The following is a 56,037-nucleotide window of genomic DNA, read 5'->3' as shown; positions in this document are numbered from 1 at the left end:
TTTTGGAGCGGGTGAGCTTGATGAACATGCCGCAAGTATAGCGCAACACCCCAATTGCGCCACTACAAAGCATTCATGCAGTTGCCACCACAAAACTTCCGCAAAAATGTGCATAAGTCGTTGATTCACATGGAAATGGCTTCACCAAAAATGCGAAATCGGCATTTTGGTGTCGAACTCGGGTGGGCTGGTGTGGCCAGCGCTGGGAGGGCGACCGCCTCGTGGGCCCCGCTTCGGCCTGCGCGGCCCCGGCCGCCCCCACCGCCGCGCGCCCGGCTGACGCCCCCGCCGAGGCCACCCGTGCCCCCGCACACCCCACCCAGCGCTGAGCCCCCCGCCGCCGCCCTGCCCCGTCAGGCCTCGGTGCCCGAGGGCCGGCTCTCGCGCAGCCTGCACCTGGGGCGGCTGGCCGGTGAGCTGCTGGCGGGTGCGGTCGCCACCGGCGCGGGCCAACTCGTGCGGGGCGAGCGACCTTCGTGGGCCGGCAGCTTTTTGACGCCGGGCAACGCCCACCGGCTGACCGAGCGCCTGGCGCAGATGCGCGGCGCGGTCATGAAGGTGGGCCAGATGCTGTCGATGGACGGCCAGGGCGTGCTGCCCGCCCCCTTTGCCGACCTGCTGGCCCGCCTGCGCGACCAAGCTTACGCCATGCCCGCCACCCAGCTGGCCGAGGTGCTCGAGCGCGAGTACGGCAACGGCTGGCACCGGCGCTTCAAGCAGTTCAGCTTCGCGCCGATCGCGGCCGCGTCCATCGGCCAGGTGCACCGCGCCGAAACCCACGAGGGCGAGGTGCTGGCCCTGAAGGTGCAGTACCCCGGCGTGCGCGCCAGCATCGACAGCGACGTGGCGAACCTGGCCCTGCTGCTGCGCGTGCCCGGCCTGACCCCGCCCGGCGTCGAGATGGACGGCCTGCTGGCGCAACTGCGCGCGCAACTGCATGCCGAGACCGACTACACCGCCGAGGCCCGCGCCGCCACCGCTTACCGCGAGTTGCTGGGCCAAGTGCATGACCTGCCCGACCTCTTCGTGCCCCGCGTGCACACCGAGCACAGCACCGCCCACATCCTGGCGATGGCGTTTGCGCCGGGCCAGCCCGTGGGCTCGCTGCTGCAGCCCGGCGTGCCGCAAGCCCAGCGCGACCGCGTGGCCGCCTCGCTGTGCCGGCTGGCCGTCAAAGAGTTCTTCGGCATGCGCCTGGTGCAGACCGACCCGAACTTCGGCAACTACCTGTTCGACCCGGCCACCGGCCGCATCGGCCTGCTCGACTTCGGCGCCGCGCAGGCGGTGAGCGCCGAGCGCGTCGAGCAGGTGCGCGAGCTGGGCCGCGCCTTGCGGCAAGCCCACCGGCAGCGCACGCTCAATGCCGCGCTGGCCCTGGGCCTGGTGCACGCCAGCGACACCTCGGCGCAGCAAGCCGGCGTGGTGCAGCTGCTGCTGGCCGTGGGCGAGCCGCTGCGAGCCACGGGCCTGTACGACTTCGGCACCTCGCGCCTGGTCAAAGAGGTGTTCGAGCAGGGGCAGGCGCAGTTTCTGGAAACCGGCTACGGCCAGCCACCACCGGCCGACGTGTTGCTGCTGCAGCGCAAGTTCGTGGGCACGTTTTTGCTGTGCGCCAAGCTGGCGGCGCGGGTGGATTTGGGCGAGGTGTTTGGGGCGGAGCTGGACGAATCAGCGGCTCACACCCTGAGCTGAGCAACGCCACACGCTCCACAGCATCGCGCTGGAAATGCGACAACCGCGAGCGTTTGGCTGCGGGGATCGGTTCAGATCACTTCGTCGGCGCGTCGTCGGCCTCTGCCTGCTGGCGAAGCTCATCTGCCGAGATGCGTTTGAGCTGTCCGTCTTTGACGATCACGAGATTCGTGTCGGTCTGAATGGCCGTCTTGCGTGCCTGTTTTGCGGCCCGCCGCAAGGCATCCAAGGATGCACGCAGGTCAGGGTCTTTGGCATTGGAAAGGTCGTTGGCGTTCATCGGTTTTCTCCCCATTGCAGGAGGGTCGGCTCCTCTCCAACGTTGTCATATTCTGCCCAAGTGTCCACCGCCTGCTTGTAGGCTTGCTCAAGATTGCGCCTTCCGGCCGAAAATCGGCGGCGAATCACCGAATCGTCAATGTGATGCCCTCCTTGGCGCACCCGCTCTGCCACGCGGGCAATGGCTGTCTCTGCATCGGGCAAATGCAAGAAGAAGAGGCTGACGTGGTAGCCGGCCTGTCGCCATGCACGAACACGCCCCACGTAGGCCAACCCGGCCAGTGTTGTCTCGAAAGCAAAGCTCTCGCCCTTGCGAACGCAGTCGTCGATCTCGGCAAGCATCAGCCGGCCAGCTTTGAGTGCGGCAGCTTCCGGCGCAAAAGGCGAAAGACCTGCTGCGATCAAGTCTGCATTGATGAAGCGCGGGCATTGCGCCTCTTGCGGCAGGAATGAGCGGGCAAAGGTCGTTTTACCCGCCCCATTTGGCCCGGCAATGATGATGATTTTTTTCGTCATGTTTGCGGGCTTCGCTGGCCTTTTGATCGCTTGGTTGAAACATTGGCACAAATCGTCCATCGTTGGCTGCTGCGTCGATCATAGTGGCCAGCAGCCTGCTGCTGAGCGCAACGCAGGTACAGCCACAACAAGACCCAATACCCCCACCCCGTGCAATCCACCACAAGACCGCCCCCGCGTTCAAGTGACACCACGCCCTCCAGCCCCCGAGTCAAGTGGACCAGCGCGCCCCTGAGACAGCGCCCCTTCCCTAACATGCGAAGCCTCACTTAAGCAGTACGAAGGAATTCAGCATGCGGCGCAGACTCGATGGCAAGAAGGCCCTGATCACAGGCGGCAACAGCGGCATCGGGCTGGCCACGGCGAAGCTCTTTGCGGCGCAAGGCGCGCAGGTGGCCATCACCGGCCGCAACACCGAGGCGCTCAAGCAGGCGCAAACCGACCTGGGCGGCCAGGTGCTCACCTTCAAGTGCGACGCCGGCAAGGTCGGCGAGATCCAGGACTGCATGGCCACGCTGCAAGCCCAATGGGGCGGCATCGATGTGCTGCTGGTCAATGCCGCCATCGCAGGCCCGGCGCCCTTCGAGCACGTGTCCGAAGCGCAGTTCGACGAGCTGGCATCGGTCAACTTCAAGGGCGTGTTCTTCACGATTCAAAAGGCCTTGCCTTTGCTGTCAGCCGGCGCCAGCGTGATCGTGATGACCTCGATCTCCAACCAGATGGGCTCGCCCAACTTCAGCGTCTACGCCGCGTGCAAGGCCGCCCTGCGCTCCATGGTGCAGACCCTGGGCCTGGAGCTGATCCCGCGCGGCATCCGCGTCAACGCCATCAGCCCGGGCCCCATCGCCACGCCCATGTGGAACAAGTTCGGCATGCCCGACGAGGTGGCGCAGGCCGTGCAGGCCGACGTGCAGCAGAAATCGCCCATCAAGCGCTTCGGGCAGACCGATGAGGTGGCGCGCACCGCCTTGTTCCTGGCCAGTGACGATGCGTCTTACATCGTCGGCCAGGAGATCGTGGTGGACGGGGGCATGAGCCTGCTGTGAGCGATGTGAGGGTAGAGGGCCCTGGGCCCTCCCCGCTTCACATGCTGTAGGTGGCCTGCAGGAAGAACGAGCGCCTGGGCAGGGGCAGGTCGCCAGGGATGTTGTCGCCCGCGCTGGTGGGCTCGCGCGCGTCCGCATAGAAGAGGTTGCGGATGGACGCCGCGAACTCCCAGCCTTTGCTGATCGAGGCGTTGCGCAGGGTCAGGTCCACGGTGGTGTAGTCGGCCACGTCGGGGCGGCTGTCGCCGAGCGCGCGCTTGCGGCCGGCCACCCGGTTGACCTGCCCACCCACTTGCCAGCCATTGGCCACGCTCCAGTCCATGCGCCCGAAGAGGTGGTGGCGCGGCGCAAAGCCGGCGTCATGGCCGGTGGCTTCGTCCACCGAGCGCTGCCAGGCGTAGTGCCCTTGCAAACGCAGGGTGCTGGTCGCCCGCCACACGGCCTCCAGCTCCATGCCCTTGCCATGCTGGGTGCCCGCGTTGTTCCACACGCTCACGCCCGTGCCTTGGTCCGTGGTGCGGATGATGCCCTTCATGCGGTAGTGAAACAGGCTCAGGTTCACGTCGGTGTCGGGGCGGGCCTGCCAGGCGAAGGCCGCTTCCCAGGTGCCGATGGTTTCCGGCTTCAGGTCGGGGTTGCCTTGGGCCACCGGGTTGTTGATGCTGTACTGCTCGGTCAGGGCCGGCGCGCGAAAGGCTTTGCCGTACAGCAGCTTGGCGGTCAGGTCCACCGATGCGTCCCAGACCATGGCCAGCCGGGGGTTGGTGGTGTCGCCGTTGTCTGAGTAACGGTCGTGGCGAACGCCGCCTGTCAGCGCCCAGTCCTGGGCAAAGCGCCACTCGTCCTGCACGTAGGCGTAGTCGACCTTGCGGCGTTGAGGGGTGAGGAAGGATTCACCAACGGGCACCTGCACCACCGAGCCGTCGCCCCGAATGACGGGAAGGGGCATCGGCGTGCCTGAGATCGACGTCACGACGATGTTGAAGTTCTTGAACTCCCGCGTCTTGTAGAGGTCCAGGTCGTCGTGCCCCACGCCAAACCGCAAGTTATGGCCATCCAGCCCGGTGTAGGTGCTCACGGCCGACAAGCGCAGCTGCCGCTCCCAGGTGTGGGGGCCACCAAACATGCCGTTGGGGAAGGTGCCACCCAAAGCTCCAGGTGGGTAGAGCATCAAAGGCTGGGGGATCTGCTGCGTGTAATGCATGTAGCTGGCGCTCAGCCCCAGGTCCCAATCGCGGGCCAGCTCGATCCCGCTCCAGGACACATCGGAGTGGATGCGCTCGCTCTTGCCTCGGCCCACCGGGTCCAGGGCACGCGCCACGCCTGCGCCCGTCTCGCCTTCGCGCAGCACGTAGCCCAAACGCCAACGCACGTTCTGGTGGCTGAGGTCCAGGCCGGCATCCAGTCCCTTGCTGCCTGTGTTGACCGAGCCGGGGGCCAGGCTGGCCGACGAACCCGTCAAGCTGTCGAAGTAGCTCTGGGTGTCCACTGCGACCTGTTCCTTGAACCCATCCGTGCGCCCCGCCCGGAAATGAGCCGCCACGTCCATCGGGCCCAGCTTGCCGCCATGCAGCACCCAGGCATCCTGGGTGTTGAAGGAGCCACCGCGTGCGCCCACCTCGGTGCCCTGGATGTCGGCGGCCGTCTTGGTGATGATGTTGATGACGCCAGAAAAAGCATCTGCGCCATACAAGGCCGAGCCCGGGCCGCGGATGACCTCGATGCGCTCGACGTTCTCCAGCGGCACGCCGTACCCGAACAGGCCCCGGTTGCCGATGAACATGGTCGTCATCGGCACGCCGTTCTGAAGCACCAGTGTCTGTGGGTTGTAGTCGCTGCTGATGCCCCGGAACTGGAACAGCGGCGTGTAGGCCACCGGGCTGCGGCTGACGTGCACGCCCGGCACGGTCTCCATCACGTCGGTGAGGTCCGTGGCGCCCATGGCCTTGATGTCCTGCGCAGTGATGACCGTGGCCACGGCAGGTGCGCGGCGCAAGGGCTGCTGCGCACCCGTGGCAATGCTGACCGTGGCCTTGTCACCGAAGGACAGGGCCAACTCGTCTTCTTCAACAGAGGGCCTGCTCACCTGCCCTTGAGTCTGGGCTTGGGCTTGCACGGCAAGGGGCGTCGAGAGGGCCTGCCCAAGCAGCATGCAGGCCACGGCCCGCATCAACTGGTTCAGCGACGGGGCACGCGGCGCGGCACCAAGAGGTGCCAAGGTCACGGGAACGATACGAGACATCCACTGTTCCAGTCTTTTTGCGCCGAGCCGATTGTGTGGCCTCTTTGTGCGTTTGCAAAGCGCATGACTCCCTGTCGCAGCGTGCCAGCGACACCTGTGGCCGCTGCCCCGGGCGAACGATAACAACCCGCATCCCATCTCATTGCTCGGGGAAAACCAGTTGGATGCGTTGCTTCGAAGCACCCAGGTCCAGCCCGAGGTGCTCCGCCGTGCGGGTGTTGGCCGCTGTGAGCAGCTGCTTGAGCGCCTGGATGCCGCGAGGGGCCTGCCCTCCCGGCTGCAGCGACGCCAACGCGGCACCGGCCAGGAAGCGCCCGATCTCGATGTTGTCGGGGTACAGCGAAAACAGCACGCCACGGCGCACATGCATCGCGTTGCTGGAGAAGACCACCAGGTTCTGCCGCCAGGACTCGCGCAGCACCAGGGGCAGCACGGTGGAGTCCTCGACCGTGGTGGAGTCCTGAGGCAGCCACAGGGCGTCGCGCTTGGGATGGAGCGTGCCGAGCAGTTCCTGGTAACGCCGCACCGCGCTCTTGAGGTCGTCTGCCTCCAGGGCCAGCAGCTCCAGCGACTGCGCCTTGGCCGCCTCGCGCGCCAGGTGAATCAACCAGTCGTTCTGCCTGGGGTCATGGACCACCACCACGCGCTTGACGAAGGGCGCGAAGGCCTTGAGCTTGGCAAACAGCAAAGCGGGCTCGGGGGCCAGGCTTTGCACCAACATGCCCTGCGCTTCGGATTCGGGCACGGACAGCACGCCACCTGCCACCACGATGAACTGCTTGTCCAGGCTGGCTGCGGCTTTCAGGCCACTGCGACCCAAGGCGATCACCGCCTTCACGTCACGCTTGCGCAGCTCGTCGGACATGGTCGGTGCCGTGCCGCCCATCGGGATGGCGATGCCCGTGACCTTGCCTTGCGTACGGTCCTCGACGCCTTCGATGATGGCGCCGAACACGCTGCGGTAGGGCTCGCCGATGTCAGGGTAGACGACGGCGAGGCTGGCGCTGCCGACCTCTTCTTCGGCAGCCAGAGACGGGCCTGCGAGCACCAGGCTGCAAACCCATGCCAACAACACAGAGCCGAACCACGCTGTGGCTTGCGATGGACGCCTTGCTGAGAACAAGAAACTCCCCAATTGCTTGTTCGGCCACTGACAGCCGGGCACGCGCATTCTCCACCGAGGGCTGTTTTCAAACTGTCGCGTCTGCGCACCTGTGAGCACGCATGGGTGCATCGCGCGAAAGATCACCGCATGCCCACCACCCCTCATTCGCGGTTGAGCCCGTGACAAGGGGGATGACGGGCCCTTGTGCGAGAGGCATCCTCGCGCCTGCTCTAAATGTTTCAATGTGTAATCTCAGGGGGCATGAGATTCAAGGAACCATGTCATGCAGTCCGCAGTAAAAGCCCCACTCGCAGCACCACCTGCGTCCCCATCCCACACCATGGGCGCCGCGTCCCTGATCGTCGCCTACCTTGAAGCGATTGGCGTGGACCACGTTTTCGGCGTGCCAGGCGGCGCGATCGAACCCCTCTACAACGCCATGGCCCAGAGCATGCAACGCGGCGGCCTGCGGCCCGTCGTGGCCCGCCACGAGGCCGGCGCCGCCTTCATGGCCGATGGCTACGCCCGCGAGACCGGCAAGATCGGTGTGTGTGTGGCCACCTCGGGGCCCGGCGCCACCAACCTCATCACCGGTGTCGCCTGCGCCTACGACAACGGCGTGCCCATGCTGGTCATCACCGGCCAGCCCTCCTTGCCCGTGTTCGGCAAGGGCGCGCTGCAGGAGTCGTCCTGCACTGGCATCAACACGGTGGGCATGTTCAGCCACTGCACGCGCTACAACACGCTGGTCTCCCATGTGGACCAGCTGGAGACCAAGCTGGTGCAGGCCTTGATGCGTGCCACGCAAACACCGCGCGGCCCCGTCCACCTGAGCATCCCGCTGGACATCCTGCGTGCGCCGGTGGAACAACGCCTGTCACCCCAGCACCTGCAAAAGCTGATGCGCACCCCCTCCATGCTCGACGAGGAGGCCATGCGCGAACTCTTCCTCATGCTGCCGGGCACCCGCAGGATGGTGCTCATCATCGGGGGCGATTGCGGTGAGGCCATCGACGCCATCATCCACTTCGCCGAGATGACCAACTCGCCCTTCGTGACCACGCCGGATGCCAAGGGCCTCATCAACCCCCACCACGGCCTGTATCGGGGCGTGTTCGGCTTTGCGGGCCACCGCTCGGCGTGGGAGGCCCTCAACGACGACACCGAGCTGGTGTTGGCCATCGGCACCAGCCTGCGCGAATGGACCAGCGCCGCCTGGAGCAACAGCGTGCTCAACCGCAAGCTGGTGCACATCGACGCCACCGACGAGCACTTGCGCCACTCGCCCATGGCCCGCCACCACGTGCGCGGCCGAATCCGCACGGTGTTCGAGCGCCTGCTGGACGTGATGCACATCGAGCAAGAGGCCCTGGGCATGCCATGGCGCGCATCGCACAACCAGACTGGCTCTCGGGCGTTCGTGACCCTGCGCGAGCCCGAGAAGGTGCAAAGCCAGGCCACCCCCATCAAGCCACAGCGCCTGATGGTGGAGCTGTCCAAGCGCTTTCCCCCGACCACGCGCTTCCTGGCCGATGCCGGCAACGCGACGGCCTGGGCCATCCACTACCTCGAGTCACGCAACAACCGCCGACTGGGCCTGGTGCCGACCGCTGGTGCGGGCGCTGGGTCGGATCAGGGCAAGTCGGCGGGCAGCGCCTGGCGCGGCGAGCGCCGCCAGGACCGCGCAGGCTGGCTGCGCGTGTTGATGGACTTCGCGCCGATGGGCTGGGCCATCGGGGCCGCCGTGGGCATCGCACAGGCCAAGCCGAATTGCCCGGTGGTCTGCATCACGGGTGATGGCAGCTACCTGATGAACGGCCAGGAGATCACCGTGGCCGCGCAAGAAGGCCTGACCGTGATCTTCGTGATCCTCAACGACGCCGCCTTGGGCATGGTCAAGCACGGCCAGCGGCTGGCCGGCGCCGAGCGCGTGGCCTTCGAACTGCCCGATGTCGACTACGCCGCGATGGCGCGGTCCATGGGGGTGGCCGGCCACATCATCCGTGGCCCGGAAGACTTCGATGCACTGGACATGAACGCCATACTCAAGCGCCCAGGCCCCACCTTGCTGGACGTCCGCATCGACGGCGAGGAAGTGCCACCCATGGACCTGCGCATGCAGACCCTCGAAGCGGGCGCCACGGCATGAGCGGTGCCACATCGCCCCTGCACACCCGCATCTGGCGGGAAGAAGCACAGGCTGACAACCCGTTCGCGACGCACACGGCCCACTGCCACGGCTACGACGTCTACGGCCAGATGCTGGGCCGCGCCAGCTGGGTGGACATGCTCTACCTCTTGTTCAAGGGTCAGGCGCCCTCGCCCGCGCAGGCCCGCCTGCTCGAAGCCCTGGCGCTGGCGCTGGCCAACCCTGGGCCTCGCGACCCGATGGTGCATGCCGCCATGTGTGGTGGCGTGGGCGGCTCACACGCTGCGGCCAGCCTGATCGCCGCGCTGGCCGTGGGTGCAGGGCAAAGCGGCGGCGCGCGCGATGTGCGCCTGGCCATGGACGCCTGGCTGCAATGGGATGCCACACCCGCTGGCGAAACCGGCGCCCAGGTCAAAGCCCAAATCGCCTGCCTGATCGCCCATGACATGCCCCCGTGGCTGGCCACATCGGACTCAGGCTGGCCACAGCGCGAACACCCTGCCGGTTTCGACCCGCACGGGGTGAGCACGCCGGGCATCGTGCTCCAGGCGCTGCAGACCTTGGCAGGCATGGGCGTCGGCCCTCGTTTGAGCTGGCTGCGTGAGCACCTCGGCGCCCTGGAGGCGGCTGCAGCCATGCCTCTGGCCATGAACGGCCTGGCCGCAGCGGCCTTTGCGGACCTGGGCTTCACGCCCATGGAAGGCGAGATGCTGCACCTGTTGCTTCGGCTGCCCGGCACCGCTGCACACGCGCTGGAGCAGCAAACGACCTACGGCTTCAAGCGCTTTCCTTACCCCCCCGTCGACCTGCAGGACGACCCCTTGGTGAACCCAGCACAGGAGAGCGTCGCATGACACGGGGCCCCCATGTGCTGGACGCCCACGCCGATGTCTTGCAGACCAAGGTGGGCGCGGCCTTTCCTGGCAGCCGCGCGGTGTTCCGAGGCCACGACCTGCACAAGAGCCACATCAAGGACCTCGACTGGTTGTCGCTGTGCGCCTTCGGCATCTTCGGCCGCCACGTGCCGCCCGAGCAGTTGCGCCTGTTCAACTCCGTCTGGGTGTGGACCAGCTACCCGGACTCGCGCCTTTGGAACAACCGCGTCGCGGCCCTGGCCGGCACCACGCGCAGCACGCCAACGCTGTCGCTGTGCGCCGCCCAGGCCTTGTCGGAAGCGGCCATCTACGGGCGGGGCATCGAGTTCCGCGCCGTCGACTTTTACCTCAAGACCCGCGAGATCCTGGAAGGCGGGGTCACCCTGGCCGATCACCTAGAAGCCTTTCTCAAGGGGGGCGGGCGCATGGCCGGCTTTGGTCGGCCCATCTCCACCGCCGACGAACGCGTCGCTTTGAGCCATGCCCTGGCGTGCGAGCTCGGCCTGGCCGATGGCTACCACGTGCGCCTGGCGCTGGAGATCGACGCGTACTTCGCCGCCACGCGACCACACCTGCGCATCAACGTCGCGGGCCTGTACAGCGCCTTCGCCGCAGACTTCGGCTGGACGCCTCGCGAGTTCGGCCTGTTCATGTTCGTGACCTTTCAGGCCGGGATGTACCCGTGTTACCTGGAGGCTGCGGACAAACCGCCCGGGGGGATGTTCCCGGTGCGGTGCGCGGACGTGCGTTACGAGGGCGTGGTGGCGCGGACTTGGTCTGACGGGTAGCGCCAACAAAGCGGGCAAGCAACGCCTCGACGTTGCTTGAACCCTTCAATGCAGGGGCGTGCTCAGCGGCCTGAGCGGGCCCGCTGGACCCCGCTGCACAGCGCCTGGATGGACGCCGTCACGATGTTGGCGTCCACGCCCACCCCGAAGGTCGAGCGGCCCGCCACGCCCACTTCGACGATGGCGCAAGCTTTCGCGCTGCCGTCGTCGTGGGCACCGGCCATCGAGCGCTCTTCATAGCTGTGCACCTCCACCGCGATGCCGGCCGACGCAAAGGCCTGCACCGCCGCGTGGATGGGGCCGTTGCCATGGCCGCGCAGCACGCGCTCCTGGCCGTCGATCTCCACCGTCAGCTCGATGGTTTGGCCGCCGTCCTGCTCGAACACTCGCACGGCGCGGCAGGCTTCGCGCCCACCTTGCTGCACGTAGGTGTCCGAGAAGATCTGCCAGATGTCGGCGGGGCTGAGCTCGCCGCCCTGCGCGTCGGCCACGCCCTGCACCACGCTTGAAAACTCGATCTGCATGCGCCGAGGCATCACCACGCCGAAGTCGGCCTCCAGCAAGTAAGCCACACCACCCTTGCCCGACTGGCTGTTGACCCGGATCACGGAGTCGTAGCTGCGGCCCAGATCGGCTGGGTCGATCGGCAAGTACGGGATGTTCCACAGTTGCTCGCCAGCCTCAGAACCTTTTGAGTTCCTGGCCGCGAAGCCCTTCTTGATGGCGTCCTGGTGGGAGCCGGAGAAGGCGGTGAAGACCAAATCGCCCGCGTAAGGGTGACGTGGGTGAACGGGCAGTTGGGTGCAATGCTCGGCCGTGCGCACCACGGCGTTGATGTCGGAGAAGTCGAGCCCCGGGTGCACGCCCTGGGTGTAGAGGTTCATCGCCAGGGTCACGATGTCGACGTTGCCGGTGCGCTCGCCATTGCCGAACAGGCAGCCTTCGACGCGGTCGGCGCCGGCCATCAGGCCCAGCTCGGCGGCGGCCACGGCGGTGCCGCGGTCGTTGTGCGGGTGCAGGCTGAGGATGACGCTGTCGCGGCGGGCTAGGTGGCGGTGCATCCACTCGATCTGGTCGGCGTACACATTGGGCGTGGTCAGCTCCACCGTGGTCGGCAGGTTCAAGATCACCTTGCGCTCAGGCGTGGCGCCCCAGGCGGCGGTCACGGCATCGCACACCTCCAGGGCGAAATCGAGCTCGGTGCCGGTGAAGGTCTCGGGGCTGTATTCGAGCTGGATGTCGGTTTCGGGCATGGTGGCCGCGATCTCGCGCACCAGCTTCACGCCTGAGACGGCCATGTCACGCACCTCATCTCGGCTCATGTTGAAGACGACCTCTCGGAAGGGCCTGGAGGTGGCGTTGTAGACGTGGACGATGGCCTTCTTGGCGCCGCGCACCGACTCCATCGTGCGGCGGATCAGGTGCTCGCGGGCCTGGGTCAGCACCTCGATGGTCACGTCTTCGGGGATGAGGTTTTCATCGATGAGCTTGCGCACGAAGCCGAAGTCGGTGTCCGAGGCCGAGGGAAACGCCACCTCGATTTCCTTGAAGCCGATGGCGCAGAGCGTCTGGAACATGCGCAGCTTCTTCTCGCCGTTCATGGGCTCGAAGAGCGACTGGTTGCCGTCGCGCAGGTCGGTGCTCATCCACACGGGGGGCTTGCTGATGACCTGGTCGGGCCAGGTGCGGTCTTTCAAGCCGACGGGCGGGAAGGCGGTGTACTTGGTTTGCGGGTTGGCGAGCATGGGGCGTCTCTTGTGGAGGTTGGGTTCTGGGTCTGTGCGGCTTGTGCGTTCGGCGATCTGCCGCGACCGATGAGCGAATCTTATGGCGCCACTTGCCGCAGAGGCTGCCAAATTCATGCACGCATGCCACCATGTTTGGCAGAATATTGCCAACACAACCAAAATCACGCCATGGAACACACCCTGGACAAGCATGACAAGCAGATCCTCGCCGTCTTGCAGGAAGACGGCCGCATCAGCAACCAGGACCTGGCCGACCGCATCGGCCTGTCGCCTTCGCCCTGCCTGCGCCGCGTGCGCATGCTCGAAGAATCAGGCGTGATCGCTGGCTATCGCGCGCTGCTGGACGCGCGCAAGCTCGGCCTGTCGCTGATGGCGCTCATCGGCATCTCGATGGACAAGCACACGCCCGAGCGCTTTCAAGCGCTCGAAGCAGTCATCCGCGACATCCCCGAGGTGCTGGAGTGCCTGCTCATCACCGGCCAGTCGGCCGACTACCAGCTCAAGGTGGTGGTGCGCGACATGGACGCCTACCAGCACCTGCTGCTCAACCGCATCACGCAGATCAAGGGCGTGACGGGCGTGCACACCAGCTTCGTGCTCAGGCGCGTGGTGGACCGCACCGCCTTGCCGCTTTGAGCGGCGGACGTGTGCGGAGGATCAGCGTGGGCTCAGCGCAGCGGCTTGAGGAAGTCGGCCACGGCACGGGCCATGGCCACGCCCTCTTCGCCGTGATAGCCATCGACGTAATCGTTGCTCAAGCGCACGACCACCACGCCCTGCTGGGGCGAGACGTGGATCATCTGCCCCTGGATGCCCAAGGCGATGAAGTCTCCTCGACCGCCTTCCAACGGCCACCAGTGGTAGCCAAAGCCCATCAGCTCCTGCGTCTTGACCTTGCGGGGCACTTGCGTGGAGCGCCATGATTTGCCCTCGCTGGCTCGCGTCGCGTCCTGCACCCACTGGGCGTTGAGCAACTGCTGGCCGCGCCAGGCACCGTCTTGCAGGAACCATTGGCCGAACACCGCGTAGCTGCGCGCCGTGGCGTAAAGGCAGCACAGCGCAAAGTCTCGGCCCTGGGCGTCGGTCAGGATGCGTGCATCGTCGGGCATGCCCAGCGGGGTCCAGATGTCGCGGCTGAGAATTTGGTGCAGCGGCTGGCCCTGCGCCCCCTCCAGTGCCATCGCGATGGCCTGCGACACGATGCTGGCGTACTCGTACTTGCTGCCGGGCTCGAAGGCCCGGGTCAGCGCGGGCTCGGTCACCTTCTGGTCCAGGGTGTGGCCCGCCAGACCGCCCGTGAAGCGGTTGGCGATGACCTGCATGAACATCGCCACGCGGTCGACCTCTTCCACATAGCGCACGCCAGCGCTCATCATCAGCGCCTGCTTGAAGGTCACACCCTTGAAGCCATTGGCGGCCAACGCCGGGGCGTAGCGGTCCATCGGGTCGTCGACCGAGGCGATGCGTCCTTGCTGGATGGCCAGGCCCACCAGGGCCGATAGCACCTGCTTCATCATCGACCAGGACTGGTGCAGCGTGGTCGGGCCGTTGGGCCAGCGGTGGTGCTCGTAGACCACCTTGCCGTCTTGCAGCACCAACAGGGCCTTGACCGAGCCGCGTGCATGAAAGTCTTCCAGCGACCAGCGGCGGCCATCCCACTCGTATCGCACGGCTGAGAGGTCTCGGGGGGCGGCAGGCAAAGCCTCGCGGGCGGGCGCCTGTCCCGACTTGGGGCCGCTCACCGGCGCCGTGGGCAACACCCACTCGGGCTTGAACAGCTGCGGCGGCAGGGCCTGCGCACCCTGGCTGGCCAGGCCCAGCACACCGGCCACGCCCAGCCACAGGCCCAGCCTGGCCCCTTGTTGCCAGGGGCGCTGCCACCAGGCCTTCGTTTCAGCGGTCATCTCGTCTCCTCGTCTGTCGTGTTCGGCACGGCAGCGAGGATAGCGGCGGATCAGGTCACTCAGGGCTGGGGCTGGCCCTGGAGCTTGAACCAGCGACCGATCAGGTCACGTTCCGCGTCAGTGATCTGCGTGGCGTTGTTCATCGGCATGGCCTTGAGCACCACCACCTGTTGGTAGATGGCCTGAGCGTTCTGGGTGATGAGCTCGGGCGTGTGCAGGGCAACGCCCTTGTTGGCCAGGTTGGCGTTGTGGCAGAGCGCGCAGCGCTGGGCGATGATGGACTCGACCTGTGGGCGCAACGAGGCGGCTGTCTCGGCCGCCGGGGTGACGCCGGCGGGGGCCGCGCTCACCGGCACAGGCTTGGGCGCCAGCCAGATGGCCACAGCCAGCAACACGGTCACCCCGGCCACCGCCCAACCCCTGGGGGCCCGGGTGCCGGCCACTTCGGTCTTGTGCCGGGCCACGAAGAACTGCCGCACCAGGGCACCGGCCAGCATGATCAACACCAGCACCAACCAGTTGTGCTCGTGCGAATAGGCCCAGCCATAGTGGTTGCTGAGCATGGCGAACAGCACCGGCAGGGTGAAGTAGGTGTTGTGCACGCTGCGCTGCTTGCCGCGCTGGCCGTGAACCGGGTCCACCGGCTCACCCGCCCGCATGGCGGCCACCACCTTGCGCTGCCCGGGAATGATCCAGAAAAACACGTTGGCGCTCATGGCCGTGGCCATCATGGCCCCCACCAGCAGGAAGGCAGCGCGCCCCGCGAACAGCTGGCAAGCCAGCCACGAGGCGAACACCACGACCACGAACACCGCAGCGCCCACCACCTTGTCGCCATTGGGGCCACGCCCGAGGGTCCGGCAGATCACGTCGTAGATCAGCCAGAAGCCAGCCAGGAAGCCCAGCGCGGCATGCACGGCAGCCACGGGGCTCCAGTGGTGCACGCTCTGGTCGATCAGGAAGGTGCCAGCGTTGAACAGGTACAGCACCGTGAACAACGCAAAGCCGGTCAGCCAGGTGGAGTAGCTCTCCCAGTAGAACCAGTGCAGGTTCTCGGGCAACTTCGGGGGCGCGCCCAGGTACTTCTGCGGGTTGTAGAAGCCGCCGCCGTGCACGGCCCACAGCTCGCCGCCCACGCCCTTGTCGCGCAAGGCCGCGTCTTGCGGCTTGGTGAGGGTGTTGTCCAGCCACACGAAGTAGAAGGACGAGCCCACCCAGGCGATCGCCGTGATGACGTGCGCCCAGCGCAGCAGCAGGTTGGCCCAGTCCAGCGCGTAAGCCAAGATCGGAGAGAAGTCCATGCCCTGCCCTTCAGCTGCCGCGGTAGGTGGAGTAGGACCAGGGGCTCACGAGCAGCGGCACGTGGTAGTGCGCCTGCGCATCAGAGATGCCGAAGTCCAGCGGCACCTCGGTCAAAAAGGGCACCTCGGGCATCGGTGTGCCACGCGAGCGGAAGTAGGCATCGACCTGAAACACCAGCCGGTAGTGCGCGGCTTTGAGGTCAGCGCCTTGCAGCAAGGGTCCGTCGATGCGACCGTCGTCGTTGGTGACCACCTGGCGCAGCAGCTGCCAGCGGCCATCGGCGCAACCATCAGGCGAAGGCACCCGCACATACAGGGCGATGGCCATGCCGACGGCGGGGGTGCCGTGCACGGTGTCGAGCACATGGGTGGTCAGGCGACCGCCGGAAGAAGGGTTGGCACTCATGATGCAAGGAAGCGAAGAGATCGAAAGGGCTTGTGCCCCAAAACAAAAACTGTATACACTTTAACCACGATGAGCGCAGCACGCAAGCCGTCCCGATCCGCCGTTCGCCCCGCACCCGAGGTTGAGCAACCCGCCCCTGCACCGGTCACCCGCAGGCCGCCACTGGCCAAGGCCGATGCAGATGCGATTCCCATGCCACCCGAAGAGGTCTCGGGCGAGGACACCAACACCAGCAGCACCGAACACATCGTGCTGGCCGTGACGCGGGCCATCGTCGAGCACCGCCTGCTGCCCGGCGAAAAGCTCGTCGAGCAGAAGATCGCCGACCGCTTTGGCGTCTCGCGCACCATCGTGAGGCAGGCTTTCAACCGCTTGTCCGAACTCAAGCTGGTGCGCCTGGAGCCCGCCCGCGGCGCTTTCGTGGCCGCGCCCTCCATCACCGAGGCGCGCGAAGTTTTCGCTGTGCGCCGCATGGTCGAGGGCCAGATGATGCGAGAGCTGGTGGCCAGCATCCGCCCCGCTCAGTTGCGCACACTCAAGGCCCACCTCAAGGCCGAAGGCGACGCTGTCAAGCGCATCGACGTGCAGGCGCGCACGCAGTTGCTGTTCGACTTCCACGTCGAGCTGGCCCGCGTGCTCGGCAACCAGGTCCTCGTCAACCTGATGCAGGAGCTGGTCTCGCGCTGCTCGCTGATCACGCTGATGTACCAGTCGTCGGACGACGCCGAGACCTCGCACGCCGAGCACATCGCCATCCTCAAGGCCATCGAGGCCCGCGACGCCGACACCGCCGCCGCCCTGGTCGACGACCACCTGATGACGGTGGAGCACCAACTCACCGAGCGCCCGCGCGCGCCGCACATCCCTCCGCTGATCGCCCGACGCCAGAGCTGAGCGCCCATGCCTGAAACGACACCACCCACCACGATGTCGAGCCCCTACCCCCGCGACCTCATCGGCCACGGCCGCAACCCGCCGCACGCCCGCTGGCCCGGTGGCGCGCGCATCGCTGTGCAGTTCGTGCTGAACTACGAAGAAGGCGGCGAGAACTGCGTGCTGCATGGCGATGCCGGCAGCGAACAGTTCCTGAGCGAAATGTTCAACCCGCCGGCCTACCCCGATCGGCACATGAGCATGGAGTCGATCTACGAGTACGGCTCGCGCGCAGGCGTGTGGCGGCTGCTGCGCGAGTTCGAGCAACGCGGGCTGCCGCTGACCATCTTCGGCGTGAGCATGGCCTTGCAGCGCCACCCTGAGCTCACCCAGGCCTTCAAGGACCTGGGCCACGAGATCGCCTGCCACGGCTGGCGCTGGATCAGCTACCAGCAGGTCGACGAGGCCACCGAGCGCGCGCACATGCTGGAAGGCATGCGCATCATCGAAGAGCTGACCGGCGAGCGCCCGCTGGGCTGGTACACCGGCCGCGACAGCCCCAACACGCACCGCCTGGTGGCCGACTTCGGGGGCTTCGAGTACGACAGCGACCACTACGGCGACGACCTGCCCTTCTGGATGCCCGTCACCAAGTCCAATGGCGAGGTCGTGCAGCAGCTCATCGTGCCCTACGCCATGGACACGAACGACATGCGCTTTTGCCTGCCCCAGGGCTTCTCGCAGGGCGAAGACTTCTTCACCTACCTGCGCGACGCCTTCGACGTGCTCTACGCCGAAGGCGACCCCAACGGCCTGGACCGTCCCAAGATGCTGAGCATCGGCATGCACTGCCGCCTGCTGGGACGCCCGGGGCGCATGCGCGCGCTGCAGAAGTTCCTCGATCACATCCAGGTCCACGAGCACGTGTGGGTCTGCCGCCGCATCGACATCGCCCGCCACTGGCGCGCCACGCACCCCGCGCCCATCGCTTGAGATGGGCTGAACTCGCCTGAACACACCCGCCTCCGACCGCCCCGACGCCACCTCCATGCCCGCGCTCACCCTCGCCCAGATCAACGCCGCCGACCAGGCCGGCTTCGTGGCCCTGCTTGACGGCATCTACGAGCACTCACCGTGGATCGCAGCCGAGGCCTGGGCACGCAAGCCCGCCGGCGGCTTCGCCAGCCTCGACCAGCTCAAGCACGAGCTCGCGCAGGTGGTGCGCACCGCCACGCAAGACGCCCAGCTCGCACTGATTCGCGCCCACCCCGAGCTCGCGGGCAAGGCCGCTGTGGCGGGCCAGCTCACGGCCGAGTCCACGAACGAGCAGAGCAAGGCAGGCCTGACGCACTGCACCCCCGAAGAGTTCGCACAGCTTCAGCAGCTCAACGCCGACTACAACGCCCGCTTCGGCTGGCCCTTCATCCTGGCCGTGCGCGGCCCGCATGGCCGAGGCCTGCCCCGCGCCGAGATCATCCGCACCTTCGCTCGCCGCCTGAACAACAGCGCCGGCTTCGAGCTGGCCGAGTGCCTGCGCAACATCCACCGCATCGCCGAGATCCGCCTGAACGACAAGTTCGGCTTCACGCCCGCCGAGGGTGACCTGATCCTGCAATGGGCCGAAGCCCTGGCCGCCCACACCGAGGGCGCCGGCCTGGACAACGGCCTGGACGATCAACCGCCCCTGACCGTCACCTACCTGAGCGAGGCCCACCAGGCCTGCGCCATCCAGCTGATGGCCTGGATGCGCGCCTGCGGCTTCGATGAAGTCTCGCGCGACGCGGTGGGCAACGTGGTGGGTCGCTTTCATGGCAGCGACCTGGCCGCGCCCATGCTGTTGACCGGCTCGCACTACGACACCGTGCGCAACGGTGGTCGGCACGACGGGCGGCTCGGCATCTTCGTGCCCATGGCCTGCGTGCGCGCGTTGCACGCGCAAGGCCGACGCCTCAAGCACGGCATCGAAGTGGTCGGCTTCGCCGAAGAAGAAGGCCAGCGCTACCGAGCCACCTTCCTGGGCTCTTCGGCCCTGGTTGGCGACTTCAACCCAGACTGGCTCGAGTTGGCCGACGCCGACGGCATCACGGTCAAGCAGGCGATGCGCGCCGCCGGGCTGAGTGGTGAGTTGAAAGACATCCAGGCGCTCCAACGCGACCCGTCTCGCTACCTCGGCTTCGTCGAGGTGCACATCGAACAAGGCCCCGTGCTCGACGGGCTCGACACGCCGCTGGGCATCGTCACCTCCATCAACGGCGCCAAACGCTTCAGCTGCGAGGCCGTCGGCACCGCCTGCCATGCCGGCACCACGCCCATGCCCATGCGGCAAGACGCCGCCGCCGCCGTTGCAGAGGTCATCCTGGCCGTCGAAGCCCGCGCCCGGCAAGACGCCAACTCGCCAGCCGGCTCGTCGGTGGGCACCGTCGGCGTTCTCAGCGTGCCGCAAGGCTCCATCAACGTCGTGCCCGGTCGCTGCCAGTTCACGCTCGACCTTCGCGCGCCCACCGATGCCCAGCGTGACGCGCTGGCTGCAGACGTGCTGGCACGCATCGATGAAGTCGCCCAGCGCCGTGGGGTGCACATCCGCGGCGACCTGCACCTCACGGTGGCCGCTGCCCCATCCGACGCCGCCTGGCAAGCCCGCTGGGAACACGCCGTCACGCAGATGGGCCTGCCCGCCTTCCGCTTGCTCAGCGGCGCAGGCCACGACGCCATGAAGCTGCACCAGGCGCTGCCGCAAGCCATGCTCTTCGTGCGGGGCGGCAACGCCGGCATCAGCCACAACCCGCTGGAAACCATCACCAACGACGACGCCCAGCGCGCCGTCACCGCCTTCATGAACCTGTTGGACGCGCTTTGAGCGCTTTGCAAACGTCCCCCAGGCTCACCCCATCCGATCGACCGCAGACCTGCCGCGCATGACCACCGCCACCTCCACCTACGACGCCCTCGACGCCTGGGTCGATGCCCACTTCGACGAAGAGGTGCGCTTCCTGCAGGCCCTCGTGCAGGTGCCCACCGACACACCACCCGGCAACAACGCACCGCATGCCGAACGCACGGCGCAGTTGCTCGCCGGCTTCGGCTACCAGGCTGAGTCACACCCCGTTCCAGCCGACGAAGTGCACGCTTACGGTCTGCAAAGCCTCACCAACCTGATCGTGCGCCGTCGCTACAGCGACAGCGGCCGCACCGTGGCGCTCAATGCCCACGGCGACGTCGTGCCTCCTGGCGAAGGCTGGACGCACGACCCCTACGGCGGCGAAGTGGTCGACGGCAAGCTCTACGGCCGCGCCTCCGCCGTGAGCAAGAGCGACTTCGCCACCTTCACCTTCGCCTTGCGAGCGCTGGACGCCTTGGTCGCCAAGGGACAGGCACAGCCCCAAGGTGGGGTTGAACTGCACTTCACCTACGACGAAGAGTTCGGGGGTGAACTGGGACCCGGCTGGCTGCTCAAGCAAGGCTTGACCAAGCCTGACCTGCTGATCGCAGCCGGCTTCAGCCACGAGGTGGTGACCGCCCACAACGGCTGCCTGCAGATGGAAGTCACCGTGCATGGCGAGATGGCCCACGCCGCCATCCCCCACACCGGGGTCGATGCCCTGCAGGGCGCGGTGCGCATCCTCAACGCGCTCTACGAGCAGAACACGCTCTACAAACAGGTCACCTCCACGGTGCCAGGCATCACGCACCCCTACCTGAACGTCGGCCGCATCGAAGGCGGCACCAACACCAACGTCGTGCCTGGCAAAGTGGTGCTCAAGCTCGATCGCCGCATGATCCCCGAAGAAGACCCGGTGGTGGTCGAGGCCGACATCCGCCGCGTGATCGCCGACGCCGCGGCCAGCTTCCCCGGCATCCGCGTCGACATCAAGCGCCTGCTGCTGGCGCATTCGCTGCAACCGCTGCCGGGCAACGCCCCGCTGGTCAGCGCGCTGCAAAAGCATGGCGAAGCCATCTTCGGCGAGCCCCTGCCCACCAAGGGCACCCCGCTCTACACCGACGTGCGGCTGTACTGCGCCCAAGGCATCCCCGCCGTGATCTATGGCGCCGGGCCGCGCACGGTGCGCGAGTCGAACGCCAAGCGCGCCGACGAGCACCTCGTGCTGGACGATCTGCGCAAGGCCACCAAGGTCGTGGCGCGCAGCCTGCTTGACTTGCTGAGCAACTGATCGAGCCATCGGCACAGGCCTTGCGAGTCAACGCCCATGCAATGCCTTGTCATCTGGGCCCACCCCGACCCCAGCAGCTACAACGCCGCCCTGTGCGAGGCCGCCGTCGCGGCCCTGCGCAGCCGGGGCCACCAGGTCACCTTGCTTGACCTGTACCGCGAGGGCTTCGACCCGGTGCTCAGCCCGACCGAAAAGGCCAGCTAAGGCCGCAGAGAAGGTCGCCATGGACCGCGCCAAGGTACTAGAGAAGGCCCAAGCTACGCGGGCAGCCAACAGGGCCAAGAAGGCCGCTGAGGCCGCCGCTGTGGAGTCGAGTGGGGTAACCGCTGGGGCAGCACATGCGCCGCCTTGGGAAGGCCCTGAGGAGGCTCCTGGCGCGTTCTACACGGACGACTCCTGCCCCTGGGACTGAGCCCGGGGCGGGCTGACGGGTTCTCCTTCAGGAGCACCTGTCTTTTTTTGTCCTGCTGTTGAGCAGCTACCATCGCGCCCCAGAACAACACACGGAGGACCCGACGATGAACGCCGACAAAGCCGCAGGTGGTGCGGCAATGCTGACCTTGATGGCAATCCCCTCGCTGCTGATTTGCGGGGGTCTCTACCTGGGCACCCAAGCCCTAGGGCTGCCCGGTGGGCTGGCACTGGCTGGCCTCCTGACGCTCATTCCTTCGCGTGACCCGGCGCTGGCCGTCATTGGCAAGGCCCTGGGGGCGCTGGCGGTGATGGGCGTGCTCACCTGGATGTTCGCCTGACACCCTCGCTTGGTCCTCATCCCTGAATTCCAGGGACAAGCGTCAACCGCGAGAAGGCATCGGCGGACGAACTCCAAAGACCACCTGAGCAGCCACCGCCAACTTATCCGGCAAGGGCAGCTCCTCCATGATGTAGCTGTCCCGCACGACCTTCGACCGCCCCTCTTCTGCGTGGCCCGTGATGGGCTCAAAGCGCAACCCCAGGCGGGCCGCTTCGGTGATGAACGTTTTCCTGAAGGCATAGATGCCCGTGAGCTTTGCCCCGGGGGTCTCATCCCGCAGGCCAACCTCCTCTAGGAAGTCCGAGAACCAATCCCGAGGCTTCCGCGTGCCATTGCCTCGCGGGCCTCTGCTGCGGCGGCCTGGTGCCTCTCGCGCAGCATCGGGAGCAGCTCATACAGGGGCACCTCAGGGCGGCCCGCCACGACGTAATCGACCACCTCTTGTTGCCCCCGAGGGGTGAGCCATCGCGGCATGGTGGCTGGCCTGAAGGGCGGAGGCGGCGGGTCCTCGTAGCGGCCTATCGCCTGTTTCTGAGGATGCCCGTATGCAGACGGAGGTCCGCACTCAATTTGGTAGGCAGCATGGCGCGCGTGCTCCTGCGCTTGCCACCACTGAGCCAGCGAGGATGCCAAGGCGCTTGGGTCCTCACGCAGCCGCTCATCCTCGGCCAGCACCAGCACGCGGAGTTGCTGAGCAATTGCTGCGACCAGAACAGGAGGCACGTCCTCGGGATTGGTCACCCGCAAGGCTGCGCGATAGGTGGCCCACAGGGCCTCCAGTTCAGCGAGCATCTGCACCGCTATGGCATTGGCCTCACGCAGGCAGGAGGTCTTCAGCGAGCCTCTAAAGCCCCACTCATCGCCTTGGATTGCCGGGTGGTCCAGTAGGTCGGTCGGCACCTTCTTTTGGAGATGCCACTTGCTGGTGTTGGGTGGGCGGTGGACGCCCTGGATAGGCTTCATGTCGGGTTCGTCAGATGTCATCCCGAACCCTCAGGTACAAAGCGAAGTACATAGCCACAAAGAAAAATCCCCTAGGAGAACACGTCTGCCTAGGGGATCTTGAATGCGGTGGGGTGGCTGATGGGACTCGAACCCACGACAACCAGAATCACAATCTGGGACTCTACCAACTGAGCTACAGCCACCGCAGCGAAGACATAAATTATAGCCTGCTTTTCAAGGCTGTCACGAAGCGCTTGCGGCTTTTTGTTGTTCAGGCGCCTTGTCCATCACCTTCTTGCCTTCGTGCAGGAACTCGACCTTGTGCTGGCGCTTGAGCGCGCGGTAGTAGGCATCGGCCTCGGCGCGCCCCCAGTAGCCACCAAACTGGTTCTGCGTTTCCTTGATTTCCTGCTCGGAAATCGACAGCGGCAGCACCTTGTTGACCTTGATCAGGGCCACGCCCTCGGCGCCCATGTCCACCACCGACCAGCCTGGCAGCTGGTTGGCGGGCACACGCAGGGCGGCCTCCAGCACCATCGGCGGCTGGTTGAACACGGTGCGACGCGACATTTCAACCGGCGCGGGCAGGCCCGACTTCTCAGGGGACTGCTTCCACTCGGCCATCTTGCGCTCGGCATCGGCCTTGGCGGCCTTGCGGGCCTCTTGCGCCACCCAACGGTCGCGCAGCTCGGCCTTGACCTCGTCAAATGCACGGTTTGCCGCAGCGTGATGCTTGACCACGCGCGCCGACACCAGCTTGTTCGTGCCCACTTCAATGGCCTCGGTGTTGCGGGCCTTGGCGCGGTTTTCAGCGTCGAACAGGGCATCGAGCAGGCGACGGTTGCCCAGCACGCCCTGGTCCTTGGTGCCCGGCTCGCGCAGCACGTCGCGCGCGGTCTGCACGCTGAGCTTGAGCTCGTCGGCCACCGGCTTGAGGCTGTCTGCCTGCTCGTAAACACCGTTGGTGAAGCGCTCGGCGGCCTCGGCGTACTGGCGCTGGGCCAGTTGCTTGCGGGCTTCGTCTTCGATCTGGGCGCGCACGGCCTCAAAGGACTGTGCCTGGCCACCGCGCACATCGGTCAGCAAGATGATGTGGTAGCCGAACTCGGTTTCGACGATGCCGCTGACCTCGCCCTTCTTGAGCTTGAACGCCGTCTCGTCAAAGGCCTTGACCATGGCTCCGCGGCCAAAGAAGTCGAGGTCGCCACCGGCCACGGCCGAGCCCGGGTCATCGGAGTTCTTGCGTGCCAACTCGGCAAACAAGGAAGGGTTCTGCTTGAGCTGGGCCAGCAGGCCTTCGGCCTTGGTGCGGGCAGCCTTCTTCTGGTCGGCCGAGGCACCGGATTCGGTCTTGATCAGGATGTGGCTGGCACGGCGCTCTTCGGGGGTGCTGTAGCGGGCCAGGTTCTCCTGGTAGCTGCGGCGCAGTTCTTCTTCGCTGACGCTCACGCGCTGCTTGAGGGCATCCAGGTCGAGCACCAGGTACTCGACGTCGGCGCGCTCGGGCGAAGCCAGCCAGGCGGCGTTGGCAGGGTCCTTGTAGAAAGCCTGCAACTGGGCATCCGTCGGGTTGAGCTGGGCGGCGTAGGCCTTGGGGTCGAGCTTCATCCACTGCACTTCGCGAACCTGGAACAAGGCGTCCACGGCGTGGCGGTTGGCGGTCAGCGAGGTCTGGCCGGTGGCCTGCACACTGCCCAGCACCTGGCCCAGCACCAGCTCCTGGCGAACCATGCCTTCGAGGCGCTGCATGGTCAGGCCCTGGGCTTCCAGCAGCTGCTTGTTGAAGGTGCCGTCCGGGTTGAACAGGGCGGCGAAGCGCGGATCGGTGGTGAAACTGCGCAGCAGGCGGGCGTCGGTCACGCCCAGGTGCTGATCGGCGGCCGCAGCGGCCAGCACGTACTGGCGCACCAGGGCTTCGAGCGACTGCTTGCGGAACTCGGGGGTGTCAAACAGCTTGGGGTCGACACCCGGCTGCTGCTCGCGCACGCGGTCCACGAAATTGCGGTGAGCGTTGTCCCACTCGGCCTGCGTGATCGATTGCTTGCCCACCTTGGCAACGATGTCGGCCTCGTCCCCGAAGCGCGAATAGCCCTGGATGCCGAAGACCACGAAGGACGGCAGGATGAGGATCACCAGGATGAGCTGGAGGATGCGGGTGTTCTTGCGGACGAAATCGAACATGACGGAACCGGGCAAGGCGTCAGCCACAAGGGCTGCGCGGGACGGCCGAGGCCAATGGAACAAAGGCGAACCCAGGTTCGCCTTGATGTGACACGCAGCCCAAAAACCTTTCGAAATCAACAACTTGCATGAATTGCAAGGTGCTCATCGGCGGGTTTGGACAGGGTGCGCGGCCATTCTAACCACGAATCTCCGCCCCCCTTGGGAGCCCCGTTGCAGGAAAACCCGGTCGATTTGCCACGGGCGTGTCATCCGAAGCCCCCCATGCCGCGTTAAGCAAAGTGAAGGGGGACCAAGGAATGCCCCGTCAAGGACCGAGATGCCCAAATCCACCCCCCAGCCCCGCGTGGGCGAAACCAGCCGCAACCTGCCGTCGCCCGCGCTGTTGGCAGCACGGCCGCTGCAAGCCACCGCCGGCAAACCTGCCGTCAACCTGCGCGATGCGCGCTCTCGTGACGAATGCCACTGCGACGACGGCCCCGAGCGCCTATCGCCTCGCGCCGCCCGCAACCGCTGGTGAGCCACGCGCCCTGGACGGCCGCGCCAGGGCAACAAAAAAGCACGCCATCTGGGCGTGCTTGCGTGTCAGTTGTCGGGGTGGTGGGTGCTGAGGGGCTCGAACCCCCGACCTACGCCTTGTAAGGGCGCCGCTCTACCAACTGAGCTAAGCACCCGACAACGGGCGCCATCATAAGTCATGCAGAGCCCAGGCCTCAGGAAAGCGCGTCGCGCAAAGCCTTGCCGGGACGGAATTTGGGCGTGCGCGACTTGCGTATCTGGATGACCGCGCCCGTGCGGGGGTTGCGCCCCTCCCGGGCGGCACGGGTGCTCACGGCAAAGGTGCCAAAGCCCGCCAGGGTCACAGAGTCTCCGCGCTGCAAAGTGCCGCACACCCCACCGATGAATGCGTCAACGGCCCGGCCAGCCGCCGCTTTGGAGATGTCCGCCTGCGTGGCGATGTGTTCGATGAGCTCTGCCTTGTTCACTTGCGGTCCCCTGACGTCCAACGCACCTTGCTGTCGACCATTCTAGGAGCCGTGAACCGGACCGCGACAGGGGGATCGGACGGGGACTTGTTCCCTTGACAGCGCGCCAGAGCCCCTGCGTCGATCACTTCACTTTGTCGCGGATGGCGGGCAGCGCCTTTTGCAGGTAATAAACCATCGACCAGATGGTCAGTGCGCAGGCGATGTAGATCAGCCAGGTGCCCAGGAGGCGGGTGTGCACGCCAGGCAGCACCTCACCATCGAACAGCAGCAGCACGATGGCAGCCATCTGGGATGCAGTCTTGAGCTTGCCCAGCATGTGCACGGCCACGCTGCGCGAGGCACCGATCGAGGCCATCCACTCGCGCAGGGCCGAGATCGCGATCTCCCGGCCGATGATGATCAGCGCCACCAGCGCTTCGACCCGATGCAGCTCCAGGAGCACCAGCAGAGAGGCGCAAACCAGGAACTTGTCGGCCACCGGGTCAAGGAAGGCACCGAAAGCGGAGGTCTGGTTCAGGCGCCGGGCCAACCAGCCGTCCAGCCAGTCGGTCAGGGCCACCACGATGAACAGCACGCTGGCAGCGAGGTTGACCTCGTGCGGCGGCCAGGGCATGTAGAACAGGCCAACGATCAGCGGGATGGCGACGATGCGCGCCCAGGTCAGCAAGGTGGGGAGGTTCAGGAACATATGCGGCCATTGTGCCGTGATCCGATCAGCTCCCTGCCCGGTCCAGCGTCATCGGTTTGAACTTGCGGTCTTCCTTGAACAGGAAGGTCTCGTTGAACTTCCAGGGTTTGGGCAGTTTTGACACGTCGCCATAGGGGGCTGCACGGTGGATGGCCTGGGTCGCCAACTGCACCGTGTCCTTGGCCTGGCTGGGGTGTCGCATGACGCTGATCTGGCGCACGCTGCCGTCCGCGTTGAGCTCGATCGTCATGACCGGGATGGCCAGCAACATGAAGGGCGGCTTGCCCATGTAGCTGCCGTCCGGGTTGGCCGCCACCAGCCGTTCAGCGGCCTGGCGGCGCAAGTCGGCCCAGTTGCGCGAGGCCCGAGGGGGAGGCAGCTTGACGACACGCGGCGCCTTGGACACCTGAGTCGCCCCGCCCGTCGGGTCAGCTGCCTGGCTCGGGCGCTCGGCAGGTGCCGGGCCTTGTGCCGGCTTTTCGGGCGACGGCGCGGTGCAGGCGGCCAGGCTCAGGCTCAGCACCAGCGCCAAGCCCGTCAGGCGGCGGCGTCGCTGCGCCCAGCTCACAGCGGAGACACGAAGGCAGGAATCGTCAGTGGAGCGCACGGTAGATCTCCTCGGCCAGCTCTTGCGAGATGCCGTCGACGCTGGCCAGTTCGTCGACGCTCGCTGCACCCACCCCCCGCACACCGCCGAAGCGTTGCAGCAAGCGAGCGCGCTTCTTGGGGCCGACGCCAGGGATCTCCTCCAGGCTGCTGCCGCCGGTGCGCACACTGGCGCGCTTGGCCCGCATGCCGGTGATGGCAAAGCGGTGGGCTTCGTCACGGATCTGGGCAACCAGCATCAGCGCGGCCGACGTGGGTGCCAATTGCAATTTCGGCCGTCCGTCGGCAAACACAAGCTCTTCGAGGCCAACCTTGCGGCCTTCGCCCTTTTCGACGCCCACGATGATCGACAACGGCAGGCCGAGTTGCTCGAAAACCTCGCGCGCCATCGACACCTGCCCCTTGCCACCGTCGATCAGGACGATGTCGGGCACGCGAGCGGAGCGCGAAGGGGCCGCTTTAGAGCGGTTCGGGGAGACGGCGCTGTAGCGACGCTCCAGGGCCTGCTTCATGGCAGCGTAGTCGTCCCCCGGGGTGATGCCGTCGATGTTATAGCGGCGGTACTGTGAGGACTGCATCTTGTGGCCCTCGTAGACCACGCAGGACGCCTGGGTGGCTTCGCCCGCTGTGTGGCTGATGTCGAAGCACTCGATGCGCAGGCCTGCCAGCGGGTCTTTGGCGCGCGCGGGCGTTGCTTGGGCGCTGGCCGTTTCGACTGCATCGCCGGCCTCTGTCGCAGCGCCCTCGCCCGCGACCTCGGCCTGCGTTGCCGCCCCGCCCTCGCCTTCCTCCAGGCCCGCCTCGCGCGCATCCAGGTCCAAACCGGCGTCGAGGTCGAGGTTGAGCGCTTCGACCAAGGCACGCGTGCGGGCCTGCTGGGAGCCCTCCTCGCTCAGCAGGCGAGCCAGGGACAGCTCTGCGCCCTTGACGGCCATCTCCTGCCAGATGCGGCGCTGCTCGCGCGGCTGGTGCACCACGGCCACCTTGCGCCCGGCCTGCTCGCTCAAGGCGTCAACCAACTCCGGGTCAACCGGGTGGCTGAGGATGAGCAGCGAAGGCAAAGCGCCGCCCAGATAATGCTGCGCCAGGAAGGCCTCAAGCACCGCCACCTCGGTGGCCTGCTGCCAGGCCTGGGCGTCCAGGGGCTGCTCGCCCGATTCGAGCTCGGCCAGGCTGGCGTGGTCTTGCACGTGCACCGGGAAATGCGCCCGATCGCCCAGGTGACGACCGCCACGCACCATGGCCAGGTTCACGCACGCGCGGCCACCTTGCACCCTCACGGCCAGCACGTCCACGTCCTTGTCGCTGACGGTTTCGACCGACTGTTGGTGCAGCACCTTGGCAAGCGAGCCGATCTGGTTGCGGATCTCGGCAGCCTGTTCGTACTCAAGCCGCTCAGCGTGATCCATCATCCGCACCTGCAGATCGGCCATCACGCCCTCGGCTTCGCCCAACAGGAAGCGCTCGGCCTGTCCCACGGACGCGCGGTATTCGTCGTCCGAGACCAGCCCCACGCACGGGCCGCTGCAGCGCTTGATCTGGTAGAGCAAACAGGGGCGCGAGCGGTTGTTGTAGACCGTGTCGTCACAGGTGCGGATGAGGAAGACCTTCTGCAAAAGCTGGATGGTTTCCTTGACCGCCCAGGCGTTCGGGAAGGGGCCGTAGTAGCGGTGCCGCCGATCGACCGCGCCCCGGTAGTACGACATGCGCGGGAAGGCGTGCGAAGCGATCTTGAGATACGGGTAGCTTTTGTCGTCGCGGAACAGGATGTTGAACCGCGGCTTGAGCGTCTTGATGAGGTTGTTTTCGAGCAGCAGGGCCTCGGCCTCGCTGCGCACGACCGTGGTTTCCATGCGCACGATGCGCGAAACCATGTGCCCGATGCGCGAGCCACCATGGTTCTTGTGGAAGTAGCTGGAGACACGCTTTTTGAGGTCGCGGGCCTTGCCCACGTACAGCACCTCGCCACGTGCGTCGAAATAGCGGTAGACCCCGGGCAGCGAGGGCAGGCTGGCAACCTCGGCGAGCAGGCGCTCCCAGGTTTCTTCTTTGCTCGGCTCGGCAGGCGGCTGCTCACCCGCCTGGGCAACCGAGGCCAGGCGCGGCTGCGGCTGGCCATCGGTCTGGTCGTTCTCGGCATCCATGGTCATGGCCCGGATTGTCTGCCAAGGAACGCCACCCGGCCGCTGGCGATAATCCCGCCCATGCTTTGGGATGTGTTCTGTCGCGTGATCGACAACTTCGGTGACATCGGCGTGTGCTGGCGGCTCTCGGCCGACCTGGCGGCGCGTGGCCAGCACGTGCGCCTGTGGGTGGACGATGCTGCCGCGCTGAACTGGATGGCGCCAGAAGTGACCTGGTCACTGGACGAAACCGGACGCGAGGTGGGCGCAGGGCACCCTGGCATCACCGTGCACCGCTGGGCCCACGCCGAGTGCGCAGAGCTCGTGCCCGAGCCGGGCGACGTCGTGGTCGAGGCCTTCGGTTGCGATCCCCCTGAGCCCTTCCTGGCACGCATGAACCGCCCCTCGCCGCCAGCCTGGATCAACCTGGAATACCTCAGCGCCCAAGCGTACGTGGAGCGCAGCCATGGCCTGCAGTCGCCCGTGTTCAGCGGCCCGGCAGCAGGTTTGCGCAAGCACTTCTTCTACCCCGGCTTCACGCCACGCACCGGCGGCCTGCTGCGAGAAGCCGACCTGGCCGACCGCCAGCGCGCCTTCACCGAAGAGGCCCGACTGGCGTGGTTGCGACACCTGGGCGTGCCCGCGACCAGCGACTGTCGCCTGGTGTCGGTGTTCTGCTACGCGACGGCACCGTTGGGCGAGTGGCTGGGCGCGATGGCCGAAGAGGCCCTGTCACACGCGAGTGCAACCCGCGTTTTGCTGACGCCTGGCCACGCCACCCGGCTGGCCCAGGCATGGCTGACCACCGCGAGCAGCGCGCATCAGAAGGCTTTGATCCTTCACGAGCTCCCCGCTCTGCCCCAGCCCGAGTTCGACAAGCTGCTTTGGGCCTGCCACCTCAACATCGTCAGGGGCGAGGACTCTGCGGTGAGGGCCCTGTGGGCCGGGAAACCTCACATCTGGCACATCTACCCTCAGGACGACGGGGTGCACGCGGACAAGCTCGCGGCCTTCCTCGACCACTGGCTCCAGGACACTGGAGGGCCACTTTCTTCGGCCTTGCGCGCCGCATGGCAGCATTTCAACCGGCTGCCCACAGGGCCGTCTGAAAGCGACGAGGTAGCGACCGGTTCAGCGCTTTTGTGTGGCGAGTCAAGCCCTCCCCCACCCCTGCCCGACTGGCGCCAAGCAGACAGCGACTGGGCCCGAGCCAGCCGGGCGGCACGCCAGCGCGCCTGGTCACAAACCGACCTCGTGACGCAATTGCAGGCCTTCGCTGCCCCATTCGTCACCAGCTCAGGGTAAAATCCGGGGTTTTGCCGCCTGCACGAGGGTGGCGCTCCGAGTCAACCGAATCGACAGTTGAGAACCGACCAGATCGGGCATCCACCATGAAACTCGCACAAGAAATCCGCGCCGGCAACGTGATCATGCAGGGCAAGGACCCGATGGTCGTCCTCAAGACCGAATACAGCCGCGGCGGCCGTGGCGCTGCCACCGTCCGCATGAAGATGAAGAACCTGCTCAACGGCGCCGGCGCCGAAGTGGTCTTCAAGGCCGACGACAAGATGGACCAGATCATCCTCGAGAAGAAGGAGTGCACCTACTCCTACTTCGCCGACCCGATGTACGCCTTCATGGACGCCGAATACAACCAGTTCGAGGTCGAAGCCGAGAACATGGGCGACGCCATCAGCTACCTGCAAGACGCCATGCCCGTTGAAGTGGTGTTCTACGACGGTCGCGCCATCTCCGTTGAACTGCCGACCTCCGTCGTGCGCGAAATCGAGACCGAGCCCGCCGTCAAGGGCGACACCTCCGGCAAGGTCATGAAGCCCGCCCGCATCGTCGGCACCGGCTTCGAGATCGCTGTGCCCCTGTTCGTTGAATCGGGCGACAAGATCGAAATCGACACCCGCACCCACGAGTACAAGAAGCGCGTCTGATCCGTCAGCTGGCTTCGCCCACCTCGGGCACCAGAAAGGGACACCCATGGGTGTCCTTTTTTTGTGTCACGCTGTGCGCTCGCAGCCCTGAGAGCCTGCCCCGCCGTTCGCCATGTCTCGCCCCGCCCGCATCCCCCTGCCCACCCGAGATGGCGTGAGCGCCAGCACGGTGGCCACGCCGAGTGGGCCTTGGCCAGGCGTGCTCGACTTCCTGGCCGATCGCATCCCGGCGGTCACGCGTGAGGATTGGGCACAACGCATGGCACGTGGCGAGGTGCTCGACGCACAAGGGCAGCCCTTGCCACCCGACGCCCCGTTCAAGCCCCAGACACGCCTGCACTATTGGCGCAGCCTGCCCTTCGAGCACCGGGTTCCGTTCGAAGAATGCATCGTCTTTCAGGACGAGTGGCTGGTGGTGGCCGACAAGCCGCATTTCCTGCCCGTGACACCCAAGGGGCGCTACATCCAGGAAACGCTGCTCGTGCGCCTGAAGCGCCGCACCGGCATCGACACCCTGGTGCCCATGCACCGCATCGACCGCGAGACAGCAGGGCTGGTGGTCTTCACGATCCAGCCACACACGCGCCACGCTTACCAAAGCCTGCTTCGAGACCACCAGATAGAGAAGGGCTACGAAGCCATCGCGCCTTGGCGGCCGGACCTCGACTGGCCTGTGCGCCGCCTCAGTCGCCTGCAAGAAAGCGAAGCCCACTTCATGGCCATGCAAGAGGTGCCTGGCGAGCCCAATGCGGACACCTTGATCGAGCCCCTCGATTTGCTCGGTCATGGCGACGACAGCCCGCGCTGGGCCCGCTACCGGCTCACGCCACGCACAGGCCAGAAGCACCAGCTGCGCGCGCACCTGTGTGCCCTGGGCATGCCGATCGCCAACGACCAGATCTACCCCACGCTGCAACCCGCATTGGCGGCAGATCAGGCGCCAGACTTTTCGCAGCCCCTGCAGCTGCTGGCGCGCTCACTTCGCTTCACGGATCCGATCACGGGCCAGCAACGCGAGTTTCACAGCCAGCGCAGCCTGAGCCAGGATGCGATCACACCAGGCGCGACTCAGGCCCCGCCGCCGACAGCGCCTGCTCGACCGCGTCCCGGCGACGCTTGAACGCAAGCACCACCACACCGATCGACGCCAGGCCGGCCACGCCCAGGGCCACCCAGGCCGCCGTGGGCACGCTCTGGCTGGCAGCCTGCAGGCCCGTTTGCACAGGCAGCTTCACGCTGATCACGCCAATGGGCTGGCCGACTTTGTAGCCGAACCCACCGCCGCCGTTGAACTGCTGGTTGGTTCGCAGGAAGTCCGGTGCGCTCTCAGGTGTGTCGTGACAACGAAGGCAGCTCTTCTGTGCGATCACGGCACGCGCGTAAAGCAGCTGGCCGCCCTGCACCTTCCAGTATTCATTGGGCGAGGCCTTCAGCCCCATGTGACTGCCGCCGAGCGGCCCCGACTTGGAAAAGGCCTCGGCACCATGCTCCTTGAAAGCTTTTTGCAGTGCGTCGAGCGCCTCGACCTCGAACGGATTGGGTGCGTTGTTGCGGTTGAGCACGGTGCGCGCCGTCATGCGGTACTGCGCCTGGCTGTTGGTGGCCATCAGCACATCGGCCACCTCGCGCTGAATGAGCGCCGGGTTCTTCCAGTAGTAGGTCTCGATGCGCGCCATGGCCTCGCGCTCGCCCTGACGCTGTTCGGCCTTGGCGCCATTGAGCAGCGTGGCGTCGCCATCGCCGCCTGCGTACACGTTGCGCGTCAGAAAGCTGCCAGGCAACGCTGCACCAGCACACCGACGAGCCCCACCAGGGCCAGGCCAGACGAAAAACCGGAAGATTGACGAGACATCGGATTCCTTGAATGGGGAGATCAGTTGAACGATCAGGCCTGGCGTCGCGCCATGGCTTCGCCCATGCGGATGGCACGTTCGGTCTGCCAGTCGGGCATGAAGGACAAAGGCCCCTTGGGGAACAGCATCACGACGGTCGAGCCCAGCAGGAAGCGGCCCATCTCGTCACCTTGCTTGAACTCGATGACCTGATCGTGATATGTCCACTCGCGCACATGCCCAGGGCGCGGCGGATTCACCACACCGTGCCAGGTCGTGGCCATGCTGCCGACGACGGTGGCGCCCACCAGCGTGAGCACCATGGGGCCATGTGGCGTCTCGAACACGCAGACCACGCGCTCGTTGCGCGCGAACAGGCCGGGCACGCCCCGAGCCGTCGCAGGGTTCACCGAGAACAGCTCGCCGGGCACGTGGATCATGCGCGTGAGGCGCCCGTCACACGGCATGTGGATGCGGTGGTAGTCCTTGGGACTGAGGTAGAGCGTGGCGAAGTGGCCGTTCTCGAACTGGGCTGCCAAGGTGCGGTCGCCCCCGACCAGCGCGGTGGTCGAATAGCTGTGGCCCTTGGCCTGGAAGACCTGGTCGCGGTCAATCGGGCCCAACTGGCTGATGGCGCCGTCCACGGGCGACACCCAGTCGGCCTTCGCCAGGGGGCGCGCGCCGGCCTTGAGGGGCCGCGTGAAGAACTCGTTGAAGCTCGGGTAAGCCGCAGGATCGGGTTGCGCGGCCTCGGCCATGTTGACGCCGTAGCGTCCGATGAACCAGCGGATGAAGGCGGTGGTCAAGGCGCCTCCGCGGAGCGAGGCACCAAAGCCCGCCAACGAGGTCAGCGCCTTCTTGGGCAGCACATGCTGCATGAGCACGAAGAGACGTTCAGACACAAATTCTTTCAGCAATGCACAGATAACATTCGAATTGTAGGACCCACCCTCGGCGTTGCATCAGGCGAAAATCCGACGCACACCCCCTCAGTTCCGGTCCCACCCCCTCAAGCTCGGAGTCCCCATGCGCATCGCATCGCTCCAGCGCCGCCTGCTTGGCAGCCTGGCCCTCGCCTTCGCTTTCATCAGCCCCTGTGCGCAAGCCACTGAAAAATTCGTCTTCCTGACCGACTGGTTCGCACAGGCCGAGCACGGCGGCTTCTACCAGGCGCAGGCACAGGGCCTCTACAAGCAAGCCGGCCTGGACGTCACCATCCGCATGGGCGGCCCACAGGTCAACCTGGTGCAATTGCTGGCGGCTGGTCAGGCCGACTGCATCATGGGCTTCGACGTGCAGACCATGAAAGCCTGGGAGCAAGGCGTGCAGGCCGTCACCGTCGCGGCCTTCGCTCAGAAGGACCCGCTGGTGCTGATTGCCCACCCTGACGTGCAGCGCGTCGAAGACCTCAAAGACCGCACGCTGCTGATCGGCCAGGTCGGCCAGGTCACCTACTGGCCCTGGCTGAAGGCCCGCCACGGCTTCACCGATGCACAGGTGCGCCCCTACACCTTCAACATCCAACCCTTCCTGGCCGACAAGCGCATCGCCCAACAGGGCTACCTGACCTCCGAGCCTTACAGCATCGAAAAAGCGTCAGGCATCAAGCCCAAGGTCTTCCTGATGGCCGACCAGGGCTGGCCGCCTTACGCCGGCTCCGTCGTGTGCCTGCAGCGCACCATCGAGCAGCGCCCGCAAGCGGTCACGGCCTTCCTCAAGGCCTCGGCCGAAGGCTGGAAGCGTTACCTGCAGGGTGACCCCAAAGCGGCCAACGCCCTCATCAAGCGCGACAACCCCAACATGACGGACGACGTCATCGCGCAGTCCATCGCGCTGATCAAATCGCACGGCATCGTGCTCGGTGGCGACGCCGCTTCGCAAGGCATCGGCACCATCACCGACGAGCGCATGAAGCGCACCTTCGACATGCTGGTGCAGCACAAGCTGATCGACCCGGCCAAGGTGGACGTGCGCAAGACCTACACCACCCGCCTCATCCGCCAGGTGCAGGTCAAGCCTTGAGCGCCCCGTTCGCGGTCGAGTTGCGGCAGGTCGGCTTGCGCCACGCTGGTGGCCTGCAGGCGCTCGACCAGGTGAGCCTGCAGATCGCCCAGGGCGAGTTCCTGTGCCTGGTCGGCCCATCAGGCTGCGGCAAAAGCTCGCTGCTCAAGCTCATCTCAGGACTGTGGCAGCCCAGCTCGGGTCAAGTCAGCGTGGCAGGGCAAGACCCCCGACAGGCGGGAGCTCGCCAACAGCTGTCCTTCGTCTTCCAGGACCCAACCCTGATGCCCTGGGCCAGCGTCGCAGACAACGTCGGGCTGCCGCTCAAGCTCGCTGGGGTGCCTGCCCACGAACGCTCAGAACGGGTCGCTGCGGCCGTGCACCTGGTGGGCTTGGAGGCTTTTGCGCAGGCCCTGCCTCACGAGCTGTCAGGCGGCATGCAGATGCGGGTGTCCATCGCGCGAGGCTTGATCACGCAGCCGGCCATCCTGTTGCTCGACGAGCCCTTCGGGGCGCTCGACGAGATCACCCGTCACAAGCTGGACGACGAGTTGCTGTCGATCTGGGCACAAGGCGGGCTCACCGTGGTCTTCGTGACCCACAGCCTGGCCGAAGCGGCCTACCTGGGTACGCGGGCCTGCGTCATGGGCTCCCGCCCTGGGCGGATCGTGTTCGAAGACAGTGCCCAACAGCCCTGGCCCCGGCCAGAGCATCATCGCACCAGCGTCGATTTCAATCAGCGTCTGCGCGCCCTGCAAAGCGCTCTGGCCGAGGTCAGCGTGAAGGATCCGGTGGCTTCGGTGAACGCCGCGTCGCCCCGGCAAGGCAAGCTGCGAAATGGTCGGTGACACCATGAGCCAGACGCCTTCGGGCACACATCCAAGCTCTGCGGCCAAGCCGCAACTCGCATCGCGCCTGGTGCGGGCCATGCCTTGGCTCGTGGCGATCCTGCTCGTGTTGATCTGGCAGGTTTGGGTCACCCTCGCCGAGGTGCCCGCCTACCTGGTGCCCGCCCCCAGCGAGATCGCTCGCAAGCTCCTGGCTGACTGGCACTTGCTGGCCCCCGCTTGGTGGACCACGTTGAAGGTGACCGCGTTGGCCCTGCTGTGCGCGATCGTCCTGGGTTCGCTCACCGCCTTTGTGTTCGTGCAAAGCCGCTGGATCGAAGCAGCCTTCTTTCCGTATGCGGTGCTGCTGCAGGTCACGCCCATCGTGGCCATCGCGCCGCTGATCATCATCTGGGTTCAGGACGCGACCTGGTCGCTGGTGATCTGCGCGACGCTGGTGGCGCTGTTCCCCGTCATCGCCAACACCACGCAAGGGCTGCGCAGCGTGTCGCCAGGCCTGCTGGCCTACTTCGAGCTGCGCGGTGCCTCTCGGTGGCAAACGCTGTGGCAGCTGCGCGTGCCATCTGCCCTGCCCCATGTGTTCACAGGCTGGCGCATCGCCGGTGGGCTGGCGCTGATCGGCGCGGTGGTGGCCGAGTTCGTGGCCGGCACAGGAGGCACAGCCTCAGGCCTGGCGTACCAGATCCTGCAATCGGGCTATCAGCTCGACATCCCGCGCATGTTCGCGGCGCTGGTGCTGATCTCGGTCACCGGCATCGCGATGTTTGCCTTGATCACGGCGCTGGGGCGACGTGTGCTGGGGCGCTGGCACGAGAGCGAAAAACCGGGCCATCCTCGCTGAGCCGCTGGTTGAAAACACACCGGGCCTCGCTGGGGACCTTTGGCCCAGGCACCGCGCGCTTCAATCCTTCCAAAGCTGCTGCCAGCCAGCCTTGCCCAGTCGCTCGAGCGTGCGGATGTTCTCTTCGTAGATCGAGTCCGCCTCGGGAAAGGCTTCCACCGCGCGGTCCAGGCTGGCCTCTCGGATGAGGTGCAGCGTCGGGTGTGGTGATCGGTTGCTCAGGTTGCCGAGGTCATCGGCATCGGTGCCAGCGAACTGGTATTGCGGATGAAAGCTCGCGATCTGCAACTCGCCCTCCAGGCCCATGTCGGCCAACACCGCATCGGCCACGTCCAGGAAGTCGTTGTAATCGAGGAAGTCCTGCAGCACGCCAGGATGCATCAGCAAGGTCGTGTCGACCTCCTCAGGGTCGGCATCGCGCAGGAAGGCCAGCTCATCGGCCAGGTCCTGGGCCAGGGCTTCTGGTGTCTGGGCGTCTGACACGCGCCAGCGGATCTGCCCTTTGACGTGCACGCCCTTGGCGAACGGACACAGGTTCAAGCCGATGACGGCTTTCTCCAGCCAGCGGCGGGTATCGTGGATGATGGCGTCATGGTCGATCTGCATGCCCGCATTGTCGCCGAGTCGACTGATGGGCTGGGCGAGACCTCGACCAGAACGCGCCATCTGCCTTCGCCCACCATGACCCAGCTCCAACTGCCCGACACCGCCACCGCCGTCACCTCGCTGCGAGACCTCGGATCGCGTTTTCCGCGCGCCGGACGCATCGAGGCCATCCACCTGCGCCCCGCGCGGCTGGCGCCCGTTCGCACGGTGGACGTGGCGGAGTTGATCGCCGACCGTGGCTTGGTGGGTGACCGCAGCGCCGCTCGCGCACCCAGTCGCCCAGGCGGCGGCAAACGCCAGGTCACGCTGATCCAGGCGGAACACCTGCCCGTGATCGCAGCGCTGAGTGGGCTCGCGCAAGTCGATGCCGCCGACCTGCGCCGCAACCTGGTCATCTCGGGCCTGAACCTCGTGGCCGCACGCAGCCTGTTCAAGGACCAGCGCCTGGTGCTGCACCTGGGCGACGACGCCGTGCTCGAGCTCACCGGCCCCTGCGACCCGTGCTCACGCATGGAAGCGCTGCTGGGTCCGGGCGGCCACAACGCCATGCGCGGCCATGGCGGCATGACGGCACGGGTGTTGCAAGGTGGGGCCATCCGCGTGGGCGATGCCGTGCGTTGCACGCCATGGCCCGCCTGAGCCCCAGATAAACTGCGCCCGCGCCCGCGCTGAAGCGAGCGCCCAACCCCACACCCCATGAGCTGGCACGGCCAACTGACCCTGAATTACCGCCTCGACGGCGAACGCACCACCGCCCTCGACAGGCACCATGGCCCGCTGCGCGTGCTGCAACGCCTATACCCGGAGTCCGAGCGCGTCTGTCACCACGTGCTCGTGCACCCACCCGGCGGCATCGTCGGCGGCGACGTGCTCGACATCGACCTGCGCATGCAGCCCGGCAGCCACGCCCTGATCACCACACCCGGTGCCACGCGCTTTTACAAGAGCGCGCAAGCCGAAGCGCGTCAAAGCCTCGTGGCCAAGCTTGAGCCGGGCGCCCGCCTGGAGTGGCTGCCACTGGAGGCCATCGCCTACCGGGGCTGCCAGGCCGTCAACGCCATGCGCTTCGAACTGGCCGACGGCGCCGAGATGATCGGCTGGGACGTGCTGGCCCTGGGCCTGCCCGCCGCCAGCGAATCGTTCTCGGACCCGGCCTTCGCCCACGGCCGCTACACGCAGGAGATCGAGCTGCCCGGCGTGTGGCTCGAGCGCGGCACCGTGCGGGCCACCGACACGCACCTGCTCGACAGCCCCTTGGGCTGGGCGGGCAAGCGCGTCATGGCCACGGTGTGGTTCGCTGCAGGCCAGCCCCTGACACGCGCGCGCCGCGAGGCACTGCTCGAAGCCGCACGCGCCCAAGCCGATGACAGCGCACTGTCCTTGAGCGCCGGCAGCACCAGCCCACACGAGCACGTCGTGCTGATGCGCGTGCTGGCCGATCGGGTCGAACCCGCCATGGCCTTGCTGACCCAGGTGTGGGCCAGTTGGCGCCGAACCGCCTGGGGCATCGAACCATGTCCACCTCGGGTCTGGCGCACATGAGCTGCAAGCACGGGCCCCATGGGCGGCCTGAGGGCCCCATCAGGGCAACCCGCCACACTCCCACAGCCCGCCCGCCAGGTCCATTTCGATTCTAGGGAGGCGACCGGCCCCAGGCGCAAAGCGAACTATCATCGCGCGAGAACACACACATCGCGCGACCGGGCGGCCAGGGAGGCCGGTGCCTCAGGGCAGACACCGCGCTCGACGCAATAAAAGCCAAAACCAGGAGTCCGCCATGAAGGTCTTGCTCATCGACGACCACCCCCTGATCCTGTCCGCGCTGCGCACGGTGATCCAAGGCCTGGGTGACCACGTCCACGTTGCCACCGCTGACAGCGCCCGCGCCGCCCGCGACACCCTGCGCCAGGACCCGAGCCACGACCTCGTGCTGCTGGACCTGCAACTCGGCGATGCCGATGGCTTTGACCTGCTCGCCGACTTGCGCTCGCTCTACCCTGCTTTGCCCGTCGTGGTGGTCTCGGCCTCCGACCGCACCAGCGACGTCATCCGCGCCATCGACATGGGCGCCATGGGCTTCGTGCCCAAGCGGGCCAGCAACGACACCTTGCTCGAGGCACTGGAGCAGGTCATCTCCGGTGGCGTCTATGTGCCACCCATGAGCATGGGCGCCGACTTCCAGCCCACGCTCAACCACGCCTCGCCCTTGAGGCAGGTTCAGCAGGCCGCGCAAACCTCCGACTACCAACAGACCGCGCCCAGCCTGCGCCAGCTGGGACTGACCGCCCGCCAGACCGACGTGCTCAACCTGCTGCTCAAGGGGCAGCCGAACAAGCTGATCGCCCGTGAACTGGGCCTGTCGGTCGAAACCGTCAAAGACCACGTCGCTGCGGTGCTGCGCACGCTGGGCGTGAGCTCGCGCACCCAGGCCGTCATCGCGGTCAGCCAGATCCTGCAAAAGCAGTCAGGCGCTCCGGCCTGGTCGGCCCACTGAACCCCAGAAGGAAGTTGAACACCATGGCTGTCGCCGCCCTGCCGTCTGGCGAATCGACCGCACCGATCACCGAATCTGGCCTGCCGCCCCCGACCGACGAGGCCATCCGTCAGGATTCGGTCAGGCTGGTTTACCGCCAGACCAGCGCGGGCCTGATCGGTCACTTCCTCGGCTGGGTGGTCTGCACCCTGGTGTACTGGGAACACGTTCCCCATCACATCCTGTGGGGCTGGAGCCTGGCCTTCGGTGTGCTCTGGACGGGCCGCTTCGCCAACCTGCTCAGCTACGAGCGCGCCGCCCTGCAAGGCCGGGTCGAGCCGGCTCGTTGGCTGCGCATGTGGAACACCGGGGCCATCATCGGCGCTGCGCTGTGGAGCGTGGCCGGGCTGCTGTTCTACGCACACGGAGGCGCCTTCGAGCGCGCCTTCCTGATGCTGACGATCTATTCGTTCGCCATCGGGGCCGTGCCCTACATGGCCTCGCAGACGCCGCTGTTTCTGACCTGTATGGGCCTGTACTTTGTGCCCATGATCCTGCGCACCGCGCTCAATGGCGGCGAGCACGACCTGAAGATGGCCGGCATCTGGTGCCTGCTGTGCCTGTGCACGCTGGCGCTGGGGCGGGCCTTTCGCAACATGTTTGGCGAAATGGTCAGCCTGCGTTCGCACGCGCAAAACCTGGCCAAAAAGCTCCATGGCGAGATGAAGGCAGCAGAAGCCGCACAGCGCGACGCCGAGACCGCCAACCGCGCCAAAACGCAATTCTTTGCAGCCGCCAGCCACGACCTGCGCCAACCCCTTCACGCGCTGGGCCTGTTCGCCGAAGCCCTGCGCAGCCGCAGCAAGGACGAAGGCGTGGCCCAGCTGGTCAACAGCATCAACAGCTCGGTCGATGCCCTGGAAGGCCTGTTCAGCGAGCTGCTCGACATCACCAAGATCGACACCGGCGGCGTGGACATCGAGCCCGAGCACTTCGCCATGCATGACCTGTTCACGCGCATCAGGCTGCACTTCGAGCCCACCGCTTTCGAGAAGGGGCTGATGCTGAGCTTTCACGGCGAGCAGCATTTCGCCTACGCCGACCCCTTGGTGGTCGAGCGCATCCTGCGCAACCTGATCTCCAACGCCATCCGCTACACCGAAGACGGCGGCGTGCTCGTTTCATGTCGCCGCCGGGGCGACCAACTGCTCCTGCAGGTCTGGGACACGGGCATCGGCATTGCCGAAAAGGAGCAGGGCCGCATCTTCGAGGAGTTCTACCAAACGCAGAGCAACCGCCCACTCGAGCCCCACCACCGCAAGGGCCTGGGGCTGGGGCTGGCCATCGTCAAGCGCCTGGCAGGCCTCATGGACACCGACCTGACCCTGCGCTCGCGCGTGGGGCATGGCACCGTGTTCAGCTGCTTGCTGCCCATCGGACGGGCTCCGCGGCTGCAACCGGTGGCGCCCACCAGCAAGTCTTCGCTGGGCGTCACGCTCGACCGCCGCCACATCGTCGTGGTCGAGGACGAAGTCGCCGTGCTCGAGGGCCTGCAGGTGCTGCTCAAGGGCTGGGGTGCCACCGTGAGTGCCTTCGACTCGGTTCGCTCGGTCGAAGAGTGGCTGGCGCGCACCAGCGGTGACAAGGACCTGCCTCGCCCCGACCTCATCATGGTCGACTACCGGTTGCCCGAACAGCTGACCGGCATTGACGCCATCAAGAAGCTGCGCGAGCGCTTCGGCCAGGACCTGCCGGCCATCCTCGTCACCGGCAGCACCATGACGCAGCACGAAGAAGAGGCCCGCCAGCACAACTTCCACGTGCTCCTCAAGCCCGTGGTGCCGACCAAGCTGCGCGCGATGATTGCGTTCAAGCTGAGCCTGCGCTGAAGGGCGCTGCGCTGCAGCCCTCCCGGGCCTGGCGCATCACTTCATCACGGCCTGGCCGCCCCTGGCACTCAAGCCTGGCAGATCGCGGCCTTGGCCGCTGCGTACTCGGCTTTGAGGCGCGCCACCAGCTCGGCCGTCGGCAGCACCTGCTTGATGGCGCCGATGCCCTGGCCGCAGCCCCAGATGTCCTTCCAGGCCTTGGCCTCGCCGGCGTTCTTGCTGCCAAAGCTCATCTGGCTCGGGTCGCCATCGCCCAGTGCGTCCGGGTCCAGGCCCGCCGCGATGATCGATGGACGCAGGTAGTTGCCGTGCACGCCCGTGAACTTGCTCGAATAGAGGATGTCGGCGCTGCTGCTGTCGACGACCATCTGTTTGTAGGCATCGACCGCGCGGGCCTCTTCGGTGGCGATGAAGGCCGAGCCGATGTAGGCGAAGTCGGCGCCCATGGCCTGAGCCGCCAGGATGGATCGGCCATTGGCGATGGAGCCTGACAGCGCCAGCGGACCGTCGAACCACTCGCGGATCTCTTGAACCAAGGCAAACGGGCTCAGCGTGCCCGCATGCCCACCAGCGCCTGCCGCCACGGCGATCAGGCCATCTGCGCCCTTCTCCACCGCCTTGTGCGCAAACCGGTTGTTGATGACGTCGTGCAGCACCACGCCACCGTAGCCATGCACCGCCTGGTTGACGTCCTCGCGCGCGCCCAGCGACGTGATGATCACCGGCACCTTGTGCTTGATGCACATCTCCAGGTCGTGCTCGAGCCGGTCATTGCTCTTGTGCACGATCTGGTTGATGGCAAACGGCGCGGCAGGCTGATCGGGATGTGCTCGGTTGTGCGCGTCCAGCGCTTCGGTGATCTCGGCCAGCCACTCATCGACCTGCGACGCCGGGCGGGCGTTGAGCGCCGGCATCGAGCCCACCACACCGGCCTTGCACTGCGCGATCACCAGCTTGGGCGTGCTGAGGATGAACATCGGCGATGCGATGACGGGGAACGGGACGCGTTTGAGCACTTCGGGCAAAGGCATGACATCTCCTCTTGTGTCGTTCACGGGTGATCAAAAAACAAAAGGGACACCCTGGCCGACCGGGGTCGGTTCGGGGTGTCCCTTTTCAGGTTGCCATCCTGACAGGATCAGGCGCTGGCAGCGTGGTACAGATCAGCAGAGCTGGATCAGAACGCGTCCACCGGCATGGCGGAAACGCTGTCGCCGCCTTCCAGCACGGTGTCGCGCAGCGAAGCCACGCGGGCCAGGATGTGGTCGCCGTAGAAACGCGCGGTGGCGATCTTGGCGGTCATGAAGGCAGCGTCTTCACCGGCGGCCAGCTTGTCTTCGGCCACGATCAGCGAGCGGGCCAGCTGCCAGCCAGCGACCAGGTTGCCAGCCAGCATCAGGTAAGGCACCGAGCCAGCGAACACGGCGTTCGGGTTGGCCTTGACGTTGGCGAGCACGAAGTCGACGACCTGCAGGAAGGACTCGCGGGCGGCCTTGAGCTGCTTGGCCAGCTTCTTGCCGGCTTCGCTGCTGCGGGCGTTCAACTGGCCTTCGGTGTCGGCGATCTGGGCGGCGATGGCCTTGGCCACGGCGCCACCATCACGGGCGGTCTTGCGGCCGACCAGGTCGTTGGCCTGGATCGCGGTCGTGCCTTCGTAGATGGGCAGGATGCGCGAGTCGCGGTAGTACTGGGCGGCACCGGTTTCTTCGATGAAGCCCATGCCACCGTGCACCTGCACGCCAAGCGAGGTGACTTCGACCGAGTTCTCGGTCGAGAAGCCCTTGATCAGCGGCACCAGGAACTCGTAGAAAGCCTGGGCCTGCTTGGCCACGGCGGCGTCCGGGTGGTTGTGAGCCGTGTCATAGGCGGCGGCACCGACCAGGGCCATGGCGCGAGCGCCTTCGATCAGGCCACGCATCGTCAGCAGCATGCGCTTGACGTCCGGGTGGTGGATGATGGCGACCGATTCCTTGGCCGAGCCATCGACCGGGCGCGATTGCACGCGGTCGCGGGCGTAGGCCACGGCGTGCTGATAGGCACGCTCGGACACGCCGATGCCCTGCACACCCACGTCGTAGCGGGCGGCGTTCATCATGATGAACATGTACTCGAGGCCGCGGTTTTCTTCGCCGACCAGGTAGCCGATGGCGCCGGCGCCGACTTCGCCCTTGTCGTCACCGTAGACCAGCACGGCCGTGGGCGATGCCTTGATGCCGAGCTTTTCTTCGATGGAGGCGCAGTACACGTCGTTGCGCTTGCCCAGCGAGCCGTCGGCGTTGACCATGAACTTGGGCACCACGAACAGCGAGATGCCCTTGACGCCTTCGGGCGCGTCGGGGGTGCGGGCCAGCACCAGGTGGACGATGTTCTCCACCATGTCGTGCTCACCGTAGGTGATGAAGATCTTCTGGCCGCTGATGCGGTAGGTGCCATCGTCCTGCTTGACGGCCTTGGAGCGCACCAGGGCCAGGTCGGAGCCGGCTTGCGGCTCGGTCAGGTTCATGGTGCCGGTCCACTTGCCGGAGACCATGTTGGGGATGTAGCGGGTCTTGAGCTCGTCGCTGCCAGCGGTCAGCAGGGCCTCGATGGCGCCACCGGTCAGGATGGAGCACAGCGAGAAGCTCAGGTTGGCGGCCATGGTCTGCTCGACGCAGGCGGCACCGATGATCTTGGGCAGGCCCTGGCCACCGTATTCGGTGGGCTGACCCAGGCCTTGCCAGCCGCCTTCGGCCAGCGCAGCGTAGGCTTCCTTGAAGCCCTTGGAGGCGCGCACGACGCCGTTGTCCCACGAACCGTGGTCCTGGTCACCCGACCAGTTCAGGGGCGCAACCACGCCTTCGTTGAACTTGGCGGACTCTTCCAGGACGGCCTGGGCGGTCTCGTAACCGGCGTCTTCGAAGCCGGGGATCTGGGCGATCTGGTCGATGCCAGCCAGTTCCTTCATGCAGAACAGCTGGTCCTTGACGGGGGCGATGAATGCCATGGTGTCTTGCTCCACTGCCGCCGTTTTAAACACGGCGGCTTCAGACGGAAAAAAGGGGCGTCTTGCAGGACGCCCCGTTTGAGGTGCTCAGTCAGAAACGAGCTCTGCCTGCATCACCTTGGATGATGCCATCACAGGGCCTTGATCAGCTCCGGCACGGCCGTGAACAGATCGGCTTCAAGGCCGAAGTCGGCGACCTGGAAGATCGGGGCTTCGGGGTCCTTGTTGATGGCCACGATGACCTTGGAGTCCTTCATGCCGGCCAAGTGCTGGATGGCGCCGGAGATGCCGACGGCCACGTACAGCTGGGGCGCGACGATCTTGCCGGTCTGACCGACTTGCAGGTCGTTGGGGGCGTAGCCAGCGTCCACGGCAGCGCGCGAGGCACCCAGTGCAGCGCCCAGCTTGTCGGCCAGGGGCGACATGACTTCGTTGAACTTGTCGGCAGAACCCAGGGCGCGGCCACCGGAGACCACGATCTTGGCGCCAACCAGCTCGGGGCGCTCGGACTTGGTCACTTCGCGACCGACGAACGAGGACTTGGCCGAAGCAGCGACGGCAGCCAGGGTTTCGACGGCAGCCGAACCACCGGTGGCAGCAGCGGCGTCAAAGGCGGTGGCGCGAACGGTGGCGACCTTCACGGCGTCGGCCGATTGCACGGTGGCGATGGCGTTGCCAGCGTAGATCGGGCGCTCGAAGGTGTCAGCGGAGACGACCTTGGTGATTTCCGACAGTTGGCCGACGTCCAGCTTGGCGGCGACGCGCGGAGCGACGTTCTTGCCCGAAGCGGTGGCGGGGAACAGGATGTGGCTGTAGCTCGAAGCCACGGCCAGGACCTGGGCTGCCACGTTTTCAGCCAGGGAGTCGGCGAAAGCAGCGCTGTCAGCGTGCAGGACCTTGGCAACGCCAGCCACTTGAGCGGCGGCAGCGGCGGCGGCACCGGCGTTGGCGCCAGCGACCAGCACGTGCACATCGCCACCGATGGCCTTGGCGGCGGTCACGGTGTTCAGGGTCGAGCCCTTGATGCTGTTGTTGTCGTGTTCAGCAATGACGAGAACGGTCATTTGGGTCTCCTCAGATCACTTTGGCGTCGTTCTTGAGCTTGGCAACCAGGGTGGCCACGTCGGGCACCTTGATGCCAGCGGAGCGCTTGGGCGGCTCGGCGACGGTCAGGGTCTTGATGCGGGGGGCAACGTCCACGCCCAGATCGGCCGGCTTGACGGTGTCAAGGGGCTTCTTCTTGGCCTTCATGATGTTGGGCAGCGTGACGTAGCGCGGCTCGTTCAGGCGCAGGTCGGTGGTGACCACGGCCGGCAGGCTCAGCGACACGGTTTCCAGGCCGCCGTCGACTTCACGGGTGACGTTGACCTTGTCGCCAGCGACTTCCACCTTGGAGGCGAAGGTGCCTTGGGGCAGGTCGGCCAGGGCAGCCAGCATCTGGCCAACCTGGTTGCTGTCGTCGTCGATGGCTTGCTTGCCCAGGATGATCAGCTGAGGCTGTTCCTTGTCGACCAGGGCCTTGAGCACCTTGGCCACGGCCAGGGGCTGCACGTCGCCGTCGGTTTCAACCAGGATGCCGCGGTCAGCGCCGATGGCCATGGCCGTGCGCAGGGTTTCCTGGCATTGAGCGGGGCCGACGGAGACGGCGATGATCTCGGTCACGACGCCCTTTTCCTTCAGGCGGGTCGCTTCTTCAACGGCGATTTCGTCGAAGGGGTTCATGGACATCTTGACGTTGGCGATGTCGACACCAGAGCCGTCGGACTTCACGCGAACCTTCACGTTGTAGTCCACAACCCGCTTGACCGGAACGAGAGCCTTCATGCGTTGTTCTCCTGCGTCATGAGGATGAGTTGATTGAAAAGGGCCGTGCCTCAAAAAGCACGATCGTTCGATTCTAACGCGAAGTCGAGGGATTTCCGCATCATTTATCCGGCCAGGATGGGTCAAGTGGGACAAAATCGCTTCCTCTGTCGCCGTCTCTGCCCCGCATGACCGTTCACCCCCCGACCACGTCCGCCGAAACCGGCCGTGACCTGCGTCTGAGCATTGGCGTGTTCGACTCCGGCGTGGGAGGGCTGTCCGTCCTGCGGGTGCTGCGCGAGCACTTGCCCCATGCGACCTTGCTTTATGTGGCGGACTCCGGGCATGCGCCATATGGCGAAAAATCCGAGGCCTTCATCACGGAGCGCTCGCACGCCATCGCCGACTTCCTGTTGGCGCAAGGTGCCGAGGTGCTGGTGGTGGCCTGCAACACCGCCACCGCCACGTCGGTGCATGCGCTTCGCACGCGCCACCCTCACCTGCCCATCGTCGGGATCGAGCCTGGCGTCAAACCGGCGGTGGCGGCGTCAGCGGCCCGCAAGGTGGGCGTGCTGGCCACGCCGGGCACCCTGGCGAGCGGGCGCTTCGCGCGCCTGATCGAGCAGCACGCCGGCGACGCACAGATCCTGCCGCAGCCCTGCCCGGGCCTGGCCAAGGCCATCGAAGGCGGGCAACTCGACACCCCTTTGCTGCGCGAGCTGATCCAGGGCTTTTGCGCACCGCTCAGGCAAGCGGGTGTGGACACCGTCGTGCTGGGCTGCACGCACTACCCCTTCGTGGCGCCCCTGATCGCCGAGGCCATGGGCCCGGGGGTGCAGCTGATCGACACCTCGGACGCGGTCGCCCGCCAGACGGTGCGGCTGGCGCGTCGTGCGCTGTCATCGGCCGAGCGACTCGAGGGGGAGCCCGCCGCCGGGCGCACCCGCCTGTGGACCAGCGGTGACCTGGCCGCGCTGCGGCACTTTTGCACGCCCTGGATGGCCGAAGAAGCGACCTTCGAGGCCCTGCCCACCGCGTAAAGCGTGAATTGGACCGGGTTCACCGGTCAGATGCCACTTTTCGCAAATTTCACGCGTTCCCCGGCTCAAGTCTCATGGAGCCGGGCCGAAACCCCCGACAGAGGAAACGGGCCTCCGAGCCCGATCTGCTTTTCTGTCAGCCCTGCTTTTTCTGGGGAACGCGTCATGGCTTCACTCATTCCGTCGCTGTCTACTGCTCAGATCGCTGCCCTGTCTACGCAGTCGATCGTCAACCTGAGCACAGCCGACTGGGCCTTGTTCTCCACGGCGCAGGCGGCTGCGCTCACCACCGCCCAGGTGGCGGTGATCGAGACGGCGGACTTCCGGGCCATGACCACCTCTGCGGTGTCGGCGCTGACCGACGACCAGGTCGATGCCCTGACCACCCGGCAATGGGCGGCGATGACGACCCAGCAGGTCGCCGCGCTGACCACCGCCCAGTTGCAAAACCTCGACGCCACCGACATTGGCGCGCTGAGCACCGTGCAGCTGCGAGCGCTGAGCACCGACAGCATCGCCTCGTTGACCACCGAGCAGATCGCCGCGCTGCGCACCCAGCAGATTTCCGCATTGAGCAACGCTCAGCTGCAGGCCCTGACGACCACGCAGATCGCCGCCATCGAGACGGCCGACATCCGCGCACTGACCGGCCTGCAAGTGGCTGCCCTGACCTCGGACCAGGTCGCGGCGCTCACCACCGAGCAGGTCAGCTCGATGGAAACCGCAGACATCCGTGGCCTGACGACGGCCGCAATCCGCGCCCTGTCCGATGACCAGATCGCCTCGCTGGGCACGGCCCAGGTCCTGGCGCTGACCAGCACCCAGTTCGCGGCCTTCACCACCGCCCAGATCGGCGCCATCGAGACCGAGGACATCCGCGCGCTGAGCGCCGCGCAGCTCACGCAGCTGACCACCGCCCAGATCACCGGCCTGAGCACCGCCCAGGTGGCGGCCATCAGCACAGCCAACATCCGCTTCCTGTCGCCGGCCCAGGTCGCCGCACTGAGCTCCGAGCAAGCTGCCGCGCTGACCACGCAACAGATCGTGGCGATGGAGACCATCGACGTCGCCTCGCTTTCCACGGCGGCCTTGTCGGCCATGGGCACCGGCCAGATCCAGGCCCTGACCACGGCCCAGACCTCGGGCCTGACGGCGGCGCAGATCCAGGCGCTGTCGACCGAACAACTGCGCGCCTTTGATGTCGCCGACATCCGCGCGCTGCGCGCCGTCCACCTCGCCAACCTGTCGACCGAGCAGGTGGCTTCGCTCGGCACCGACCAGGTCGCCGCGCTGACCACCGCCCAGGTGGCCCTGCTGGGCACCGACCAGGTCAACTCGCTGACCTCGGGCCAGGTGGCCGCGCTGAGCTCGCTGCAGATCGCGTCGCTGACCACCCAGCAGCTCGCTGCCATGGGCACCGAGCAAGCCGCTGCGATCGAAACGGCTGACATCGCCGCCTTGGGCACCGCCAAGATTTCGGCGCTCAACACCGATGCATTGGCCGCCCTGACCTCCGAGCAGATCGGCGCGATGACCTCGCTGCAGGCCGCCGCCCTGACCACCCGCCAGCTGACCGCGATGTCGACCGAGCAGGTGGCCGCGCTGGAGACCAGCGACATCCGCGCCATGACGAGCGGCCAGTTCGCCGCCCTGTCGTCCGACCAGGTGGCCGCGCTGAGCACCGCCCAGATCGCCGCGATCGACGCGCTGGACATGCGCATGGTCAAGACCGCCGCCATCGCCGCGCTCGACACCGACCAGGTGGCCGCGATGACCACCGCCCAGGTGGCCACGCTCACCACGGCCCAGGTGGCCGCGCTGTCTTCGACCCAGATTGGCGCCATCGAAACGGCCGACATCGTGGCCCTGCAATCGGCCCAGTTCGCCGTGCTCAACAGCGAGCAGGCTTCGGCGCTGAGCGCCGCCCAGGTGGCCGCCATCGACGCGCTGGACGTGCGCGCACTGAGCACCGGCGTGATGTCTTCGCTGGCATCGGACCAACTGGCCGCGCTGACCACCGCCCAGATGGCCGCACTGACCACCACGCAGCTGCGCGCCCTGACCACCGAACAGATCGGTGACCTGCAGACCGCCGACGTGGCCGCCCTGAGCACCTTGCAAGTGGCGTCGCTGACCAACGACCAGGTCGCTGCCCTGACCACCGCGCAGATCGTCGGCCTGACCACCGCCCAGGTGGCCGCGCTGACCACCGCCCAGTTCAGCAACCTGAGCACCGAGCAGATCGCCGCCATGGAGACGGCCGACCTGCGCGCCCTGACCCCGGCTCACTACCTGGCGATGAGCTCGGATCAGCTGACCGCGCTGTCGAACGCCCAACTGGCCGCCATCGAAACGGCCGACCTGCGCGCCCTGACGACCACCGCCCTGGCCGCGCTGGACACCTCGCAGATCACCGCCCTGGGCACCGCCCAGATCGCCGCGCTGACCACGGCGCAGGCCGCCAACCTGACCACCGAACAGCTGGCCTCGCTGAGCACCGCCAGCATCGCCGCCTTGACCACGGCCACGACCGCCGCGCTCAAGACCGAGCAGCTGGTGGCGCTGACGTCCGAGCAGGTCGCGGCGCTGGAGACGGCCGACCTGCGCGCCCTGAGCACCGCCCAGATCCGCGCCCTCGACACCGCGCAGATCGAAGCCCTGACCTCGTCGCAACTCAACAACCTGACCTCGCTGCAGATCCGCGCGCTGAGCTCGGAGCAGATCCAGGCCATCGAAACCGCCGACCTGACCGCGCTGAGCCTGGCCAACATGGGCCTGCTGCTCGACCCGCAAGCCGGCTACTTCAGCACCGAGCAGGTCGCTGCCCTGACCACCAGCCAGGTGGCCGCCTTGCGCACGGGCCAGCTGTCGAACTTCGACTCCGCGCAGATCGCGGCCATGACCACGGCCGAGGTCGCCGCGCTGACCCGCCTGCAGGTCGCCAGCATCTCGGGCGCGCAGGCCGTCGGCCTTGACACGGCACAGGTGGCCGCGATCAGCACGGCCAACATCTCCGCGCTGGGCACCGCCGCCGTCGCCGCCCTGTCCACCGACGTCATCGAGTCGATGAGCGACGCGCAGTACCGCGCGCTGACCTCGACCCAACTGGCCGCCTTCGGCACCGAACAGATCGTCGCCATCGAAACGGCTGACCTGGCCGTGCTCAACACGGTTCAGCTGCGCGTGCTGGGCACCGCTGCCATCGCCGCCCTGACCAGCGACCAGATCGAAGCCCTGGGCACCGCGCAGGTCAACGGCCTGACGGTGCAGCAAGTCGCCGCCCTGACCACCGAGCAGATCACCAACCTGGAAACCGCCGACGTGCGCGCGCTCAACACCGCGCAGATCGCCGGCCTGCAAGGCGCCCAGGTGGTGGCCTTGAGCACCGATCAGATCCAGGCCCTGGGCACCGCCGCCATCGCGGCCCTGACCACGGCCAATGTGGCCCTGCTGGAAACCGAAGACCTGGCCGCCATGAGCTCGGCCCAGATCGGCGCCCTGACCACGGCACAGCTGGGCGCGCTCAGCAGCGATCAGTTCCTGGCCATCGACACCGCTGACCTGCAGGCGCTCAACGCCGCGCAACTGCTGTCCATGGGCTTGACCGGTGTGGAAGCGCTGTCGACCGACCAGATCGCCGCGCTCAGCAGCGCCCAGATCCGCGCCCTGAGCACCACCCAGATCCACGCCCTGAGCACCGAGCAACTGGCAGCCATCACCACCGCCGGTGTGCAGGCCATGACCAGCGCCCAGACCCTGGCGCTGACCACCGCCCAGGTCGAAGCCATGACCACCGCACAGGTGGCTGCGCTCAACACCGCCAACATCCGCTTCCTGAGCGCCGGGCACATCGAGGCCCTGGACACCGCTCAGGTGGTGGCCCTGACCACCGCCCAGGCCAGCGCCCTGACCACGCAGCAAGTCGCCGCGCTCAGCACCGAGCAGACCGCCGCGATCGAGACCGCCGACCTGGCCGCGCTGAGCTCGGCACAGGTGGTGGCCCTGGGTGCCGCCAACGCGGCCGCACTGACCACGGCGCAGGTGGTGGCCTTGACCACCGCCCAGGTCGCCGGGCTGACCACGGCCCAGGTGGCCGGCCTGTCGTCCGAGCAGATCGAGGCCATGGAAACCGCCGACGTGCGCGCCATGACCGCCGCCCAGACCGCCGTGCTGAGCACCGCACAAGCTGAAGGCCTGACCACCTCGCAGATCGCGGCCATGGGCACGGCCAACGTGCGCGCCCTGAGCAACGACGCCCTGGCATCGCTGACCTCCGAGCAACTCAACGCCCTGAGCACCGCCCAGGTCCAGGCCCTGAGCACCGCCCAGATCGCCAACCTGACCACCGACCAGCTCAGCAACCTGGAGACCGCTGACGTCGCCGCCCTGTCGTCCGCGCAGATGCAGGCGATCTCGGCCGCCAACTTCTCCAGCCTGGGCTCGCAGCACATCGCCGCGCTGACCACGGCCCAGGTCGCCACGCTGACCACCGCGCAAGCGCAGGCCCTGCAAACGGAACAACTCGAAGGGCTGACCACCGCTGGCGTGCGCGCCCTGGGCACCCAGCACTTCGCCGTGCTGGACTCTGCTCAGCTGGACGCCTTGAGCACCGCACAGGTGGCCGCCATCGAAACCGCTGACCTGCGCGCCCTGAACGCAGGCGAGCTCAGTGGCTTGGGCACCGACGACATCGTCGCGCTGAGCACGGCGCAGTTTGCCGCGCTGCAAACCGCGCAACTGGCGGCCCTGGCGACCGAGCAGATCGAAGTCATCGAAACCACCGACCTGATGGTGCTGTCCGCAGCGCAAGTCAACGCCCTGGGCGCCGACGGCATCGCTGCGCTGACCACCGGCCAGGTGTCCGTGCTCAAGACCGACCAGGTCGCGGGCCTGAGCACCGCCCAGGTCGGCGCCCTCGACACCGCCCAAGTGGCCGTGCTGAGCACCAGCGCCATCCGCGCCCTGACCACCGCGCAAGCGGCCACGCTGTCGACCGAGCAGGTCGCCGCGCTGGAGACGGCGCAAGTGGTGGCGCTGAGCACCGCCAGCATGCGCAACCTCACCAACGACGCCGTGGCCGCGCTGACCACCGGGCAGGTCACGGTGCTGAGCACCGCCCAGACCGCGGCCCTGTCGAACGCGCAGGTCGGCGCCCTGACCTCCGACCAGATCCAGGCCCTGCAGACCCGCAACGTCGCCTTCCTGAGCACCGCCCAGGTCCAGGCACTGGGTGAAGCAGGCGCCGACGTGCTGACCTCGGCCCAGATCGCCGCCCTGACCTCGGCCCAGGCCGCTTCGCTGACGACCGCCCAGGTTTCCACGCTGAGCACCGATCAGATCGCCGCCCTGAGCACGGGCAACGTGCGGGTGCTGACCACGGCCCAAGCCGCTGCGCTGAACTCCGAACAGGTCAACGCCTTCAGCACCGCACAAGTCGCCGTGCTGAGCACCGCCGACGTCCGCGCCCTGACCACCGACGCCATCGGCGGCCTGAGCGCCACGCAAATGGCGGCGCTGAGCACCCTGCAAGTCGCTTCGCTGACGACCACGCAGGTCCAGGCCCTGGCCACCGACCAGGTCGCGGCCATGGAGACCGCCGACATCCGCGCCCTGACCACCGCCCAGGCCATGGTCCTGAGCAGCGAGCAGGCTGCGGCGCTGACGGCCAACCAGATCGCCGCGCTGGAAACCGCTGACCTGCGCCTGATGTCCACCCTGGCCATCAGCGGGCTGACCAGCGACCAGGTGGCCGCCCTGACCTCTGCCCAGGTCGTGGCCCTGAACAACGCCCAGGTCGCCGCCCTGAGCACCGAACAGGTCGCCTCGATCGAGACCGCCGACATCCGCGCCCTGAGCGCCGCGCAAGCGGCCGTGCTGAGCACCGCGCAGGTCGAGGCGCTGACCTCGGGCCAGATCGCCGCGCTCAACACCGCGGCCCTGCGCAGCCTGACGACCGCCGCCGTGGCCGCCCTGTCGACCGACCAGATCGAAGCCCTGGGCACCGCGCAGATCGCCAACCTGACCTCGCAGCAAATCGCCGCGCTGTCGACCGACCAGCTCGCCAGCATCGAGACGCAGGACATCGCCGCGCTGGGCACCGCCCAGATCGCCGCGATCAGCGCCGGCAAGTTCTCGGCGCTGACCGCTGACCAGATCGCTGCGCTGACCACGGTGCAAGTGCCTCGCCTGAGCGCCGCGCAAATCGCCGCGATGACGACCGAGCAGATCGCCGCCATCGAAACGGCCGACTTCCGCCTGCTCAGCAGCACCCAACTGGCTGCCCTGCAGACCGCGCAGATCGCCGGCCTGACCACGGATCAGATCCAGTCGATCAGCTCGGCCAACATCCGCTTCCTGGATGCGGTCGACGTGGGTGCGATGAGCACCGAGCAGTTGCGCGCCCTGACCACCGCCCAGGCCCTGGGCCTGACCACGGCCCAGGTCGCCGCGCTCGACACCACGCAAGTGGCCGCCCTGGAAACCGCCGACCTGGCCGCCCTGGGCACCGCGCAAATCAACGCGCTGGGCACCGCCGGCATCGTGGCCCTGAGCACCGACCAGGTCGCCGCCCTGAGCACGACCCAAGTCAGCCGCCTGACCAACGCCCAGGTCACCGCGATGACCAGCGACCAGCTCAACGCCATGGAAGCCGCTGACCTGCGCGCCCTGAGCACCGCCCAGCTCAACGCCATCGGCACGGCCAACTTCGAAGGCCTGAGCACCGCGCAGATCGCCAACCTGACCTCGGCCTCGCTGCGCGGCCTGGACAACGCCCACGTCGCGGCGCTGACCACCGAGCAACTGGGCGCCATCAGCACGGCCAACATCCAGACGCTGACCAGCACCCAGATCCAGGCGCTGGGCACCGAACAGATCGCCTCGCTGAGCACCGCCCAGTTCGCCGCGCTGCAAACCGCACAGCTGCGCATGCTGGCCAACGAAGACGTGACCGCGCTGACCACCGAGCAGGTGGTGGCGCTGACCACGGCACAGATGTCGGCCTTCACCAGCACGCAACTGGGCCAGCTCAGCTCCGAACAAATCGCTGCGCTGGAGACCGCTGACCTGCGCGCCCTGACGGCTGCGCAACTGGTGGGCCTGACGACCGATGCGGTGAACAGCCTGAACACCGAGCAGATCGGCGCCATGACCAACGCCCAGTTGACGGGCCTGACCACCACCCAGGTGGCCGCCCTGTCGACCGAAGCGATCGAGGCCCTGAGCACGGCGCAGATGGCCGCGTTCAGCACGGCAGCGCTGCAGGCCCTGACCACCGACCAGATCGTGGCGATGGAAACCGCCGACCTGCGCGCCCTGACCATGACCCAGTCGACCGCCTTCACGGGCAGCCAGATCACGGCGATGACGGCCGAGCAGATCGACGCGCTGCTGGCCACCTCGCCCATCGTGCTGGACCTCGACGGCAACGGCGTGAGCACCCTGGCGGCCAGCGCTGGCGTGAACTTCGACCTCAACGCCACGGGCAACGCCCACCAGGTGGGCTGGGCCAGCGCCACGGACGGCCTGCTGGTGCGTGACCGCAACGGCGACGGCATCATCAACGATGGCTCCGAGCTGTACGGCAACGGCACGCGCCTGGCCGATGGCTCTCGCGCTGGCAACGGCTACGAGGCCCTGGCGATGGAAGACGCCAACGGCGACGGTGTGCTCAACCAGGCGGATGCGGCTTTTGCCGACCTGCGCCTGTGGGTGGACGCCAACAGCGACGGCGTGACCGATGCGGGCGAGCTGCACACGCTGGGCGAGTTCGGCATCACGTCGATGAACCTGGCCTACACGCACACGGACACGATGGACAACGGCAACCTGTTGGCGATGTCTTCGAGCTACACGACCAGCGATGGTCAGTCGCACGACATGGCGGACGTGTGGTTCCGTCGGGACACGGGTGACGCAAACGGTGTGACCGACCTGCAGGCAGCCGATTTGCTGGCGGCGCCGACGGACTCGGTGCTGGCGGCGGTGGGCAGCGGTGGCGGCAGCAGCGCGGGTGGGGCCGAGGCCTCGTCGTCGGGCGGTGCTGCGGTGGCCGATGGCGGTGGCGCGGCCGACCAGGTGATGGTGGACACGGCGGCGATTGCTGCGGTGCAGGGGCTGGCCGATGCAATGCTGGAAGAGCAGCAGCGGCAAGTCTTGATCTGATCGGGCTGCTGGATGGCAGCGAGGGCGGCCCCTTTTGGGGTCGCTTTTTTTTGGGCGCTTTGTCGGGGCAGCGCGAGGCGGGGGCTGCGGCGCTGTGCGGGCACCCGAGTTCGACACCAAATGCTGTAAGTGGTTGATTTGACTAGGTTGACCTAGTCAGCGTGCCACTACAGGAGGGATAACTGGAGTTCGTTGCTGAGCTTTTTGACCTTCAAGGCGGCCATGGTGGCGGC

The 56,037-nt window shown here is 66.8% G+C and carries 46 protein-coding genes and 2 tRNA genes; 25 read left to right on the top strand and 23 right to left on the bottom strand.

Features of this window, described 5'->3' with window-relative positions:
• Positions 1-300: 300 nt before the first annotated feature.
• A complete protein-coding gene (locus ABG80_RS11410) occupies positions 301-1,692 on the top strand; it encodes an ABC1 kinase family protein (protein ID WP_235513832.1) in 1,392 nt (463 codons plus the stop codon).
• 76 nt (positions 1,693-1,768) lie between these two features.
• Here ABG80_RS11410 and ABG80_RS11405 read toward each other — a convergent pair whose 3' ends face one another.
• Both ABG80_RS11405 and ABG80_RS11400 read right to left on the bottom strand, forming a co-directional pair.
• The gene (locus tag ABG80_RS11405) at positions 1,769-1,972 is read right to left on the bottom strand and encodes a hypothetical protein (protein ID WP_058087782.1); all 204 of its coding nucleotides are present in this window, start codon (positions 1,970-1,972) and stop codon (positions 1,769-1,771) included.
• Positions 1,969-2,487, bottom strand: coding sequence for a zeta toxin family protein (locus ABG80_RS11400; protein WP_058087781.1), 519 nt, complete (start codon positions 2,485-2,487; stop codon positions 1,969-1,971). Before ABG80_RS11400 ends, ABG80_RS11405 begins: the two co-directional genes overlap by 4 nt.
• A gap of 293 nt (positions 2,488-2,780) precedes the next feature.
• Between ABG80_RS11400 and ABG80_RS11395 the strand changes: the two genes are divergently transcribed.
• Positions 2,781-3,533: an SDR family oxidoreductase gene (locus ABG80_RS11395; protein ID WP_058087780.1), complete on the top strand. Its 753-nt coding sequence runs from the start codon at positions 2,781-2,783 to the stop codon at positions 3,531-3,533.
• A 37-nt stretch (positions 3,534-3,570) separates the two neighbouring features.
• On the opposite strand, the gene ABG80_RS11390 is transcribed toward ABG80_RS11395, so the two are convergent.
• Entirely contained in the window at positions 3,571-5,775 is a 2,205-nt protein-coding gene (locus tag ABG80_RS11390; RefSeq protein ID WP_235513831.1) for a TonB-dependent receptor plug domain-containing protein, read from the bottom strand.
• A 139-nt stretch (positions 5,776-5,914) separates the two neighbouring features.
• Positions 5,915-6,850: a type 1 periplasmic-binding domain-containing protein gene (locus ABG80_RS11385; RefSeq protein WP_235513830.1), complete on the bottom strand. Its 936-nt coding sequence runs from the start codon at positions 6,848-6,850 to the stop codon at positions 5,915-5,917.
• Positions 6,851-7,220: 370 nt separating this feature from the next.
• On the opposite strand from ABG80_RS11385, the gene ABG80_RS11380 reads away from it, so the two are divergent.
• Genes ABG80_RS11380 through ABG80_RS11370 form a run of 3 tightly spaced genes read left to right on the top strand, consistent with a single transcriptional unit; the run spans position 7,221 to position 10,692 of the window.
• Positions 7,221-9,029: a thiamine pyrophosphate-binding protein gene (locus ABG80_RS11380; protein ID WP_058087777.1), complete on the top strand. Its 1,809-nt coding sequence runs from the start codon at positions 7,221-7,223 to the stop codon at positions 9,027-9,029.
• Positions 9,026-9,883, top strand: coding sequence for a citrate synthase family protein (locus ABG80_RS11375; RefSeq protein ID WP_058087776.1), 858 nt, complete (start codon positions 9,026-9,028; stop codon positions 9,881-9,883). Before ABG80_RS11380 ends, ABG80_RS11375 begins: the two co-directional genes overlap by 4 nt.
• Complete coding sequence (locus ABG80_RS11370; protein WP_058087775.1) at positions 9,880-10,692, top strand: hypothetical protein; 813 nt, start codon at positions 9,880-9,882, stop codon at positions 10,690-10,692. The genes ABG80_RS11375 and ABG80_RS11370 overlap by 4 nt, the downstream gene beginning before the upstream one ends.
• Before the next feature lie 62 nt (positions 10,693-10,754).
• Here the strand turns inward: ABG80_RS11370 and leuA are convergent, their stop codons facing one another.
• On the bottom strand, positions 10,755-12,437 hold the full coding sequence (gene leuA / locus ABG80_RS11365; protein ID WP_058087774.1) for a 2-isopropylmalate synthase: 1,683 nt from the start codon (positions 12,435-12,437) through the stop codon (positions 10,755-10,757).
• Between the two features lie 171 nt (positions 12,438-12,608).
• Between leuA and ABG80_RS11360 the strand changes: the two genes are divergently transcribed.
• Entirely contained in the window at positions 12,609-13,076 is a 468-nt protein-coding gene (locus ABG80_RS11360) for an Lrp/AsnC family transcriptional regulator (RefSeq protein WP_058087773.1), read from the top strand.
• A gap of 32 nt (positions 13,077-13,108) precedes the next feature.
• On the opposite strand, the gene ABG80_RS11355 is transcribed toward ABG80_RS11360, so the two are convergent.
• The 3 genes from ABG80_RS11355 to uraH are packed head-to-tail and all read right to left on the bottom strand — an operon-like array spanning position 13,109 to position 16,051.
• Complete coding sequence (locus tag ABG80_RS11355; protein ID WP_058087772.1) at positions 13,109-14,344, bottom strand: serine hydrolase domain-containing protein; 1,236 nt, start codon at positions 14,342-14,344, stop codon at positions 13,109-13,111.
• Between the two features lie 59 nt (positions 14,345-14,403).
• Complete coding sequence (locus ABG80_RS11350) at positions 14,404-15,645, bottom strand: urate hydroxylase PuuD (RefSeq protein WP_058087771.1); 1,242 nt, start codon at positions 15,643-15,645, stop codon at positions 14,404-14,406.
• 10 nt (positions 15,646-15,655) lie between these two features.
• A complete protein-coding gene (uraH, locus tag ABG80_RS11345) occupies positions 15,656-16,051 on the bottom strand; it encodes a hydroxyisourate hydrolase (RefSeq protein WP_058087770.1) in 396 nt (131 codons plus the stop codon).
• 192 nt (positions 16,052-16,243) lie between these two features.
• Between uraH and ABG80_RS11340 the strand changes: the two genes are divergently transcribed.
• The 6 genes from ABG80_RS11340 to ABG80_RS11320 all read left to right on the top strand — a co-directional run bounded on the left by ABG80_RS11340 (position 16,244) and on the right by ABG80_RS11320 (position 21,845).
• Positions 16,244-16,945, top strand: coding sequence for a GntR family transcriptional regulator (locus tag ABG80_RS11340; RefSeq protein ID WP_058087769.1), 702 nt, complete (start codon positions 16,244-16,246; stop codon positions 16,943-16,945).
• Between the two features lie 6 nt (positions 16,946-16,951).
• On the top strand, positions 16,952-17,917 hold the full coding sequence (gene puuE, locus ABG80_RS11335; RefSeq protein ID WP_058087768.1) for an allantoinase PuuE: 966 nt from the start codon (positions 16,952-16,954) through the stop codon (positions 17,915-17,917).
• A 55-nt stretch (positions 17,918-17,972) separates the two neighbouring features.
• The gene (gene uraD, locus ABG80_RS11330; RefSeq protein WP_058087767.1) at positions 17,973-19,781 is read left to right on the top strand and encodes a 2-oxo-4-hydroxy-4-carboxy-5-ureidoimidazoline decarboxylase; all 1,809 of its coding nucleotides are present in this window, start codon (positions 17,973-17,975) and stop codon (positions 19,779-19,781) included.
• A 58-nt stretch (positions 19,782-19,839) separates the two neighbouring features.
• The gene (locus ABG80_RS11325; protein ID WP_058087766.1) at positions 19,840-21,093 is read left to right on the top strand and encodes a M20 family metallopeptidase; all 1,254 of its coding nucleotides are present in this window, start codon (positions 19,840-19,842) and stop codon (positions 21,091-21,093) included.
• Between the two features lie 36 nt (positions 21,094-21,129).
• Positions 21,130-21,297 carry an NAD(P)H-dependent oxidoreductase gene (locus tag ABG80_RS21450; protein ID WP_083506028.1) on the top strand — a complete coding sequence of 56 codons (168 nt, stop codon included), beginning with the start codon at positions 21,130-21,132 and terminating at the stop codon, positions 21,295-21,297.
• 314 nt (positions 21,298-21,611) lie between these two features.
• On the top strand, positions 21,612-21,845 hold the full coding sequence (locus ABG80_RS11320; RefSeq protein WP_058087765.1) for a hypothetical protein: 234 nt from the start codon (positions 21,612-21,614) through the stop codon (positions 21,843-21,845).
• A gap of 293 nt (positions 21,846-22,138) precedes the next feature.
• On the opposite strand, the gene ABG80_RS11315 is transcribed toward ABG80_RS11320, so the two are convergent.
• The 3 genes from ABG80_RS11315 to ABG80_RS11305 form a co-directional block, all read right to left on the bottom strand.
• Entirely contained in the window at positions 22,139-22,810 is a 672-nt protein-coding gene (locus ABG80_RS11315) for a DUF6538 domain-containing protein (protein ID WP_058087764.1), read from the bottom strand.
• Between the two features lie 109 nt (positions 22,811-22,919).
• Positions 22,920-22,995: transfer RNA gene (locus ABG80_RS11310), tRNA-His, on the bottom strand.
• A 40-nt stretch (positions 22,996-23,035) separates the two neighbouring features.
• On the bottom strand, positions 23,036-24,973 hold the full coding sequence (locus ABG80_RS11305; RefSeq protein ID WP_083506027.1) for a SurA N-terminal domain-containing protein: 1,938 nt from the start codon (positions 24,971-24,973) through the stop codon (positions 23,036-23,038).
• Between the two features lie 319 nt (positions 24,974-25,292).
• On the opposite strand from ABG80_RS11305, the gene ABG80_RS11300 reads away from it, so the two are divergent.
• Positions 25,293-25,493, top strand: a complete 201-nt coding sequence (locus tag ABG80_RS11300; RefSeq protein ID WP_058087763.1) for a hypothetical protein — start codon at positions 25,293-25,295, stop codon at positions 25,491-25,493.
• A gap of 78 nt (positions 25,494-25,571) precedes the next feature.
• Here ABG80_RS11300 and ABG80_RS11295 read toward each other — a convergent pair.
• The 5 genes from ABG80_RS11295 to uvrC all read right to left on the bottom strand — a co-directional run bounded on the left by ABG80_RS11295 (position 25,572) and on the right by uvrC (position 29,406).
• Positions 25,572-25,647 (bottom strand) — tRNA-Val (locus ABG80_RS11295).
• A gap of 39 nt (positions 25,648-25,686) precedes the next feature.
• On the bottom strand, positions 25,687-25,959 hold the full coding sequence (locus ABG80_RS11290; RefSeq protein WP_058087762.1) for an HU family DNA-binding protein: 273 nt from the start codon (positions 25,957-25,959) through the stop codon (positions 25,687-25,689).
• Between the two features lie 124 nt (positions 25,960-26,083).
• A complete protein-coding gene (pgsA, locus tag ABG80_RS11285; RefSeq protein ID WP_058087761.1) occupies positions 26,084-26,650 on the bottom strand; it encodes a CDP-diacylglycerol--glycerol-3-phosphate 3-phosphatidyltransferase in 567 nt (188 codons plus the stop codon).
• Positions 26,651-26,675: 25 nt separating this feature from the next.
• Entirely contained in the window at positions 26,676-27,257 is a 582-nt protein-coding gene (locus ABG80_RS11280; RefSeq protein WP_235513829.1) for a hypothetical protein, read from the bottom strand.
• On the bottom strand, positions 27,244-29,406 hold the full coding sequence (uvrC, locus tag ABG80_RS11275) for an excinuclease ABC subunit UvrC (RefSeq protein WP_235513828.1): 2,163 nt from the start codon (positions 29,404-29,406) through the stop codon (positions 27,244-27,246). Before uvrC ends, ABG80_RS11280 begins: the two co-directional genes overlap by 14 nt.
• A 54-nt stretch (positions 29,407-29,460) precedes the next feature.
• Here uvrC and earP point away from each other — a divergent pair, with 54 nt between their 5' ends.
• The 3 genes from earP (at position 29,461) to ABG80_RS11260 (ending at position 32,445) form a co-directional block, all read left to right on the top strand.
• Positions 29,461-30,684, top strand: coding sequence for an elongation factor P maturation arginine rhamnosyltransferase EarP (earP, locus tag ABG80_RS11270; protein ID WP_058087760.1), 1,224 nt, complete (start codon positions 29,461-29,463; stop codon positions 30,682-30,684).
• A gap of 86 nt (positions 30,685-30,770) precedes the next feature.
• On the top strand, positions 30,771-31,325 hold the full coding sequence (gene efp / locus ABG80_RS11265) for an elongation factor P (protein WP_058087759.1): 555 nt from the start codon (positions 30,771-30,773) through the stop codon (positions 31,323-31,325).
• A gap of 112 nt (positions 31,326-31,437) precedes the next feature.
• On the top strand, positions 31,438-32,445 hold the full coding sequence (locus ABG80_RS11260; protein ID WP_058087758.1) for a pseudouridine synthase: 1,008 nt from the start codon (positions 31,438-31,440) through the stop codon (positions 32,443-32,445).
• Here the strand turns inward: ABG80_RS11260 and ABG80_RS11255 are convergent.
• The gene (locus ABG80_RS11255; RefSeq protein ID WP_058087757.1) at positions 32,378-33,106 is read right to left on the bottom strand and encodes a Tll0287-like domain-containing protein; all 729 of its coding nucleotides are present in this window, start codon (positions 33,104-33,106) and stop codon (positions 32,378-32,380) included. The two genes, ABG80_RS11260 and ABG80_RS11255, sit on opposite strands and share 68 nt — an antisense overlap.
• 104 nt (positions 33,107-33,210) lie before the next feature.
• Positions 33,211-34,059: an archaetidylserine decarboxylase gene (asd, locus tag ABG80_RS11250; protein WP_058087787.1), complete on the bottom strand. Its 849-nt coding sequence runs from the start codon at positions 34,057-34,059 to the stop codon at positions 33,211-33,213.
• 130 nt (positions 34,060-34,189) lie between these two features.
• On the opposite strand from asd, the gene ABG80_RS11245 reads away from it, so the two are divergent.
• The 3 genes from ABG80_RS11245 to ABG80_RS11235 all read left to right on the top strand — a co-directional run bounded on the left by ABG80_RS11245 (position 34,190) and on the right by ABG80_RS11235 (position 36,847).
• Positions 34,190-35,179 carry an ABC transporter substrate-binding protein gene (locus tag ABG80_RS11245; RefSeq protein ID WP_407638750.1) on the top strand — a complete coding sequence of 330 codons (990 nt, stop codon included), beginning with the start codon at positions 34,190-34,192 and terminating at the stop codon, positions 35,177-35,179.
• The gene (locus ABG80_RS11240; RefSeq protein WP_058087755.1) at positions 35,176-36,006 is read left to right on the top strand and encodes an ABC transporter ATP-binding protein; all 831 of its coding nucleotides are present in this window, start codon (positions 35,176-35,178) and stop codon (positions 36,004-36,006) included. The genes ABG80_RS11245 and ABG80_RS11240 overlap by 4 nt, the downstream gene beginning before the upstream one ends.
• Positions 36,007-36,085: 79 nt before the next feature.
• Positions 36,086-36,847, top strand: coding sequence for an ABC transporter permease (locus ABG80_RS11235; RefSeq protein WP_058087786.1), 762 nt, complete (start codon positions 36,086-36,088; stop codon positions 36,845-36,847).
• Between the two features lie 60 nt (positions 36,848-36,907).
• Here ABG80_RS11235 and ABG80_RS11230 read toward each other — a convergent pair whose 3' ends face one another.
• A complete protein-coding gene (locus tag ABG80_RS11230) occupies positions 36,908-37,453 on the bottom strand; it encodes a DUF1415 domain-containing protein (RefSeq protein ID WP_058087785.1) in 546 nt (181 codons plus the stop codon).
• A 75-nt stretch (positions 37,454-37,528) separates the two neighbouring features.
• On the opposite strand from ABG80_RS11230, the gene ABG80_RS11225 reads away from it, so the two are divergent.
• From ABG80_RS11225 to ABG80_RS11210, 4 genes are all read left to right on the top strand, one after another.
• Positions 37,529-38,092, top strand: coding sequence for an MOSC domain-containing protein (locus ABG80_RS11225; protein WP_058087754.1), 564 nt, complete (start codon positions 37,529-37,531; stop codon positions 38,090-38,092).
• Between the two features lie 57 nt (positions 38,093-38,149).
• On the top strand, positions 38,150-38,995 hold the full coding sequence (locus tag ABG80_RS11220) for an urease accessory protein UreD (protein ID WP_058087753.1): 846 nt from the start codon (positions 38,150-38,152) through the stop codon (positions 38,993-38,995).
• Positions 38,996-39,230: 235 nt separating this feature from the next.
• Positions 39,231-39,947: a response regulator gene (locus ABG80_RS11215; protein ID WP_058087752.1), complete on the top strand. Its 717-nt coding sequence runs from the start codon at positions 39,231-39,233 to the stop codon at positions 39,945-39,947.
• 23 nt (positions 39,948-39,970) lie between these two features.
• Positions 39,971-41,815, top strand: a complete 1,845-nt coding sequence (locus ABG80_RS11210; protein WP_083506026.1) for an ATP-binding response regulator — start codon at positions 39,971-39,973, stop codon at positions 41,813-41,815.
• A 68-nt stretch (positions 41,816-41,883) separates the two neighbouring features.
• Here ABG80_RS11210 and ABG80_RS11205 read toward each other — a convergent pair whose 3' ends face one another.
• The 4 genes from ABG80_RS11205 to ABG80_RS11190 all read right to left on the bottom strand — a co-directional run bounded on the left by ABG80_RS11205 (position 41,884) and on the right by ABG80_RS11190 (position 46,622).
• A complete protein-coding gene (locus ABG80_RS11205; protein ID WP_058087751.1) occupies positions 41,884-42,846 on the bottom strand; it encodes an NAD(P)H-dependent flavin oxidoreductase in 963 nt (320 codons plus the stop codon).
• A 146-nt stretch (positions 42,847-42,992) separates the two neighbouring features.
• Positions 42,993-44,798, bottom strand: coding sequence for an acyl-CoA dehydrogenase (locus tag ABG80_RS11200; RefSeq protein WP_058087783.1), 1,806 nt, complete (start codon positions 44,796-44,798; stop codon positions 42,993-42,995).
• A 131-nt stretch (positions 44,799-44,929) separates the two neighbouring features.
• Positions 44,930-45,862 (bottom strand): electron transfer flavoprotein subunit alpha/FixB family protein, encoded by a 933-nt coding sequence (locus ABG80_RS11195; RefSeq protein WP_058087750.1) that lies wholly within the window; start codon positions 45,860-45,862, stop codon positions 44,930-44,932.
• A gap of 10 nt (positions 45,863-45,872) precedes the next feature.
• Positions 45,873-46,622: an electron transfer flavoprotein subunit beta/FixA family protein gene (locus ABG80_RS11190; protein WP_058087749.1), complete on the bottom strand. Its 750-nt coding sequence runs from the start codon at positions 46,620-46,622 to the stop codon at positions 45,873-45,875.
• Between the two features lie 167 nt (positions 46,623-46,789).
• On the opposite strand from ABG80_RS11190, the gene murI reads away from it, so the two are divergent.
• Together murI and ABG80_RS11180 are read left to right on the top strand one after the other, a co-directional pair.
• Entirely contained in the window at positions 46,790-47,641 is an 852-nt protein-coding gene (gene murI / locus ABG80_RS11185) for a glutamate racemase (RefSeq protein WP_058087748.1), read from the top strand.
• Positions 47,642-47,806: 165 nt separating this feature from the next.
• On the top strand, positions 47,807-55,804 hold the full coding sequence (locus ABG80_RS11180; RefSeq protein WP_058087747.1) for a beta strand repeat-containing protein: 7,998 nt from the start codon (positions 47,807-47,809) through the stop codon (positions 55,802-55,804).
• Positions 55,805-56,037: the final 233 nt, after the last annotated feature.

The sequence above is a fragment of the Aquabacterium parvum genome, assembly GCF_001447195.1.
GTDB lineage: Bacteria > Pseudomonadota > Gammaproteobacteria > Burkholderiales > Burkholderiaceae_C > Aquabacterium > Aquabacterium parvum.
This window is presented reverse-complemented; position numbering and strand designations above follow the sequence as displayed.

Coding starts and splice junctions, on each gene's coding strand:
- ABG80_RS11405 (WP_058087782.1), bottom strand. CDS start 1,972: ATGAACGCCAACGACCTTTCCAATGCCAAAGACCCTGACCTGCGTGCA.
- ABG80_RS11400 (WP_058087781.1), bottom strand. CDS start 2,487: ATGACGAAAAAAATCATCATCATTGCCGGGCCAAATGGGGCGGGTAAA.
- ABG80_RS11395 (WP_058087780.1), top strand. CDS start 2,781: ATGCGGCGCAGACTCGATGGCAAGAAGGCCCTGATCACAGGCGGCAAC.
- ABG80_RS11390 (WP_235513831.1), bottom strand. CDS start 5,775: ATGTCTCGTATCGTTCCCGTGACCTTGGCACCTCTTGGTGCCGCGCCG.
- ABG80_RS11380 (WP_058087777.1), top strand. CDS start 7,221: ATGGGCGCCGCGTCCCTGATCGTCGCCTACCTTGAAGCGATTGGCGTG.
- ABG80_RS11375 (WP_058087776.1), top strand. CDS start 9,026: ATGAGCGGTGCCACATCGCCCCTGCACACCCGCATCTGGCGGGAAGAA.
- ABG80_RS11370 (WP_058087775.1), top strand. CDS start 9,880: ATGACACGGGGCCCCCATGTGCTGGACGCCCACGCCGATGTCTTGCAG.
- leuA (WP_058087774.1), bottom strand. CDS start 12,437: ATGCTCGCCAACCCGCAAACCAAGTACACCGCCTTCCCGCCCGTCGGC.
- ABG80_RS11360 (WP_058087773.1), top strand. CDS start 12,609: ATGGAACACACCCTGGACAAGCATGACAAGCAGATCCTCGCCGTCTTG.
- ABG80_RS11355 (WP_058087772.1), bottom strand. CDS start 14,344: ATGACCGCTGAAACGAAGGCCTGGTGGCAGCGCCCCTGGCAACAAGGG.
- ABG80_RS11350 (WP_058087771.1), bottom strand. CDS start 15,645: ATGGACTTCTCTCCGATCTTGGCTTACGCGCTGGACTGGGCCAACCTG.
- uraH (WP_058087770.1), bottom strand. CDS start 16,051: ATGAGTGCCAACCCTTCTTCCGGCGGTCGCCTGACCACCCATGTGCTC.
- ABG80_RS11340 (WP_058087769.1), top strand. CDS start 16,244: ATGCCACCCGAAGAGGTCTCGGGCGAGGACACCAACACCAGCAGCACC.
- puuE (WP_058087768.1), top strand. CDS start 16,952: ATGCCTGAAACGACACCACCCACCACGATGTCGAGCCCCTACCCCCGC.
- uraD (WP_058087767.1), top strand. CDS start 17,973: ATGCCCGCGCTCACCCTCGCCCAGATCAACGCCGCCGACCAGGCCGGC.
- ABG80_RS11325 (WP_058087766.1), top strand. CDS start 19,840: ATGACCACCGCCACCTCCACCTACGACGCCCTCGACGCCTGGGTCGAT.
- ABG80_RS21450 (WP_083506028.1), top strand. CDS start 21,130: ATGCAATGCCTTGTCATCTGGGCCCACCCCGACCCCAGCAGCTACAAC.
- ABG80_RS11320 (WP_058087765.1), top strand. CDS start 21,612: ATGAACGCCGACAAAGCCGCAGGTGGTGCGGCAATGCTGACCTTGATG.
- ABG80_RS11315 (WP_058087764.1), bottom strand. CDS start 22,810: ATGAAGCCTATCCAGGGCGTCCACCGCCCACCCAACACCAGCAAGTGG.
- ABG80_RS11305 (WP_083506027.1), bottom strand. CDS start 24,973: ATGTTCGATTTCGTCCGCAAGAACACCCGCATCCTCCAGCTCATCCTG.
- ABG80_RS11300 (WP_058087763.1), top strand. CDS start 25,293: ATGCCCAAATCCACCCCCCAGCCCCGCGTGGGCGAAACCAGCCGCAAC.
- pgsA (WP_058087761.1), bottom strand. CDS start 26,650: ATGTTCCTGAACCTCCCCACCTTGCTGACCTGGGCGCGCATCGTCGCC.
- uvrC (WP_235513828.1), bottom strand. CDS start 29,406: ATGACCATGGATGCCGAGAACGACCAGACCGATGGCCAGCCGCAGCCG.
- earP (WP_058087760.1), top strand. CDS start 29,461: ATGCTTTGGGATGTGTTCTGTCGCGTGATCGACAACTTCGGTGACATC.
- efp (WP_058087759.1), top strand. CDS start 30,771: ATGAAACTCGCACAAGAAATCCGCGCCGGCAACGTGATCATGCAGGGC.
- ABG80_RS11260 (WP_058087758.1), top strand. CDS start 31,438: ATGTCTCGCCCCGCCCGCATCCCCCTGCCCACCCGAGATGGCGTGAGC.
- ABG80_RS11235 (WP_058087786.1), top strand. CDS start 36,086: ATGCCTTGGCTCGTGGCGATCCTGCTCGTGTTGATCTGGCAGGTTTGG.
- ABG80_RS11230 (WP_058087785.1), bottom strand. CDS start 37,453: ATGCAGATCGACCATGACGCCATCATCCACGATACCCGCCGCTGGCTG.
- ABG80_RS11225 (WP_058087754.1), top strand. CDS start 37,529: ATGACCCAGCTCCAACTGCCCGACACCGCCACCGCCGTCACCTCGCTG.
- ABG80_RS11220 (WP_058087753.1), top strand. CDS start 38,150: ATGAGCTGGCACGGCCAACTGACCCTGAATTACCGCCTCGACGGCGAA.
- ABG80_RS11215 (WP_058087752.1), top strand. CDS start 39,231: ATGAAGGTCTTGCTCATCGACGACCACCCCCTGATCCTGTCCGCGCTG.
- ABG80_RS11210 (WP_083506026.1), top strand. CDS start 39,971: ATGGCTGTCGCCGCCCTGCCGTCTGGCGAATCGACCGCACCGATCACC.
- ABG80_RS11205 (WP_058087751.1), bottom strand. CDS start 42,846: ATGCCTTTGCCCGAAGTGCTCAAACGCGTCCCGTTCCCCGTCATCGCA.
- ABG80_RS11200 (WP_058087783.1), bottom strand. CDS start 44,798: ATGGCATTCATCGCCCCCGTCAAGGACCAGCTGTTCTGCATGAAGGAA.
- ABG80_RS11195 (WP_058087750.1), bottom strand. CDS start 45,862: ATGACCGTTCTCGTCATTGCTGAACACGACAACAACAGCATCAAGGGC.
- ABG80_RS11190 (WP_058087749.1), bottom strand. CDS start 46,622: ATGAAGGCTCTCGTTCCGGTCAAGCGGGTTGTGGACTACAACGTGAAG.
- murI (WP_058087748.1), top strand. CDS start 46,790: ATGACCGTTCACCCCCCGACCACGTCCGCCGAAACCGGCCGTGACCTG.
- ABG80_RS11180 (WP_058087747.1), top strand. CDS start 47,807: ATGGCTTCACTCATTCCGTCGCTGTCTACTGCTCAGATCGCTGCCCTG.